Source organism: Enterobacter sp. BIDMC 27, from assembly GCF_000534415.1.
GTDB lineage: Bacteria > Pseudomonadota > Gammaproteobacteria > Enterobacterales > Enterobacteriaceae > Enterobacter > Enterobacter hormaechei_C.
In genome coordinates this window covers 2,657,714-2,713,862 of record NZ_KI973178.1, presented here as the reverse complement: position 1 = coordinate 2,713,862, position 56,149 = coordinate 2,657,714, and the positions used below count along the sequence as shown (strand labels likewise).

General features: G+C 54.9%; 58 protein-coding genes (2 of these 58 cut by a window edge). 35 read left to right on the top strand and 23 right to left on the bottom strand.

Features of this window, described 5'->3' with window-relative positions:
• From sppA to L463_RS09875, 4 genes are all read left to right on the top strand, one after another.
• On the top strand, positions 1-955 hold the 3' portion of the coding sequence (gene sppA, locus L463_RS09860) for a signal peptide peptidase SppA (RefSeq protein WP_023303508.1). Its footprint begins 902 nt before the window's first position; the window shows 955 of its 1,857 coding nt (coding positions 903-1,857); its start codon lies beyond the left edge, outside the window; its stop codon occupies positions 953-955.
• A 62-nt stretch (positions 956-1,017) separates the two neighbouring features.
• A complete protein-coding gene (gene ansA / locus L463_RS09865; protein WP_023303507.1) occupies positions 1,018-2,034 on the top strand; it encodes an asparaginase in 1,017 nt (338 codons plus the stop codon).
• A 9-nt stretch (positions 2,035-2,043) separates the two neighbouring features.
• Positions 2,044-2,685 carry a bifunctional nicotinamidase/pyrazinamidase gene (pncA, locus tag L463_RS09870; RefSeq protein ID WP_017384686.1) on the top strand — a complete coding sequence of 214 codons (642 nt, stop codon included), beginning with the start codon at positions 2,044-2,046 and terminating at the stop codon, positions 2,683-2,685.
• A gap of 219 nt (positions 2,686-2,904) precedes the next feature.
• Positions 2,905-4,161 (top strand): chitinase ChiD, encoded by a 1,257-nt coding sequence (locus tag L463_RS09875; protein ID WP_032104147.1) that lies wholly within the window; start codon positions 2,905-2,907, stop codon positions 4,159-4,161.
• A 60-nt stretch (positions 4,162-4,221) separates the two neighbouring features.
• Here L463_RS09875 and L463_RS09880 read toward each other — a convergent pair whose 3' ends face one another.
• Positions 4,222-4,500, bottom strand: a complete 279-nt coding sequence (locus tag L463_RS09880) for a YeaC family protein (protein WP_003857863.1) — start codon at positions 4,498-4,500, stop codon at positions 4,222-4,224.
• A 41-nt stretch (positions 4,501-4,541) separates the two neighbouring features.
• A complete protein-coding gene (gene msrB, locus L463_RS09885) occupies positions 4,542-4,955 on the bottom strand; it encodes a peptide-methionine (R)-S-oxide reductase MsrB (protein WP_003857865.1) in 414 nt (137 codons plus the stop codon).
• Between the two features lie 341 nt (positions 4,956-5,296).
• On the opposite strand from msrB, the gene gapA reads away from it, so the two are divergent.
• On the top strand, positions 5,297-6,292 hold the full coding sequence (gapA, locus tag L463_RS09890; RefSeq protein WP_006809136.1) for a glyceraldehyde-3-phosphate dehydrogenase: 996 nt from the start codon (positions 5,297-5,299) through the stop codon (positions 6,290-6,292).
• Between the two features lie 74 nt (positions 6,293-6,366).
• Positions 6,367-7,251, top strand: a complete 885-nt coding sequence (locus tag L463_RS09895) for a D-hexose-6-phosphate mutarotase (RefSeq protein ID WP_032104146.1) — start codon at positions 6,367-6,369, stop codon at positions 7,249-7,251.
• Positions 7,252-7,317: 66 nt separating this feature from the next.
• Here the strand turns inward: L463_RS09895 and L463_RS09900 are convergent, their stop codons facing one another.
• On the bottom strand, positions 7,318-8,064 hold the full coding sequence (locus tag L463_RS09900; protein WP_017384691.1) for a MipA/OmpV family protein: 747 nt from the start codon (positions 8,062-8,064) through the stop codon (positions 7,318-7,320).
• Between the two features lie 432 nt (positions 8,065-8,496).
• Between L463_RS09900 and yeaG the strand changes: the two genes are divergently transcribed.
• From yeaG to L463_RS09915, 3 genes are all read left to right on the top strand, one after another.
• Complete coding sequence (gene yeaG, locus L463_RS09905; protein ID WP_006809140.1) at positions 8,497-10,431, top strand: protein kinase YeaG; 1,935 nt, start codon at positions 8,497-8,499, stop codon at positions 10,429-10,431.
• Positions 10,432-10,520: 89 nt separating this feature from the next.
• The gene (locus L463_RS09910) at positions 10,521-11,804 is read left to right on the top strand and encodes a YeaH/YhbH family protein (RefSeq protein ID WP_023296325.1); all 1,284 of its coding nucleotides are present in this window, start codon (positions 10,521-10,523) and stop codon (positions 11,802-11,804) included.
• 99 nt (positions 11,805-11,903) lie between these two features.
• Positions 11,904-12,404 carry a YbaK/prolyl-tRNA synthetase associated domain-containing protein gene (locus L463_RS09915; protein WP_015570783.1) on the top strand — a complete coding sequence of 167 codons (501 nt, stop codon included), beginning with the start codon at positions 11,904-11,906 and terminating at the stop codon, positions 12,402-12,404.
• Positions 12,405-12,424: 20 nt separating this feature from the next.
• On the opposite strand, the gene yoaI is transcribed toward L463_RS09915, so the two are convergent.
• Complete coding sequence (gene yoaI / locus L463_RS24575) at positions 12,425-12,526, bottom strand: small membrane protein YoaI (RefSeq protein ID WP_017384693.1); 102 nt, start codon at positions 12,524-12,526, stop codon at positions 12,425-12,427.
• 286 nt (positions 12,527-12,812) lie between these two features.
• On the opposite strand from yoaI, the gene L463_RS09920 reads away from it, so the two are divergent.
• From L463_RS09920 to L463_RS09930, 3 genes are all read left to right on the top strand, one after another.
• Positions 12,813-14,144, top strand: a complete 1,332-nt coding sequence (locus L463_RS09920) for a glycoside-pentoside-hexuronide (GPH):cation symporter (protein ID WP_015570785.1) — start codon at positions 12,813-12,815, stop codon at positions 14,142-14,144.
• Positions 14,145-14,159: 15 nt separating this feature from the next.
• The gene (locus tag L463_RS09925; RefSeq protein WP_023296324.1) at positions 14,160-16,196 is read left to right on the top strand and encodes a glycoside hydrolase family 31 protein; all 2,037 of its coding nucleotides are present in this window, start codon (positions 14,160-14,162) and stop codon (positions 16,194-16,196) included.
• A gap of 106 nt (positions 16,197-16,302) precedes the next feature.
• Positions 16,303-16,749: a DUF441 domain-containing protein gene (locus L463_RS09930; RefSeq protein WP_003857881.1), complete on the top strand. Its 447-nt coding sequence runs from the start codon at positions 16,303-16,305 to the stop codon at positions 16,747-16,749.
• On the opposite strand, the gene L463_RS09935 is transcribed toward L463_RS09930, so the two are convergent.
• On the bottom strand, positions 16,733-17,524 hold the full coding sequence (locus tag L463_RS09935) for an AraC family transcriptional regulator (RefSeq protein ID WP_017384695.1): 792 nt from the start codon (positions 17,522-17,524) through the stop codon (positions 16,733-16,735). The genes L463_RS09930 and L463_RS09935 overlap by 17 nt on opposite strands.
• 99 nt (positions 17,525-17,623) lie before the next feature.
• Between L463_RS09935 and L463_RS09940 the strand changes: the two genes are divergently transcribed.
• Complete coding sequence (locus tag L463_RS09940; RefSeq protein WP_017384696.1) at positions 17,624-18,811, top strand: CynX/NimT family MFS transporter; 1,188 nt, start codon at positions 17,624-17,626, stop codon at positions 18,809-18,811.
• A gap of 31 nt (positions 18,812-18,842) precedes the next feature.
• Here L463_RS09940 and L463_RS09945 read toward each other — a convergent pair whose 3' ends face one another.
• Positions 18,843-19,550: a CTP synthase C-terminal region-related (seleno)protein gene (locus L463_RS09945; protein WP_023296323.1), complete on the bottom strand. Its 708-nt coding sequence runs from the start codon at positions 19,548-19,550 to the stop codon at positions 18,843-18,845.
• Between the two features lie 151 nt (positions 19,551-19,701).
• Here L463_RS09945 and L463_RS09950 point away from each other — a divergent pair, with 151 nt between their 5' ends.
• Positions 19,702-20,046, top strand: a complete 345-nt coding sequence (locus tag L463_RS09950) for a DUF488 domain-containing protein (protein WP_015570789.1) — start codon at positions 19,702-19,704, stop codon at positions 20,044-20,046.
• On the opposite strand, the gene L463_RS09955 is transcribed toward L463_RS09950, so the two are convergent.
• Positions 20,047-20,352, bottom strand: a complete 306-nt coding sequence (locus L463_RS09955; RefSeq protein WP_015570790.1) for a hypothetical protein — start codon at positions 20,350-20,352, stop codon at positions 20,047-20,049.
• An 80-nt stretch (positions 20,353-20,432) separates the two neighbouring features.
• A complete protein-coding gene (locus L463_RS09960) occupies positions 20,433-20,687 on the bottom strand; it encodes a putative hemolysin (RefSeq protein ID WP_015570791.1) in 255 nt (84 codons plus the stop codon).
• A gap of 311 nt (positions 20,688-20,998) precedes the next feature.
• Here L463_RS09960 and L463_RS09965 point away from each other — a divergent pair, with 311 nt between their 5' ends.
• From L463_RS09965 to yoaJ, 3 genes are read left to right on the top strand one after another with little or no spacing between them, the layout of a single operon-like run.
• The gene (locus tag L463_RS09965; protein WP_032673184.1) at positions 20,999-22,027 is read left to right on the top strand and encodes a sensor domain-containing diguanylate cyclase; all 1,029 of its coding nucleotides are present in this window, start codon (positions 20,999-21,001) and stop codon (positions 22,025-22,027) included.
• Positions 22,028-22,072: 45 nt separating this feature from the next.
• Positions 22,073-22,171, top strand: a complete 99-nt coding sequence (locus tag L463_RS24285; protein WP_015570793.1) for a YoaK family small membrane protein — start codon at positions 22,073-22,075, stop codon at positions 22,169-22,171.
• Entirely contained in the window at positions 22,172-22,246 is a 75-nt protein-coding gene (gene yoaJ, locus L463_RS24720) for a protein YoaJ (protein ID WP_015570794.1), read from the top strand. It begins immediately after the preceding gene.
• A 53-nt stretch (positions 22,247-22,299) separates the two neighbouring features.
• Here yoaJ and L463_RS09975 read toward each other — a convergent pair whose 3' ends face one another.
• Positions 22,300-22,548, bottom strand: coding sequence for a GlsB/YeaQ/YmgE family stress response membrane protein (locus L463_RS09975; protein WP_003857896.1), 249 nt, complete (start codon positions 22,546-22,548; stop codon positions 22,300-22,302).
• A 369-nt stretch (positions 22,549-22,917) separates the two neighbouring features.
• On the opposite strand from L463_RS09975, the gene yncL reads away from it, so the two are divergent.
• Together yncL and L463_RS09980 are read left to right on the top strand one after the other, a co-directional pair.
• Positions 22,918-23,010 (top strand): stress response membrane protein YncL, encoded by a 93-nt coding sequence (gene yncL, locus L463_RS24275; protein WP_071524166.1) that lies wholly within the window; start codon positions 22,918-22,920, stop codon positions 23,008-23,010.
• A 124-nt stretch (positions 23,011-23,134) separates the two neighbouring features.
• Positions 23,135-24,634 (top strand): EAL domain-containing protein, encoded by a 1,500-nt coding sequence (locus L463_RS09980; protein WP_032103855.1) that lies wholly within the window; start codon positions 23,135-23,137, stop codon positions 24,632-24,634.
• Positions 24,635-24,638: 4 nt separating this feature from the next.
• Here the strand turns inward: L463_RS09980 and L463_RS09985 are convergent, their stop codons facing one another.
• Both L463_RS09985 and icd read right to left on the bottom strand, forming a co-directional pair.
• A complete protein-coding gene (locus tag L463_RS09985) occupies positions 24,639-24,884 on the bottom strand; it encodes a YmjA family protein (protein ID WP_015570796.1) in 246 nt (81 codons plus the stop codon).
• Positions 24,885-24,959: 75 nt separating this feature from the next.
• The gene (gene icd, locus L463_RS09990) at positions 24,960-26,210 is read right to left on the bottom strand and encodes an NADP-dependent isocitrate dehydrogenase (RefSeq protein ID WP_003857898.1); all 1,251 of its coding nucleotides are present in this window, start codon (positions 26,208-26,210) and stop codon (positions 24,960-24,962) included.
• A 117-nt stretch (positions 26,211-26,327) separates the two neighbouring features.
• On the opposite strand from icd, the gene rluE reads away from it, so the two are divergent.
• From rluE to purB, 5 genes are read left to right on the top strand one after another with little or no spacing between them, the layout of a single operon-like run.
• On the top strand, positions 26,328-26,990 hold the full coding sequence (gene rluE / locus L463_RS09995) for a 23S rRNA pseudouridine(2457) synthase RluE (protein ID WP_023296320.1): 663 nt from the start codon (positions 26,328-26,330) through the stop codon (positions 26,988-26,990).
• Entirely contained in the window at positions 26,990-27,463 is a 474-nt protein-coding gene (locus tag L463_RS10000) for an NUDIX hydrolase (protein WP_015570797.1), read from the top strand. The genes rluE and L463_RS10000 overlap by 1 nt, the downstream gene beginning before the upstream one ends.
• Positions 27,464-27,503: 40 nt before the next feature.
• On the top strand, positions 27,504-28,616 hold the full coding sequence (gene mnmA / locus L463_RS10005; RefSeq protein ID WP_032103856.1) for a tRNA 2-thiouridine(34) synthase MnmA: 1,113 nt from the start codon (positions 27,504-27,506) through the stop codon (positions 28,614-28,616).
• A gap of 27 nt (positions 28,617-28,643) precedes the next feature.
• The gene (gene hflD / locus L463_RS10010; RefSeq protein WP_006809213.1) at positions 28,644-29,273 is read left to right on the top strand and encodes a high frequency lysogenization protein HflD; all 630 of its coding nucleotides are present in this window, start codon (positions 28,644-28,646) and stop codon (positions 29,271-29,273) included.
• A 19-nt stretch (positions 29,274-29,292) separates the two neighbouring features.
• Positions 29,293-30,663 carry an adenylosuccinate lyase gene (purB, locus tag L463_RS10015; protein ID WP_017693620.1) on the top strand — a complete coding sequence of 457 codons (1,371 nt, stop codon included), beginning with the start codon at positions 29,293-29,295 and terminating at the stop codon, positions 30,661-30,663.
• An 86-nt stretch (positions 30,664-30,749) separates the two neighbouring features.
• On the opposite strand, the gene L463_RS10020 is transcribed toward purB, so the two are convergent.
• Positions 30,750-31,214, bottom strand: a complete 465-nt coding sequence (locus tag L463_RS10020; protein WP_169802402.1) for a hypothetical protein — start codon at positions 31,212-31,214, stop codon at positions 30,750-30,752.
• Positions 31,215-31,617: 403 nt separating this feature from the next.
• Between L463_RS10020 and phoP the strand changes: the two genes are divergently transcribed.
• The 3 genes from phoP to L463_RS10035 all read left to right on the top strand — a co-directional run bounded on the left by phoP (position 31,618) and on the right by L463_RS10035 (position 34,966).
• On the top strand, positions 31,618-32,289 hold the full coding sequence (gene phoP, locus L463_RS10025) for a two-component system response regulator PhoP (protein ID WP_026094318.1): 672 nt from the start codon (positions 31,618-31,620) through the stop codon (positions 32,287-32,289).
• A complete protein-coding gene (phoQ, locus tag L463_RS10030) occupies positions 32,290-33,753 on the top strand; it encodes a two-component system sensor histidine kinase PhoQ (RefSeq protein ID WP_015570801.1) in 1,464 nt (487 codons plus the stop codon).
• Positions 33,754-33,844: 91 nt separating this feature from the next.
• On the top strand, positions 33,845-34,966 hold the full coding sequence (locus tag L463_RS10035) for a ribosomal protein uL16 3-hydroxylase (protein WP_017384706.1): 1,122 nt from the start codon (positions 33,845-33,847) through the stop codon (positions 34,964-34,966).
• A gap of 90 nt (positions 34,967-35,056) precedes the next feature.
• Here L463_RS10035 and pepT read toward each other — a convergent pair whose 3' ends face one another.
• On the bottom strand, positions 35,057-36,280 hold the full coding sequence (pepT, locus tag L463_RS10040; RefSeq protein WP_006809220.1) for a peptidase T: 1,224 nt from the start codon (positions 36,278-36,280) through the stop codon (positions 35,057-35,059).
• 237 nt (positions 36,281-36,517) lie between these two features.
• On the opposite strand from pepT, the gene potA reads away from it, so the two are divergent.
• From potA to potD, 4 genes are read left to right on the top strand one after another with little or no spacing between them, the layout of a single operon-like run.
• A complete protein-coding gene (gene potA / locus L463_RS10045) occupies positions 36,518-37,666 on the top strand; it encodes a spermidine/putrescine ABC transporter ATP-binding protein PotA (protein WP_162837914.1) in 1,149 nt (382 codons plus the stop codon).
• Complete coding sequence (gene potB / locus L463_RS10050; RefSeq protein WP_015570804.1) at positions 37,650-38,507, top strand: spermidine/putrescine ABC transporter permease PotB; 858 nt, start codon at positions 37,650-37,652, stop codon at positions 38,505-38,507. Before potA ends, potB begins: the two co-directional genes overlap by 17 nt.
• Complete coding sequence (gene potC / locus L463_RS10055) at positions 38,504-39,295, top strand: spermidine/putrescine ABC transporter permease PotC (protein WP_015570805.1); 792 nt, start codon at positions 38,504-38,506, stop codon at positions 39,293-39,295. Before potB ends, potC begins: the two co-directional genes overlap by 4 nt.
• Entirely contained in the window at positions 39,292-40,326 is a 1,035-nt protein-coding gene (gene potD / locus L463_RS10060) for a spermidine/putrescine ABC transporter substrate-binding protein PotD (protein WP_015570806.1), read from the top strand. The genes potC and potD overlap by 4 nt, the downstream gene beginning before the upstream one ends.
• Positions 40,327-40,360: 34 nt before the next feature.
• Here potD and cobB read toward each other — a convergent pair whose 3' ends face one another.
• Genes cobB through lolC form a run of 5 tightly spaced genes read right to left on the bottom strand, consistent with a single transcriptional unit; the run spans position 40,361 to position 45,300 of the window.
• Positions 40,361-41,182 carry a Sir2 family NAD+-dependent deacetylase gene (gene cobB / locus L463_RS10065; protein ID WP_006809226.1) on the bottom strand — a complete coding sequence of 274 codons (822 nt, stop codon included), beginning with the start codon at positions 41,180-41,182 and terminating at the stop codon, positions 40,361-40,363.
• Between the two features lie 14 nt (positions 41,183-41,196).
• Positions 41,197-42,108 (bottom strand): N-acetylglucosamine kinase, encoded by a 912-nt coding sequence (gene nagK, locus L463_RS10070; RefSeq protein ID WP_023296317.1) that lies wholly within the window; start codon positions 42,106-42,108, stop codon positions 41,197-41,199.
• Positions 42,109-42,162: 54 nt separating this feature from the next.
• Positions 42,163-43,407 (bottom strand): lipoprotein-releasing ABC transporter permease subunit LolE, encoded by a 1,245-nt coding sequence (lolE, locus tag L463_RS10075; protein ID WP_017384711.1) that lies wholly within the window; start codon positions 43,405-43,407, stop codon positions 42,163-42,165.
• Entirely contained in the window at positions 43,407-44,108 is a 702-nt protein-coding gene (gene lolD / locus L463_RS10080; RefSeq protein WP_015570809.1) for a lipoprotein-releasing ABC transporter ATP-binding protein LolD, read from the bottom strand. Before lolD ends, lolE begins: the two co-directional genes overlap by 1 nt.
• Positions 44,101-45,300: a lipoprotein-releasing ABC transporter permease subunit LolC gene (gene lolC, locus L463_RS10085; protein ID WP_032104501.1), complete on the bottom strand. Its 1,200-nt coding sequence runs from the start codon at positions 45,298-45,300 to the stop codon at positions 44,101-44,103. Before lolC ends, lolD begins: the two co-directional genes overlap by 8 nt.
• Before the next feature lie 256 nt (positions 45,301-45,556).
• Between lolC and L463_RS10090 the strand changes: the two genes are divergently transcribed.
• From L463_RS10090 to L463_RS10100, 3 genes are all read left to right on the top strand, one after another.
• On the top strand, positions 45,557-46,630 hold the full coding sequence (locus L463_RS10090) for an acyltransferase family protein (protein ID WP_023296315.1): 1,074 nt from the start codon (positions 45,557-45,559) through the stop codon (positions 46,628-46,630).
• Between the two features lie 567 nt (positions 46,631-47,197).
• Positions 47,198-50,644 carry a transcription-repair coupling factor gene (mfd, locus tag L463_RS10095; RefSeq protein ID WP_017693631.1) on the top strand — a complete coding sequence of 1,149 codons (3,447 nt, stop codon included), beginning with the start codon at positions 47,198-47,200 and terminating at the stop codon, positions 50,642-50,644.
• Between the two features lie 145 nt (positions 50,645-50,789).
• A complete protein-coding gene (locus tag L463_RS10100; protein WP_023296314.1) occupies positions 50,790-51,755 on the top strand; it encodes a L,D-transpeptidase LdtC in 966 nt (321 codons plus the stop codon).
• 77 nt (positions 51,756-51,832) lie between these two features.
• Here the strand turns inward: L463_RS10100 and bhsA are convergent, their stop codons facing one another.
• Positions 51,833-52,090, bottom strand: a complete 258-nt coding sequence (gene bhsA / locus L463_RS10105) for a multiple stress resistance protein BhsA (protein ID WP_006809234.1) — start codon at positions 52,088-52,090, stop codon at positions 51,833-51,835.
• Positions 52,091-52,335: 245 nt separating this feature from the next.
• Between bhsA and L463_RS10110 the strand changes: the two genes are divergently transcribed.
• Positions 52,336-52,971 (top strand): TetR/AcrR family transcriptional regulator, encoded by a 636-nt coding sequence (locus L463_RS10110; RefSeq protein ID WP_015570813.1) that lies wholly within the window; start codon positions 52,336-52,338, stop codon positions 52,969-52,971.
• Positions 52,972-53,030: 59 nt separating this feature from the next.
• Here L463_RS10110 and L463_RS10115 read toward each other — a convergent pair whose 3' ends face one another.
• The 4 genes from L463_RS10115 to nagZ form a co-directional block, all read right to left on the bottom strand.
• Positions 53,031-53,570, bottom strand: coding sequence for a glycine zipper 2TM domain-containing protein (locus L463_RS10115; RefSeq protein WP_017384715.1), 540 nt, complete (start codon positions 53,568-53,570; stop codon positions 53,031-53,033).
• A 193-nt stretch (positions 53,571-53,763) separates the two neighbouring features.
• Positions 53,764-55,068 carry an NAD(P)/FAD-dependent oxidoreductase gene (locus L463_RS10120; RefSeq protein ID WP_017693633.1) on the bottom strand — a complete coding sequence of 435 codons (1,305 nt, stop codon included), beginning with the start codon at positions 55,066-55,068 and terminating at the stop codon, positions 53,764-53,766.
• 236 nt (positions 55,069-55,304) lie between these two features.
• A complete protein-coding gene (ycfP, locus tag L463_RS10125; protein ID WP_006809239.1) occupies positions 55,305-55,847 on the bottom strand; it encodes an alpha/beta hydrolase YcfP in 543 nt (180 codons plus the stop codon).
• 31 nt (positions 55,848-55,878) lie between these two features.
• Positions 55,879-56,149: the 3' portion of a beta-N-acetylhexosaminidase gene (nagZ, locus tag L463_RS10130; protein WP_003857934.1), read on the bottom strand. Its footprint extends 755 nt past the window's final position; 271 of the gene's 1,026 nt are visible here — the last part of the coding sequence; its start codon lies beyond the right edge, outside the window; the stop codon is at positions 55,879-55,881.

The window sequence follows — 56,149 nt, the reverse complement described above, 5'->3', positions numbered from 1 at the left end:
GAGTAAAGAGGATAAAAACTACAGCGCCATCAGCATGTATGACTACGCCGCGAAAAAGCCGGACGACAGTGGTGACAGCATCGCCGTGGTGTTTGCTAACGGGGCCATTATGGATGGCGAAGAAACGCCGGGGAACGTCGGCGGGGACACTACCGCGTCGCAGATCCGCGATGCGCGCCTGGATCCGAAAGTGAAGGCGATTGTCCTGCGGGTGAACAGCCCTGGCGGCAGCGTCAGCGCCTCTGAAGTGATCCGTGCTGAACTGGCCGCCGCGCGCGCCGCGGGCAAGCCGGTAGTGGTATCGATGGGCGGCATGGCGGCTTCCGGGGGGTACTGGATCTCGACGCCAGCCAACTACATTGTGGCTAACCCAAGCACGCTGACCGGTTCGATTGGCATCTTCGGCGTGATCAACACCGTAGAGAACAGCCTGGATTATCTCGGCGTCCACACCGACGGCGTTTCCACCTCGCCGCTGGCGGATGTGTCCGTCACCAAATCCCTGCCGCCTGAGGTGTCTGAGATGATGCAGCTCAGCATTGAGAGTGGCTATAAACGTTTCATCACGCTGGTTGCGGACTCCCGTAAAAAGACGCCCGATCAGATTGACCAGATCGCTCAGGGCCATGTCTGGACCGGCCAGGACGCGAAGAGTAACGGCCTGGTAGACAGTCTGGGTGACTTCGACGACGCCGTGAAGAAAGCAGCGGAGCTGGCGAAGCTCAAGCAGTGGCACGTGGACTATTATCAGGACGAACCAACGTTCTTCGATATGGTCGTGGACAGCATGTCCGGCTCCGTTCGTGCCATGCTGCCGGACGCGCTTCAGGCTTATCTGCCGGCGCCGGTGGCGACCGCGGCGAAAGCCATGAAAGCGGAGAGCGACAAGCTCGCAGCCTTTAATGATCCACAAAGCCGCTACGCGTTTTGCCTGACCTGTGCGAACGTGCGTTAAAAACCGTCCCCTCTTCCCGTGAAGAGGGGATTTTTTCTTTTGAAGAACAAGAACTCATTACCATGCAGAAGAAATCAATTTATGTCGCCTATACCGGCGGTACCATCGGTATGCAGCGCTCAGAAAATGGCTATATCCCGGTTTCCGGCCACTTACAGCGCCAGCTGGCGCTGATGCCTGAATTCCACCGTCCGGAAATGCCGGACTTTACCATCCACGAATATGAGCCGCTGATGGACTCCTCCGACATGACGCCGGAAGACTGGCAGCATATTGCGGACGATATTAAAGCCCATTACGACCAGTACGACGGCTTCGTGATCCTGCACGGTACCGACACCATGGCGTTCACCGCCTCGGCGCTCTCCTTCATGCTGGAGAACCTGAGCAAGCCCGTCATCGTGACCGGCTCGCAGATCCCGCTGGCGGAACTGCGTTCAGACGGGCAGATCAACCTGCTTAACTCCCTGTACGTGGCCGCTAATTACCCGATCAACGAGGTAACGCTGTTCTTCAACAACCGACTGTACCGCGGGAACCGTACCACTAAAGCGCACGCTGACGGCTTTGACGCTTTTGCCTCACCTAACCTGCAACCGCTGCTGGAAGCGGGGATCCATATCCGTCGTCTGGGCACGCCGCCCGCGCCGAATACCGCAGGCGAGCTGATCGTTCACCCCATCACCCCGCAGCCGATTGGCGTAGTGACGATTTATCCGGGTATTTCCGCTGACGTGGTGCGCAACTTCCTGCGCCAGCCGGTGAAGGCGCTGATCCTGCGCTCCTATGGTGTGGGTAACGCCCCGCAGAACGGTGAATTCCTGAAAGAGCTTCAGGAGGCGAGCGATCGCGGGATTGTGGTGGTCAACCTCACCCAGTGTATGTCCGGCAAAGTCAATATGGGCGGCTACGCCACCGGTAATGCCCTGGCGCACGCTGGGGTGATCAGTGGTTTCGATATGACCGTTGAGGCAACGCTGACTAAACTTCACTATTTACTGAGTCAGGATCTGGATATTGATTCCATTCGCCGCGCCATGATGCAAAACCTGCGCGGTGAACTGACGCCGGACGAATAAGGAGGTCCCATGAAGCAACGCGCCCTGTTACTGGTCGATTTGCAAAATGATTTCTGTGCGGGCGGTGCGCTGGCCGTCGCGGAAGGCGACAGCACCGTAGACGTCGCGAATTCGCTGATTGAGTGGTGTAAAGCTCGTGGTGAAGCGGTGGTGGCGAGTCAGGACTGGCATCCGGCAAACCACGGCAGCTTTGCCAGCCAGCACAACGTTGAGCCTTACAGCCAGGGCGAACTGGACGGGCTGGCGCAAACCTTCTGGCCCGATCACTGCGTGCAGCAGACGGAAGGCGCTGAGCTGCATCCGCTGCTGAACCAGAAGGCCATCGACGCGGTGTTCCACAAAGGTGAAAACCCAACCATCGACAGCTACAGCGCGTTCTTTGATAACGGTCATCGTCAGAAGACGGCGCTGGACGCGTGGTTGCGCCACCATGAGATCACCGAGCTGATTGTGCTGGGCCTGGCGACGGATTACTGCGTGAAGTTCACCGTGCTGGATGCGCTCCAGTTGGGCTATACCGTGAATGTCATCACCGACGGCTGTCGCGGGGTGAATATTCAGCCGCATGACAGCGCTCAGGCGTTTATGGATATGGCCGCAGAAGGCGCAACGCTGTATACGCTGGCTGACTGGATGGAGACGCAGGCGTAAGCTTTTTAGCCGGGTGACGGCTTAGCCTTACCCGGCCTACTTTCTCTGGTTTTGTAGACCGGGTAAGCGTCAGCGCCACCCGGCATTTCTTCCCCAATCCCCATAAAGTGAACTCCCTCGCATCACAAGCGAAACGGCGATGCTATTCTCTTCAGGCTGTTTTTTCGCCACGCCTTTTCTGTGGCGTGGTTATTTTTATTTGGTCAAAGAGGAACTTATATGAAACGTTTGCCCTTGCTGGCAGCATTACCCTTGCTTTGCGCGTCACTGGCTTCCGCCGCGCCCCTGATGTCCGTGGGCTACTTCAATGGCGGTGGCGATGTTACCGCCGGACCGGGTGGCGATATTAATAAACTCGACGTCCGCCAGATCACTCACCTCAACTACTCGTTTGGTCTGGTCTATAACAACGAGAAAGACGAAACCAACGCCGTGCTGAAAGATCCGGCAAAACTGCATCAAATCTGGTTATCACCTAAGGTGGCATCCGATCTGGCGTTACTTCCTCAGCTTCGTAAACAAAACCCGAACCTGAAAGTCCTGCTTTCCGTTGGCGGCTGGGGCGCGCGTGGTTTTTCTGGTGCCGCGGCGACCAAAGAGAGTCGCGCGGTATTTATTCGCTCCGCGCAGGAGATCGTCAGTCAATACGGCCTGGACGGGATCGACCTGGACTGGGAATATCCGGTCAACGGCGCGTGGGGACTTGTCGAAAGCACCCCTGCCGACAGGGATAATTTCACCGCGCTGTTAAAAGAGATGCGTGACGCGTTTGGTAAGAAAAAGCTGGTCACGATTGCGGTGGGCGCGAATGCGGAAAGTCCGAAAAGCTGGGTGGATGTGAAAGCCATTGCCCCCCTGCTCGATTACATCAACCTGATGACCTACGACATGGCGTACGGTACTCAGTATTTTAACGCGAATCTGTATGACTCCAGCGCCTGGCCGACCGTGGCCGCTGCCGATAAATACAGCGTCGATTTTGTGGTGAATAACTATCTGGCCGCCGGGCTGAAGCCGCAGCAGATGAACCTCGGAATTGGTTTCTATGGGCGCGTGCCGAAACGTGCCGTAGAGCCAGGGATCGACTGGACGAAACCGGATGCGCAAAAAAATCCTGTCACCCAGCCCTACTTCGGGCCGCAGGAACTGAGCCTGTTTAAATCGCTTGGCTATGATCTGACCAAAGATACCTATGTGAAATACAACGATATCGTCCGCAAACTGCTGAACGATCCGCAGAAACGCTTTACCGAGCACTGGGACGAACAGGCGAAAGTGCCGTGGCTGTCGGTGAAATCCGCCGACGGTAAGGCGCTGTTTGCGATTTCCTATGAGAACCCGCGCTCCGTGGCGATCAAAGCGGATTACATCAAGGAAAAAGGTCTGGCTGGCGCCATGTTCTGGGAGTACGGGGCTGACGACGAGAACCAGCTCGCGAAACAGCTGGCGGAGTCGCTTGGGATCCCGCATCAGTAGTAAGACAATCAAGCCCTCTCCCACGGGGAGAGGGTTGGGTGAGGGCATCAACCCGCACCGTTATTGCATTTTCATCGTCGCAATCGGCTTCGGCGTGATGCCGAAGTCTTCTTTCAGCTCGCGCTTGCTTTTCATCACCATCTGACCGTTAGTGTCGATGGTCATGTGCTGGGCGTCGGTATTGTGACGCGCCTGCCACAGCATCACCAGCTGCAAACTGTTCTCTTTTTGCTCAGGTGTGAGCGCCACACCGTCCGGCCATTTTCCCAGCTCAACGGCCGTCACCAGACGCTGATAAACCTCCGGGGTCATACCTGCAATCATGTCATCAATATTCATGATCTCTCCCTTTCAAAGGAATAATTTGCTGAATCGTTTTTTCAACCCTTGGTCTGGTCGCCGTTTTCATCATCGGTAAAGCTCATGGAAGCCGAATTTACGCAGAAACGCTCCCCCGTCGGCTGCGGGCCATCCGGGAAAACATGCCCGAGATGGGCGTCGCAGTTCCCGCAACGAATTTCGGTGCGTACCATGCCGTGCGAGGTGTCCGTCAGGTAGCGGATCGCATCATCGCTTACAGGCTCGTAAAAGCTCGGCCAGCCGCAGCCAGAATCGTACTTCGTCTGGGAGTTAAACAGCGGTGCATCACACACCAGGCAGTGGTAGACGCCTTCCCGTTTGTTGTGCAGCAAACGCCCGGAAAACGGCGGTTCTGTGCCGTGATTTTGCGTCACGTAAAACTGCATCTCTGTAAGGTTTTTTTTCAAATCGTCGGGGTTACGTTGGTTCGACATATGCTTACATCTCGCTGTTGAAACAGACATCTTTTAACCCAGATTCTAACAAAACATTAACACCCGCGCGTGCACTTTTGTTCTAAACTTATGTGCCGCGAAAAGGCGGTCAGGCAATTGTGATCAATTTCACATTTTAATCCTGCGAGGCCTTTAAAATTCCGGGCGCAGCCCCCATGTGGTTGCTAGCTCAAAGGGAAAGTGAGGCGAGTCAGTCGCACAAACGTTAGTCACAGGATTGATTTGTCGCAATGATTGACACGATTCCGCTTGACGCTGCGTAAGGTTTTTGTAATTTTACAGGCAACCTTTTATTCACTAACAAATAGCTGGTGGAATATATGACTATCAAAGTAGGTATCAACGGTTTTGGCCGTATCGGCCGTATTGTTTTCCGTGCTGCTCAGAAACGTTCTGACATCGAAATCGTTGGTATCAACGATCTCCTGGACGCTGAATACATGGCGTACATGCTGAAGTACGACTCAACTCACGGTCGTTTCGACGGCACCGTTGAAGTGAAAGACGGCCACCTGGTTGTTAATGGCAAAACCATCCGCGTTACTGCTGAGAAAGACCCAGCTAACCTGAAATGGAACGAAATCGGTGTTGACGTTGTAGCTGAAGCTACCGGTATCTTCCTGACCGACGAAACTGCACGTAAACACATCACTGCGGGTGCGAAGAAAGTTGTTCTGACTGGTCCTTCCAAAGACAACACCCCAATGTTCGTTCGCGGTGCAAACTTCGAAACTTACGCTGGCCAGGACATCGTTTCCAACGCATCCTGCACCACCAACTGCCTGGCACCGCTGGCTAAAGTTATCAACGACAACTTCGGCATCATCGAAGGTCTGATGACTACCGTTCACGCAACCACCGCTACTCAGAAAACCGTTGATGGCCCGTCTCACAAAGACTGGCGCGGCGGCCGTGGCGCGGCTCAGAACATCATCCCATCTTCTACCGGTGCTGCTAAAGCAGTAGGTAAAGTACTGCCAGAACTGAATGGCAAACTGACTGGTATGGCGTTCCGCGTTCCAACTCCTAACGTATCCGTTGTTGACCTGACCGTTCGTCTGGAAAAAGCTGCTTCTTATGAAGAAATTAAGAAAGCAATCAAAGCTGCTTCCGAAGGCCCAATGAAAGGCGTTCTGGGTTATACCGAAGACGACGTTGTATCTACCGATTTCAACGGCGAAGTGTGCACTTCCGTGTTCGATGCTAAAGCAGGTATCGCACTGAACGACAACTTCGTGAAACTGGTTTCCTGGTACGACAACGAAACTGGCTACTCTAACAAAGTACTGGACCTGATCGCTCACATCTCCAAATAAGTTGAGATGAGTGCTTGATCCTAAAAGGCGACTTCGGTCGCCTTTTTTATTGTTTTTAGACAGAGGATTGCTTAATGATTAATAAAATTTTTGCACTTCCGGTAGTCGAACAACTTACCCCTGTGCTCTCCCGCCGTCAGATCGACGGTGCCGATATCATCGTCGTTGATCATCCGCGCGTTAAAGCCTCCGTAGCGCTCAATGGCGCCCACCTGCTCTCCTGGAAACCAGAAGGTGAAGAAGAAGGCCTGTGGCTGAGCGAGGCCACCTCGTTCAAAAAAGGGGCGGCGATCCGCGGCGGCGTACCGATCTGCTGGCCATGGTTTGGCCCGTCAGCGCAGCAGGGTTTACCCTCACACGGTTTCGCCCGTAACCAGCAGTGGACGCTGAAAGCCCACAACGAAGATGAAAACGGTGCGGTGTTGACCTTTGAACTCCAGGCGAATGATGAAACGCGTGCCCTGTGGCCACACGAGTTCACCCTGTATGCCCGCTTCAAGCTGGGTAAAACCTGCGAGATTGAACTGGAAGCGCACGGCGAATTTGAAACAACGTCCGCCCTGCACACCTATTTCAACGTAGGCGACATTCAGGCCGTTAAGGTGAGCGGACTTGGCGATACCTTTATCGACAAAGTGGATAACGCGAAAGAAGGCAAGCTGGACGACGGCGTGCAGACTTTCCCGGATCGTACCGACCGCGTGTATCTGCACCCGGAAGCCTGTAGCGTCATCCACGACAGCGCGCTGAACCGCGGTATTGATGTGGTTCATCACCACCACAGCAACGTGGTGGGCTGGAACCCGGGCCCTGCCCTTTCCGTCAGCATGGCGGATATCCCGGATGACGGTTACAAGACCTTCGTGTGCGTGGAAACCGCGTGCGTGACCGCGCCGCAGAAAACCAGCGAAGAAAAACCGTCCCGCTTAGGCCAGACGATCAAGATTGTGAAGCGCTAATATTGTTCAGGCATCATAAAAAACAAACGGGGCGCTAGCGCCCCGTTTTAATGCATCACGTTCTGGTCAGAACTTGTAGGTCACACCCACGGAGAAGATGCCAGACCAGGACTTGTCGACCATCGGGCTGTCTTTCACCTCATCGCTCAGACGAATGTAACGGCCAGTGCCGTACACATTCCAGTCACCGAGGAAGTTATACGAGGCGGTGAGTTCCAGGTACGGGTCCCAGCCATCATCCGCGCTGTAGCTCTTCAGACCGCTGCGGCGAGACTCCGCTTTAGACACGCCATAGTAGTAGTCGTTGTAATTCTCGCTGCTGTACTGCACACCAATACCCGGCGTCAGCGTCACTGCGCCGTTGGTATAGCGATAAAGCCACGCCAGATCCCAGATGAAGCCGTTGCTGTTGTCCAGGGTATCGCCCGCCAGCGCAGTGCGCAGGAAGCCATACTCGGTATTATGGACGTAAGAAAGCCCCGCCATCAGTGAGCTTCTGCGTTTGTCCAGCTGACGAAGCGCATTGCTGTCGCTGTCGCCTGGTTTAAAGTGCGTTGGATCGTAATAGGCCATGATGGAGAGCTTATCGGCCGTATCGTTCCACAGATAGTAGCCACCGCCCAACCCACGGAACCAGAAGTTATCGCCTTCATAGGTGACAACGGGGACAGGATAAACGTCGCGGTCATACTGCTTGTACGGGCTGTTAATCACGCCAGCACCCGCGCCAACAGTCCACTGGCTCTCAGCCTGTACGGTGCTCGCTGCGGTAGCGGCAAGGATGCCCAATGCCAGAAGTTTGAGTTTGGTCACAATCCATTCTTTCCTGTAGTCAAATAATCAGCGGGTGAAGTGTAACCGCCATTCCCGTACATCCCAAAATTTTTTGCGCGCTAATCCGTTTGATTAACCCGTTATTTTTCATTTTTCAGATGACATCCCGCTTTCATTTATGTGACCGATAAATGAAAAACCCACTTTTCGCTTATAACCGCAGTGGAAATTTTTGGATGAGTTATTGATATGTCATTGAAAGTAGATTTTATCCGTATGCAAGTTTTGCAATTGCCATCTACGCTTTAATTTAAGAAGAGGTTTTGCTGAACACCCTGCGGTTCATAGCCTTCGACCTGGCACACAGGTTGCTGCTCTGGCAGTGAGGTGCGAAAAATTCTCTTCCGGGAGCCTCCACTACTCATACGAACGGCTCTTATCCTGTGCTAAAAAACGAAAGGACGGCATGCCATGAATATATTCGATCACTATCGCCAGCGCTACGAAGCTGCCAAGGACGAAGAGTTCACACTGCAGGAGTTTCTTACCATTTGTCGGCAAGATCGCAGTGCCTATGCCAATGCGGCAGAACGGCTATTGATGGCTATTGGTGAGCCAAACATGGTTGATACTGCCCTGGAGCCACGGCTTTCCCGTCTATTTTCGAATCGGGTGGTCGCCCGATACCCGGCGTTTGAAGAGTTCTATGGCATGGAAGACGCCATTGAGCAGATCGTCTCCTACCTGAAGCATGCCGCTCAGGGGCTGGAAGAGAAGAAACAGATCCTTTACCTGCTGGGTCCTGTCGGTGGGGGTAAATCCTCCCTGGCTGAACGGCTGAAAGCGCTGATGCAGCGCGTGCCGATCTATGTGCTGAGCGCCAACGGCGAACGCAGCCCGGTCAATGACCATCCGCTGTGCCTGTTTAATCCGCAAGAGGATGCGCAAATTCTGGAAAAAGAGTTTGGAATTCCGCATCGCTATCTCGGTACGATCATGTCGCCGTGGGCGGCAAAACGTCTGCACGAGTTTGGCGGGGACATCACCAAGTTCCGCGTCGTGAAAGTGTGGCCGTCTATCCTCGAGCAGATCGCCATCGCTAAAACTGAACCCGGTGACGAGAACAACCAGGATATCTCGGCGCTGGTGGGTAAAGTCGATATCCGTAAGCTGGAGCATCACGCGCAAAACGACCCGGATGCCTACGGTTATTCCGGTGCGCTGTGCCGCGCCAACCAGGGGATTATGGAATTTGTCGAGATGTTTAAAGCACCGATCAAAGTGCTGCATCCGCTACTGACCGCCACCCAGGAAGGGAACTACAACGGGACAGAAGGTATTTCCGCCCTGCCGTTTAACGGGATTATCCTTGCCCACTCTAACGAATCTGAATGGGTGACCTTCCGTAACAACAAAAACAATGAGGCGTTCCTTGACCGTGTGTACATCGTCAAAGTGCCTTATTGCCTGCGGATCTCCGAGGAGATCAAGATTTACGAAAAACTGCTCAACCACAGTGAGCTGGTTCATGCCCCTTGCGCACCGGGAACGCTGGAAACACTGTCGCGCTTCTCGATCCTGTCGCGCCTGAAAGAGCCGGAAAATTCCAGCATCTACTCAAAAATGCGCGTGTATGACGGTGAAAGCCTGAAGGATACCGACCCGAAAGCGAAATCGTACCAGGAATACCGCGATTACGCAGGGGTCGACGAAGGGATGAACGGTTTGTCGACGCGTTTCGCGTTTAAGATCCTCTCCCGCGTCTTTAACTTCGACCACGCGGAGGTGGCCGCCAACCCGGTACATCTGTTCTACGTGCTGGAACAGCAAATTGAACGTGAACAGTTCCCACAGGAGCAGGCTGAACGCTACCTGGAGTTCCTGAAAGGCTACCTGATCCCGAAATACGCCGAGTTTATCGGCAAAGAGATCCAGACCGCCTACCTGGAATCCTATTCCGAATACGGCCAGAACATCTTCGACCGGTACGTCACCTACGCTGACTTCTGGATCCAGGATCAGGAGTATCGCGACCCGGATACCGGCCAGCTGTTTGACCGTGAATCCCTGAACGCGGAACTTGAAAAAATCGAGAAACCAGCCGGGATCAGCAATCCGAAAGACTTCCGAAACGAGATTGTGAACTTCGTGCTGCGCGCCAGAGCGCATAACAACGGCCGCAATCCGAACTGGACCAGCTACGAAAAACTGCGCACGGTTATAGAGAAGAAAATGTTCTCTAACACGGAAGAGCTGTTGCCGGTCATCTCGTTCAACGCCAAAACCTCAACCGACGAGCAGAAAAAGCACGACGATTTTGTCGACCGTATGATGGAAAAAGGCTATACCCGCAAACAGGTCCGCCTGCTCTGTGAATGGTATCTGCGCGTGCGTAAATCGTCTTAAGACAAGTGCCCGGTAACGCGCTTACCGGGCCAACAAAATGTCCGGTACTTACGGACGCTGCAAGTTGGCAAATGCAGTACGGGGGATATATGACCTGGTTTATTGACCGGCGTCTTAACGGCAAAAACAAGAGCACGGTGAATCGCCAGCGCTTCTTGCGCCGTTATAAATCGCAAATTAAACAGTCGATCTCCGAGGCCATCAACAAACGCTCGGTGACCGACGTCGACAGCGGCGAATCCGTCTCCATCCCTAACGATGACATCAGCGAACCGATGTTTCATCAGGGGCGTGGCGGCCTTCGCCATCGCGTGCACCCAGGTAATGACCACTTCGTCCAGAATGACAGAATCGAGCGGCCCCAAGGCGGAGGCGGCGGTTCTGGCAGCGGTCAGGGGCAGGCCAGCCAGGACGGTGAAGGCCAGGACGAGTTCGTCTTTCAGATTTCAAAAGACGAATATCTCGACCTGCTGTTTGAGGATCTGGCCCTGCCGAATCTGAGAAAGAATCAGCACCGTCAGCTCAACGAATACAAAACCCATCGCGCGGGTTATACCGCAAACGGGGTGCCCGCCAACATCAGCGTGGTGCGTTCACTGCAAAACTCACTGGCGCGACGCACGGCGATGACGGCAGGCAAACGGCGCGAACTGCGCGAGCTGGAAACCAGCCTGAAAGTGGTGGAAAACACGGAACCCGCACAACTGCTGGAAGAGGAGCGCCTGCGTAAAGAGATCGCCGAACTGAGGGCGAAGATCGACCGGGTGCCGTTTATCGACACGTTCGACCTGCGCTACAAGAACTACGAAAAACGGCCGGAGCCTTCCAGTCAGGCGGTGATGTTCTGCCTGATGGACGTATCAGGTTCAATGGATCAGGCCACCAAGGATATGGCTAAGCGTTTTTATATTCTGCTCTATCTGTTCCTGAGCAGAACGTATAAGAACGTGGAGGTGGTCTACATCCGCCATCACACTCAGGCGAAAGAGGTGGATGAACATGAGTTCTTCTACTCGCAGGAGACCGGCGGCACCATCGTGTCGAGCGCCCTGAAGCTGATGGACGAGGTGGTGAAGGAGCGCTACGATCCGGCGCAGTGGAATATCTACGCCGCGCAGGCATCGGATGGCGATAACTGGGCGGATGACTCGCCGCTGTGTCATGAAATTCTGGCGAAGAAGATCCTGCCGGTGGTGCGTTACTACAGCTACATTGAAATTACCCGTCGCGCCCACCAGACGCTGTGGCGTGAGTATGAGCATCTGCAAGCGATGTTCGATAACTTTGCGATGCAGCACATTCGTGACCAGGATGACATCTACCCGGTCTTCCGGGAACTGTTCCAGAAACAGTCGTCCACCAGCAACGCATGACCCAACAGCCAGCGCACCCGCTGGCTGTTTTCTTTCAGCCCTCTCCGTCCCGTGCTAATGTAGCAAGCTACGTATTGGCAAATCACAGGTGAAATCGTTATGTCTGATGACGTGATCGGGACGACGACCCATCAGCGGCTAATCAGCTTATTAACCGAGCAGGAGGCGCGCTTTCGCGTGGTGGCGCATGAGGCCGTTGGGAAATGCGAAGCGGTCAGTGAAATTCGCGGGACCGATCTCCGGCAGGGTGCAAAAGCACTGGTCTGCAAGGTAAAAGGCAACGGTGTTAAGAAACATATTCTGGCAATCCTCGCCGCCGATCGGCAGGCCGATCTGAGCCTTCTGGCCAGTCATTTCGGTGGGCTAAAGGCCTCTCTCGCCAGTCCGGCTGAAGTGGATGCGCTTACCGGCTGCGTCTTCGGCGCCATTCCCCCCTTCAGCTTTCATCCGGATCTGACGCTGGTCGCCGATCCGCTGCTGTTTGAGCGCTTCGATGAGATCGCCTTTAACGCCGGCCTGCTGGAAAAGTCGGTGATTATGGACACCCAGGACTATCTGCGTATCGCCCGTCCTGAACTGGTGACGTTCCGTAAACAATAAATACTGCGGCTGGCTAACGGTCAGCCGTTTTCCAGCAGCAGCACGGAAGCAATCAAAATAATGGCGATAATAAAAAACGATGAGGAGATAATCAGCGTTTCGACAAACATAGGATCGTTCATGATGCCCTCTGCTTTGCCCATTTGCCTCTTTTTTACCCCCGCACAATGACAGTTAAATGACAATGACGCGTCCGTGAAATGACTATTTTTTCGCTGAAACGATTCGCTGTTACCTATCCTCCACCGTATAAAGTCACTGTTTAAATACTTTATTTGTTACCGGTATCACGAAAAGAAATTTACGTAACCCCGATGCCAGATCTCGCAATTGTTAACCTTTTCATCATGGTTAACCCTGTTTACGGAGCACCTCAAAAATAAACCTTACACTGGCAAGGTGAATACAATGACCGAAATAATTACCCGTAAAGAAAAGATCAGTTATGGGTTAGGCGATATGGCGAGCCATATTGGGCTGGATAACGTCATTATTTTTCTGACGTTTTACTATACGGACGTGGTGGGGCTACCTGCCGCATTCGTGGGCACCATGTTTCTTCTGGCGAGAACCGCCGATGCCATAATAGACCCGGCGATGGGCTATATCGCAGACAGGACGCGCACGCGCTGGGGCAAATTCCGCCCCTGGATGCTGTGGCTGGCGCTGCCCTTTGGCGCAAGTTGTCTGCTGACCTACGCCGTGCCGGCGTCGCTCGATCTGCACGGTAAAATGATTTTCGCCACCGTCAGCTATACCCTGATGATGCTGATGTACACCGCAATCAATATTCCCTATTGCTCCATGGGCGCGGTGATCACGCCCGACAACGATGCGCGAATTTCCCTCCAGTCCTATCGTTTTTTCCTGGCCACGCTGGGTGGCGCGCTGTCGACATTCTTTATGATGCCGCTCGCAGAGTTTTTAGGCGGCGATGATAAATTACTGGGCTACCGCTGGGCGATGGCCATTATGGCGACCATCGCGGTCATCATGTTCTGGATCTGCTTCGCCAATACGCGTGAACGTATTAAGGCTCCCGCTACCCACAATAATTATCTTGCGGAACTGCGGGATTTATTACGAAACGACCAATGGCGGGTTGTCGCCGTCCTGGTATTAACCAACATTGGTTTTGGCGTTATTCGCCTTGGCGCAATGATGTATTTCGTCACTTATTATCTCGGTAGCGCAAGCTATTTTATGTGGATGCTCGGGGCGCATATTCTCGGGAAAGCCGCAGGCAGTGCGCTGGCCAAACGTCTGACGCAGAACGTCAGCAAAGTGCAGATGTTTGGATACTGTTCCGTACTGGCGGGGGTACTCAGCATCGCCCTGTTCTTTGCGCCTAAGTCAGTGCTTATTCTGGTGCCCATGACGTTTATCGTCTCCACCCTTTACCAGGCCACCACCACGCTGATGTGGGTAATGATGGCGGACGTCGCCGATTACGGCGAATGGAAACAGGGGAAACGGATGGACGGCGTGATCTTCTCCACCTTCCTCGCCGTACTCAAGCTGGGAATGGCGATCAGCGGCGCGATTGTTGGCTGGACGCTGGGCTTAAGCGGCTATGTCGCCAACGCCCCGGAACAGACCACCACGGCCATGTACTGCATCATCGCCCTCTTCACCGTCGTGCCTGGCGTCTTGTCACTCTGCGCGTTTGCCACGCTGCGCTGGTACAAGCTCGACGACAGCACAATGCAATCCATCCATCTTGCCAAACACCCTGTTTAGAAGGACGCGTTTTCCATGAGTGAGCTGATCCAACATTCCAACAGTATCGAATGGCGTTTTGAACGCCAGACCCTGCGTATTGAACCGTGGGGTGAAAACAGCCTGCGCGTCAGGGCCACCTGCTCCCCGGCTTTTGATGACGCCTTACAGGCACTGTTGCCCGCCGCCCCTTGCCAGGCTGAGATTGTCGCCGAAGCGGAAAGCCTGACGCTGCGCAACGGCAATATTACCGCGACGCTGAATCTTAAAGGACAGCTGGCCTTCTACAATCAGCGCGGCGAACTGCTGCTGGAAGAGATGTGGCGCCAGCGTTCAACGGTGGGTATCGGTGCCAGCGAGAAGAGCCAGGATAAATATGTCAGCGCCCTGAAGCTGGATGGCCGCGAATTTAAGCCGCTAATGGGGGGGAAATATCAGCTCACCGTCCGGTTTGAATCGCGTCCGGATGAACGCATCTATGGCATGGGTCAGTATCAACAGCCGTGGCTGGATCTGAAAGGCTGTACGCTGGAACTGGCGCAGCGCAACTCCCAGGCCAGCGTGCCCTTTATGCAGTCCAGCCTTGGCTATGGCCTGCTGTGGAACAACCCGGCGATTGGTGAAGCCAGCTTTGCAAAAAATCAGACGGAATGGCGCGCCCGCGTCACAGGAGAAATGGACTACTGGATCACCGCCGCCGACACGGTGGCGGATATCACCCGCCAGTATGTGAAAGCCACCGGTACTCCGCCCTCCGCCCCGGCGTTTATCAGCGGGCTGTGGCAGTGCAAATTACGCTACCGCACCCAGCAGGAGGTGCTGGAGGTTGCGCGGGAGTATCGCCGCCGTAATCTGCCGCTGTCGGTGATGGTCATCGACTTTTTCCACTGGCCGAATCAGGGCACCTGGTGCTTCGACCCCGTAGACTGGCCCGATCCTGAAGGGATGGTCGACGAGCTGCGCGAAATGGGTATTGCGTTGATGGTGTCGGTGTGGCCAACGGTAGAGGCGCGCAGCCCTCTCTACCCGCTGATGAAAGCCAAAGGCTGGCTGGTCAGCAGTGAACGTGGCGTGCAGGTCAACCTCGATTTTATGGGCAATACCACCTTCTTTGATGCGACCCATCCTGAGGCGCGGAAATTCGTCTGGGGTACGGTGAAGAAAAATTACTACGACATGGGCATTAAGCTGTTCTGGCTGGACGAAGCCGAACCGGAATACCGCGCCTATGATTTTGACAACTATCGCTACCACGCCGGTCCGGTGCTGGAAGTGGGCAATCGCTACCCGCGTGACTTTGCGCAGGGCTTTTACGATGGGCTCCAGGCAAACGGCGAAACGGACATTGTTAACCTGGTACGCTGCGCCTGGGCAGGCAGCCAGCGCTTCGGCGTGCTGGCGTGGTCGGGTGATGTTCACTCCTCGTTCCATGCTTTTCGCAATCAACTCGCCGCGGGACTGAATATGGGGCTGGCGGGGATCCCATGGTGGACAACCGATATCGGTGGCTTCCAGGGAGGGAACGTTAACGACCCGGCGTTCCACGAATTGCTGATCCGTTGGTTCCAGTGGGCGGTGTTTACACCGGTTCTGCGCATGCACGGCTATCGCGAACCGCAGATCCAGCCCCCGGAGCGCTACCGTGACGGCATTCCTCAGTGTAACAGCGGTTCGCCTAATGAGCTGTGGAGTTACGGAGAAGAGAATTACGCCATCATGCAGCACTGGCTTACCGTGCGCGAAACCCTGCGCCCGTATATTGACGCGTTGTACCAGCAGGCTCATCTGCACGGAGACCCGCTCATGCGTCCGCTGTTCTGGCACTATCCGCAGGATAAGCAGAGCTGGGCGTGTGAAGATCAGTATCTGTTTGGCGAAGATCTTCTGGTGGCGCCGGTTATGCAGGCCGGTCAGCGTGAGCGCAATGTCTGGCTGCCGACGGGCAATAGCTGGGTCGCTCTCAACGGTGAGCGCTACGCCGGTGGGGAGCATATCCGGGTGCCTGCGGCGCTGGAAACCATCCCGGTGTTTATCCGCGAAGGAAGTCCACTTATCCAGCAGCTGGTGGACTGACGTCAGGCAAGTGCCCAAAAATAGACAATTTTTTCAGTAAAGCCTGCCTGCCGTCGCGTTTGCGCGTAAAGTAAGCAGGCTTACTATTTTTGGCAAGGATCCCGTCATGTTCGACCCTACTCTGCTCATACTTCTGGCCCTGGCTGCTCTGGGTTTTGTCAGCCACAACACCACCGTCGCGATTTCCATTCTGGTCCTGATCATCGTTCGCGTCACACCATTGAATACCTTCTTCCCGTGGATAGAAAAACAGGGGCTTACCATCGGGATCATTATTTTGACCATCGGCGTGATGGCCCCGATTGCCAGCGGAACGCTACCGGCCTCAACGCTGCTGCACTCCTTTGTAAACTGGAAATCGCTGGTGGCGATTGCGGTGGGCGTTTTTGTCTCATGGCTTGGCGGGCGCGGCGTGACGCTGATGAGCAGCCAGCCTTCACTGGTGGCCGGGCTGCTGGTGGGCACCGTGTTAGGCGTGGCGCTGTTTCGTGGCGTGCCGGTTGGCCCGCTGATTGCTGCCGGACTGGTTTCGCTGTTTATCGGGAAGTCGTAGTCAGGCTGGCGATATAGCGAGCGGGCGTCTGTCCCAGTCCTTTCTTAAACATGGTGATGAAGGCGGTGGTGGAGTCATACCCCAGCGCCTGCGCCGCCTGCTGAACCGACTTTCCGCCGATCAAAAACTGCAATGCGACAATCAGCTGGAGCTGGTGCCGCCAGCGGCGAAAGCTCAAGCCAGTCTCTTTCACCACCAGCCGCGCCAGATTGCGTTCGCTCATGGCAAAGTGGCTGGCCCACTGCGCCAGCGTCTGCCAGGCGGCAGGTTCGTTTGCCATGGTCTCACTCATCAGGCGAATTTTTGGATGCGGAGATACCGGCAGCTGTAGATGCTCCTGCGGTTGCAGGGGCAGTTCATCAAACAGGACGTCAACCAGCCTTCCGGTAGCGGGAAGAGGCAGTTCCTCCCGTGACCTGTCCGCAAGCGCCAGCACCAGCTCCCGAACCAGGGGCGATATTTTCAGCGTACAGGTACGCGTCGGCAATTCGAGCGCACCGGGTTCAATAAACAGCAGACAGAGCTGCGCGCCGGGCGTCGCCTTGTTGCTGTGCGGCGTTTGTCCCGGGATCCACACCGCATACTGGGGCGGCACCATCAGCATCGCGTTCTCCACTTCACAGGTGATCGCTCCCCCCAGCGCCATAATCAGCTGCCCTTTGCGGTGCTGATGCAGCGGAATATATTGTTCCTGTGCCACCACGCGGATGCGAAAGGCCACCGCCGCGTCGTGCTGGCTATCGGGATCGTAGCCATCGAGCCCCAGTCCGTACATAAAGTTGTCCGATATTAGCGATAAACTGTCATTTTAGCCTGATTTCAACCACGACTTAAATCGGTATGGTATGCGCTCGCCTGAACGTAAGAGACAATAATGACTACTGCTATTCAACCTTCCGGGAAACAGGGTGCGCTGCTGATTGCAGGCATCCTGATGATTGCCACGACGCTGCGCGTCACCTTTACCGGTGTCGCCCCCCTGCTCGATACCATCCGACAGGACTATGGTTTAAGCACGGCGCAAACCGGCCTGCTCACGACGCTGCCTCTGCTGGCCTTCGCCTTTATCTCTCCCCTTGCCGCAGGCGTCGCCCGGCGCCTGGGCATGGAGCGCAGCCTTTTTATCGCTCTGCTGCTGATTTGCATCGGGATTGGCGTACGTTCGCTGCCGTCGGCCTCGCTGCTGTTTATCGGTACGGCGATCGTGGGCTGTGGGATTGCGCTGGGCAATGTCCTGTTACCTGGCTTAATCAAACGTGATTTTCCGGGCCAGGTCGCAAAACTGACGGGGGCTTATTCGCTGACGATGGGAGCCGCTGCTGCCGCAGGGTCGGCGCTGATCGTCCCGCTGTCGCTGGGGAGTGGTGGCTGGCACGGGGCGCTGTTGATGCTGATGTTCTTCCCGCTGGTGGCGCTGCTGCTGTGGTTACCGCAATGGCGCCAGAAGCCGGCCGCCACCCTGACCGGAGCGGGCGCGTTGCACAATCGGGCTATCTGGCGCTCGGCGCTCGCCTGGCAGGTGACGCTTTTTCTGGGCATTAACTCGCTGATTTACTACGTCATTATCGGCTGGTTACCCGCGATTTTGCTTAGCCATGGCTACAGCGAAACGCAGGCTGGCTCCATGCACGGGCTTCTCCAGCTGGCAACCGCGGTTCCCGGTCTCGCCATTCCGCTGATCCTGCACCGTCTTAACGATCAGCGTGGCATTGCCGGGCTAGTCGCCCTGATGTGCGCCGTCAGCGCGGCCGGGTTCTGGTTCGCGCCGGGGCTGGCCGTCGTCTGGACGCTGGTGTTTGGGTTTGGATCCGGCGCCACCATGATCCTCGGCCTGACGTTTATCGGGCTGCGCGCCAGCTCGGCCCATCAGGCCGCGGCGCTCTCCGGCATGGCACAGTCGATTGGCTATCTTCTGGCGGCCTGTGGCCCACCGCTGATGGGGAAAATTCACGATACCGCCGGAGACTGGCGCATTCCGCTGCTCGCCTGCGCGCTGGCCGCGGTGGTGATGGCGTTATGCGGTATGCTTGCCGGGCGTGACCGGGAGATCACACCCCGCTGACATTCAAGGCAGACCCGGAGGTCTGCTTTTTTTAACCCTGCGCCGCCCGCATCATGGCCTGTACCAGCACGACCGGGCGCCCTTGTAGCGCGGCCCGCTCATGCTGGAACAGGGTGAGGACAAAGAAAGGATGGGTTACCAGCTCTGCCGCGCGGATCTCGCCCTGCTCGTCCCAGCCCGTTACGCGCATGTCGCCCCGCTCAAGCTGGTCGGCAAACTCAGGTGAGACGCCGTAATTGCAGTGATACCCCTCCTGAATTTCCGGCTTGCCATACGCTTTAGCAATCAGCGTGTTATTTCGCAGCTCGATCGCGTCGGTTTTTTCCACCAGCGAGCAGGTCAGCGGCGCAATTACCATCCTTCCCTCGGTGTCGGTTTCGGCATGGCCTGCATCGTGCCAGCCCAGTACATTACGCGCATACTCAATCAGCGCATGCTGGAACCCGCCGCAGGTGCCGAGAAAGGGGATGCTGTTCTCACGCGCGTAACGGGCCGCAATAAACGCCGCCTCGGTGTTTTTATACGGGCTTGCCGGTACCAGCCAGATGGCATCGTACCCGACCAGGTCTTCGGGGCTGGTCAGCTCAGGCGTGGCGAGCCAGTCATAATCAGCGGTGAGCTCCAGAACCGCAGCGGCGTCGTCAATCGCCAGCGGGATCGCCTGGTGCGCAATAACATCGGGATTGTAATCACCAACCAGCGCAATGCGCAGCGTCGTTTTAACCGGGGAGAGTTCCATCAGAGATTCCTTATGCCGGAGGATTTTCAGATAACATAAGGAACCTCAGACTACCGATCTTTTGCAATTATCACAATACCTTAAATTGGGTGGATAAAAGCCGGGTGCTATAGTGTTCTTGCAGAACGTCGTAAGGAAATGAGGAGGACCCATGATTCAATGTAAACGCGTGTATGAGCAGGCGACCTCAAAAGACGGTTACCGGATCCTGGTCGACAGACTCTGGCCGCGAGGGATAAAAAAGACCGACCTCGCCTGTGACGAGTGGTGTAAAGCGCTAACGCCGTCCAGCGAACTGCGAAAAGCTTTTCACAGTGAAACGATAGATTTCACCGCGTTCAGTGAAGCCTATCGTAAAGAGCTGGCGCAGCATCCGGATGAAGGCAAACGCCTGGCGGCTCTCGCCAAACAGCAGACCGTGACGCTACTCTATGGGGCGAAAAATACGGAGCAGAATCACGCGCAGGTACTGGCGGACTGGCTGCGTAAACTGTGATTAACCGATCGCCAGCTCATCCACGTTGTGTGGCATCTCGTCGGGAGTAAGCGGCATCAGATGTTCCGGGCGAACAAACGCAAAGCCGTGCTGATTATCAAAGGCGTAAACATCACCGGTGACCAGCCACAGCGCACGCGCTGACGTGGCGGGTAATTGCGTCATGACGCCGTTAACCGGGTTCACAAAACGCTGGCCCGGCTGACAGAGGCCAAACAGCTCGACGGATTTACCGATATTTCGACGGCCTGCCGCCGTACGCGCACCCACGATCATCGCCATGCTGCCCGGTTTTAACTGAAACATACTTCTTCTCGCATACGTACTGCCAGAAACTGGCTAAGAATAATCCTAAAGAGAAGTGTATCGCAGTTTTATTGCCGTTGTCATCTGGTCGGTTGCGGGTGATCGCGGCGGTAAAGATCCCATTCATCGATCACTTCCCCGCCGGGCAGTTTGCACTCGGTACGTACGCCCTGCGGGCTTTGAACAGGGATTTGCTCTCCCCCTTTCTCCAGACAGTACACTGACGCCGGGTTTGCCATACCAATAGCGTGCGGCGGTTGAGGCGCATCAGGAGGGGTTGTCTTTGTTGAGCAGGCGGCCAGCGGTAAAACCAGCGCCAGGAGAAGATATTTCATTATCATGATCCTTCAGGGTGTAAAAATGTCAGAGTAACGGGTCATCGCCGTTTTCTCCATGATTTCTCCATTAAACCTGCACGATTCCCCCTTATAGTGATGCCTGTTCTCACACTGACCAGAGAACATCATTCCGTAATCAAGATGTTTTGCCCCGATCTCAACATCGGGGCTTTTTTTAGTCTTCCCCTCATCTGCCTTCAGAAGAATCTATAAAATTAATCCTGTTCATGTTTTACTATGACCGGAGTCTATATTTTCAGCATAACATGCAGATACAGAGGTCTTCTGCATGGGAGTCATCCTGCCTCATGTCAGATATCATTCTTGCCCGTGTTTCAGAAACCCTCTCCACTGAGCAATCTCTCGACAGTCTGGTGCGTCAGCTACTGGAAATGCTGGAAATTGTGACGGATATGGAATCAACCTACCTGACGAAAGTCGATATCAATGCGCGTTTGCAGCACATTTTATATGCCCGTAACAGCAAGCAAATGCAGATCCCGGAAGGATTCAGCGTGCCCTGGGACGAAACACTGTGTAAGCGCGCCATCGACAGCGACACGTTGTTCAGTAACGAGGTGCCCGACCGCTGGCCGGAGTGTGAAGCGGCCAAAGCACTGGGCATTACAACCTATATGAGCGTGCCGGTTCACCTGGCTGACGGTTCTCTGTATGGCACGCTTTGCGCTGCCAGCACCGCACAGAAACAGTTCAGCGAGCGTGGCGAGCAGGTGATCAGACTCTTTGCCGGTTTAATTGGTCAGTACATTCAGAAAGAGTCGCTTGTGCTTCAGCTTCGCGAAGCAAATGCGGCGCTCATTGCTCACTCTTACACCGACGCCCTCACCGGCCTGCCGAATCGTCGCGCCATTTTTGAAAACCTTACCACCCTGTTCTTACTGGCGCGCCATCTTAACCGCAGGGTCATGATGGCCTTTATTGACCTCGATGATTTCAAGCGAATCAATGACCAGTACGGGCATGAGGCGGGCGATCGCTTCCTCGTACAGGTCGGCAAGCGGCTGACTCACGAGCAAACGCAGGATGAGATTATTGGCCGGCTCGGCGGCGATGAATTTCTGGTTGCCAGCCTGAGTCACAGCGATGATGGCGACGCCAGTACAGAGGTCAACGCAATCAAAACCCGCCTCAATGGTCTTATTGCGGGCGAATACGGGTTAGGCAATGCCACTATTCTTTATCCCGGCGCAAGCCTTGGCGTCGTTATTGTTGATCCTCACAGCACGGATGAAGATAGCGCCCTGCGCACCGCAGACCTCGCGATGTATCAGGATAAAAAAGGAAAAAGCAAAACAGGCTTTGTCGCGTTAGATTAAAACCGTACACTCTACGGCCTTATACAAACTCAAACAGGTGATGGCATGAGAATAGGGATCCTCTTTCCGGTGGTTATTTTTATCACAGCGGTGGTGTTTTTAGGCTGGTTTTTCCTTGGCGGTTACGCCGCGCCGGGGGCTTAAATGAGAAAAACGACCATCATCATGTTGATTGTCGCCATCGTGGCCGTCGCCGGTACGCAGTTAGGCTGGTGGTAACGCCCAAAGTAAAAAGGCCGCCGTCAGGCAGCCTTTTTTAACACAGGTCAGATTTAGCTTTTGATTTTTCTGTAGATAAACAGAACAACCAGCGCGCCAATCACCGCGACGACAAAGCTGCCGAAGTTGAAGCCATCAACTCTGCCAAAGCCGAACAGGGTACTGATCCAGCCACCGACGACTGCACCCACAATCCCCAGAATGATCGTGACGATGAAACCGCCGCCATCTTTGCCCGGCATAATCCACTTCGCCAGGATCCCCGCAATCAGCCCAAAGATAATCCAGGATAAAATTCCCATAGCTTTCCTCTCTGTATGGTTTTTGTCATTAAATCAACGACACAGAAAAGGATAGCACAGGATCTGAGAAAGGAAATTTGTGATAAGAATCACACGGTTCGTTTGATTAAAATATGAGCAGTAAAAAAATGCCGTTCCACACTCATCGTGGGGTTGCATCTTTTACTGAGAAAGATTATCTTTCTCATTACTGAATAGTTGAGCAAATCACTCAGGTATTCAGTACGACATTGCTCACATTGCTTCCAGTATTTCTTGCCCACTCTTGAGTGGGCTTTTTTTTGCCCGAACCCACCAAAATCTGGCGTTTCTTCAGTGGAGGTGAAACGCTATTCTCTGTGGCTACTGAACAACAAAAACGTTGATAACATGAACGTATCAAGCAAGTTTGTCATCTGCCTTAATCTTGTTTCTGCCAGTACGTTACTGCTACTGCTCTCAACACGGTTTGAATGGTTCTGAGATGAAAGGAGCCTGGCATGGTGGCTTTCCTTTCGATTCCGTGCAGCCTCAACTCTCATACTTGTAGCTTTTATGACCTGTGTTAAGATCCCTGCACCTCAGGACGTGGTGGGACAACAGGAAAATGAAGAAGGCCATTGCCGTTGCTATCATCTCAACCTTTATGGTCGTCCTGTCGCTGTATGCGGTTAACGCCATTATCGCTGAGCAGCAAAAGAACCGGCAGAGGGAGATCTCCCACACGCTCTTAAGCTATTCTGAAGAGTTAACGCAAAATATCGCCAGTACGCTTAAAAATACCTCCGCGCAGGGATGCGATAGCGCCAGTCTGAACGTCTACCGAAAATTAAAGATGCGAAGTCTCTATTTCGCCGATGTGGGGTTTATTGAAAAGGGGAAAATCACCTGCACCGCGTTTTGGGGCAAGCTGGCAAATCCCATCGCCCTTCCCTCTGAGCTGCATAATACCCAGAACGGATTCAGCCTGGCGCAGTTTTCGCAGAAAGATTTCTTTGTCGGCAATGCGACAATCTATAACCACCTTATTATCTTCACCTCCCGTTCAGCCTACGATAAATTTGCCCCCGTTACCGCCAACTATTCGCTTCGTTCTTCCACTAAAGATTTCGGCCGCACCTTTTTCACAGTTACGCCGCCATCAGAAAAGTTCAGCCGCTTACAGTCTCTGTTATTTACGCTGGCTGTGACAGAGTGCAGTACACGCTGGGATTTGTGCGTTACCGTCACACACCATGATGCCGGACTGGCTTCGCTCTCCCACGTAGTGATGGTGCTTCTGTGCCTGTTTTTATACTTTATCTGGATATCCCTGACGCTGTTTTCTCTTCGACTTTATGAAGACCGACGTTCTCTGGAACGAACGCTGGTCAAAGCGGTAAAAGCGAATACCATCAGCGTTCATTTTCAGCCTGTTATTCGGGTTGCTGATAAGAAAATCGTCGGGGTTGAAGTGTTATCAAGATGGCAGGATAACAATCACAAAGAGGTTTCTCCTGAGCTGTTTATCCCGTTAATTAAAAAAATTGGCCTGTATAACGTTTATTATAAGAACATGATAAAGAAATCCCTGGCGGAAATTGCCGCGCTGGCCGCTGAACATCAGTTAATGATTTCACTGAACGTTGGCCGGACGGAAATTGAAGACGGCAAATTCCTGGCGGTATTACGTCATGAATGCTCAGAGAACGCGATTCCCTTATCGTTAATCAAAGTTGAGTTATCCGAGAATGGCGTTTCCACCGCGGCCATCCTTGAAGAGTTTTGTGAGGAGCTTAAATCGGCAGGCGTCAAAATTTCAATAGACGATTTTGGTGTGCAAAACTCTAATCTGGCCAGGCTATCAAATCTCAAATATGACGAAATCAAGGTGGATAAGTCGTTAGTGGACGGCATCAGCGAGCACTATAAACAGGATATCCTGGTGATCTTCAGCGACGCGCTCGCTAAACTGCACAAAACCCTGGTTTTTGAAGGGGTTGAAAGCGAAACGCAATATCAGTTCATCGCGCAGAGATACCCCGATGCCCTCGTACAAGGCTGGTACTTTTCAAAGTCGCTAACCCGGCACGACCTCGCCAGGCTGCTGGCAGACTCAGCGCGATGACGCGTTATTCATTGCCCCACTGATTCAGGAAGTTCGCAATATCGTCAATGCGCGCTTCGTCTATCTCCGCCTGGACAGCCATCTCCCGCTGCGCCTCTTCACTGATTTCCTCATTGTTGTATAAGCGAGTGAGCAGCAGCTGGAAATAGTGTGCCAGCGGCGTACGCTCTGCCTCTTCTACCGGTTTCGCCGTTTCAGTCGCATACTCGTCGACGATGTCATAATACTTGAGCGGGATATCATGGTTCATAGCGTTGTTTCCGTCTTGTGTGCATAAAAAACGGGAACCCTCAGGCTCCCGTTGTCATTTAACCCAGCGAGTGGATTACATGTTCGCGATAATCGCGTCGCCAAACTCTGAGCATTTCAGCAGTTTAGCGCCTTCCATCAGACGTTCAAAGTCATAGGTGACGGTTTTCGCATTAATCGCGCCTTCCATACCCTTAACGATCAGGTCTGCGGCTTCGAACCATTCCATATGACGCAGCATCATCTCTGCGGACAGAATGATAGAGCCTGGGTTGACTTTGTCCTGGCCTGCATATTTAGGTGCAGTACCGTGAGTTGCTTCGAACAGGGCGCACTCGTCACCGATGTTCGCGCCCGGGGCGATACCGATACCCCCCACCTGCGCGGCCAGCGCATCGGAGATGTAGTCACCATTCAGGTTCATACAGGCGATCACGTCATACTCAGCAGGTCGCAGCAGGATCTGTTGCAGGAACGCATCGGCAATCACATCTTTAATGATGATCTCTTTACCGGTGTTCGGGTTCTTAATTTTCTGCCATGGGCCGCCGTCGATCAGTTCACCGCCGAACTCTTCGGTCGCCAGCTGATAGCCCCAGTCTTTGAACGCGCCTTCGGTGAACTTCATGATGTTGCCTTTGTGAACCAGGGTCACAGAGTCACGATCGTTGGTGATAGCGTATTCGATGGCGGCACGCACCAGACGCTTGGTCCCTTCTTCGGAGCATGGCTTGATGCCGATGCCGCAATGCTCAGGGAAGCGAATTTTCTTCACGCCCATCTCTTCGCGCAGGAATTTAATCACTTTTTCTGCATCAGCAGAGTCCGCTTTCCATTCGATACCGGCGTAGATGTCTTCTGAGTTTTCACGGAAGATAACCATGTCGGTCAGTTCCGGGTGCTTAACCGGGCTTGGGGTGCCCTGGTAGTAACGCACCGGACGCAGACACACATACAGATCCAGTTCCTGACGCAGCGCCACGTTCAGGGAGCGAATGCCGCCGCCAACTGGCGTGGTCAGAGGGCCTTTGATAGCAACGCGATAGTCGCGGATCAGGTCCAGCGTTTCGGCTGGCAGCCAGACGTCCTGGCCATAAACTTGAGTCGATTTTTCACCGGTGTAAATTTCCATCCAGGAAATTTTACGCTCGCCTTTGTAGGCTTTCTCAACAGCGGCATCAACCACTTTCAGCATTGCCGGGGTAACGTCTACGCCGATACCGTCGCCTTCAATGAACGGGATAATCGGGTTGTGAGGAACGTTAATCTTGCCGTTTTGCAGGGTGATCTTTTTACCTTCCGCCGGAACAACTACTTTGCTTTCCATTAACCTCTCCTTCGAGCGCTTCTGGTTGTTACTGATCTTATGTTAATAAATTGTAATGAGCCTTCCGATAGTACCTGATTGTCCGACGCCATGAAAGGTCTTCGTTATTAGGCTATAATGCGGCAATTGATAACGCCTGAAAATACCATGACGAAAACTTCTTTTAGAAAACACCGGGTTGAGCGATTCAGCTCACGACAAGCCACCAGAAGAACGCCAGAACCCCAGACAACGCGGGTCATACTGTTCAATAAACCCTACGATGTATTGCCACAGTTTACCGACGAGGCCGGGCGCAGCACGCTGAAGGACTTTATTCCCGTTCAGGGAGTGTACGCGGCGGGACGTCTGGATCGTGACAGCGAAGGGTTGCTGGTGCTCACCAATGACGGCGTGCTCCAGGCCAGGCTCACTCAGCCGGGCAAGCGTACCGGGAAAATTTACTTTGTGCAGGTTGAAGGCGAGCCGGACGACGCGTCGCTGGCAAAACTGCGTAACGGCGTAACGCTGAACGACGGTCCCACCCTGCCGGCTGGTATTGAGCGCGTGAATGAACCCGAGTGGTTGTGGCCGCGCAACCCGCCGATTCGTGAGCGGAAATCCATTCCCACCAGCTGGCTTAAAATAACCCTTTATGAAGGCCGCAACCGACAGGTCAGGCGCATGACTGCGCATGTGGGCTACCCTACCCTGCGACTCATTCGCTATGCCATGGGCAGCTACACGCTGGACTCGCTGGCAAACGGGGAATGGCGGGATGTTACCCCTAAGGAGAACTGATGTTTAAACCTCATGTTACGGTCGCCTGCGTGGTCCATGCGCAGGGGAAATTCCTGGTGGTGGAAGAGACCATCAACGGCAAAGCGCTGTGGAACCAGCCTGCCGGGCATCTTGAAGCCAATGAAACCTTACGCCAGGCGGCAGCCCGTGAGCTGTGGGAGGAGACGGGTATCCGCGCCGAACCGCAGCATTTTATCCGTATGCATCAGTGGATAGCGCCTGACCAGACGCCTTTCCTGCGCTTCTTATTCGCCGTTGAACTTAACGAAACGTGCGCCACTGAACCGCACGACGACGATATCGATCGCTGCCTGTGGGTGACTGCCGAGGAGATCCTGAACGCGCCAAACCTGCGTTCGCCGCTGGTGGCGGAAAGCATCCGCTGCTGGCAGTCTGCGGCGCGCCTGCCGCTGGATATCATTGCAGAGTTTAACTGGCCGTTTACAGAGGGTGTCAATGGTGGGGGGGCGTGATAGAATACGCCGCCTTGAAGTTCAATGTCGTGAGTATTCCATGTCAGATAACAGCCAGAAAAAAGTAATCGTCGGCATGTCCGGCGGTGTCGATTCCTCCGTTTCCGCCTACCTGTTGCAGCAACAGGGCTATAAGGTGGAGGGCCTGTTCATGAAGAACTGGGAGGAAGACGATGGCGAGGAATACTGCACTGCCGCTGCGGATCTCGCCGATGCGCAGGCCGTGTGCGATAAGCTCGGCATCGAACTGCACACCGTTAACTTTGCCGCAGAATACTGGGACAACGTTTTTGAACTCTTCCTCGAAGAGTACAAAGCGGGCCGCACGCCAAACCCGGATATCCTGTGCAACAAAGAGATCAAATTCAAAGCCTTCCTGGAATTCGCCGCGGAAGACCTGGGCGCAGACTACATTGCGACCGGCCACTACGTGCGTCGCGCGGATGTGAATGGCAAAAGCCAGCTGCTGCGCGGCCTGGACGGCAACAAAGATCAGAGCTACTTCCTCTATACGCTGAGCCACGAACAGATTGCCCAGAGCCTGTTCCCGGTCGGCGAGCTGGAAAAGCCGGAAGTGCGTAAGATTGCTGAAGATCTGGATCTGATCACCGCGAAGAAAAAAGACTCCACCGGTATTTGTTTTATCGGCGAGCGTAAATTCCGCGAGTTCCTGGGGCGCTACCTGCCTGCACAGCCGGGCAAAATCGTCACCGTTGACGGCGATGAGATTGGTCAGCACCAGGGGCTGATGTACCACACTCTCGGCCAGCGTAAAGGTCTGGGAATCGGCGGCACCAAAGAGGGCAGCGAAGATCCGTGGTACGTGGTCGACAAAGACGTCGAAAACAATATTCTGGTTGTGGCTCAGGGTCACGACCACCCGCGCCTGATGTCCGTTGGACTGATCGCGCAACAGCTGCACTGGGTCGATCGCGAGCCGCTGAAAGGCACGCTACGCTGCACAGTGAAAACGCGCTACCGCCAGACGGACATCCCTTGCACCGTAACCGCACTGGATGACGATCGCATTGACGTGCGTTTCGACGAGCCGGTTTCCGCCGTTACCCCTGGCCAGTCTGCTGTTTTCTACAGCGGCGAAATTTGCCTCGGCGGTGGGATCATTGAACAGCGCCTGCCGCTGCCTGCTGTTTAAACCGTTTGCACACATAAAGGAGACCGTGTGGCGAAGAACTATTACGACATCACCCTGGCGCTGGCGGGAATTTGCCAGTCAGCCCGTCTGGTGCAACAGCTGGCGCATCAGGGTCATTGCGACGCTGATGCCCTGCACGTTTCACTCAACAGCGTTATCGATCTTAACCCAGGCTCCACGCTGGGCGTCTTTGGCGGCAGTGAAACCAATCTTCGTCTCGGTCTTGAAACTCTGCTCGGCGTGCTCAACGCCAGCAACCGTCAGGGGTTGAACGCGGAACTGACCCGCTACACCTTAAGCCTGATGGTGCTGGAACGTAAGCTTAATGCGGCAAAAGGCGCAATGAATACCCTGGGCGACCGCATCGCCGGGCTACAGCGCCAGCTCGACCACTTTGACCTCCAGTCTGAGACCCTGCTCAGCGCGATGGCCGGTATCTACGTTGACGTGATTAGCCCGCTAGGCCCGCGTATTCAGGTCACCGGTTCGCCTGCCGTATTGCAAAGCCCACAGGTACAGGCGAAGGTACGCGCTTCGCTGCTGGCAGGCATCCGTGCCGCCGTGCTGTGGCAACAGGTCGGCGGTGGCCGCCTACAGTTAATGTTTTCTCGTCATCGCCTGACGACTCAGGCAAAACAAATTCTTGCTCATTGTTAACCTCCCGGAGTTGCGAATTATGGAATTATCCTCACTGACCGCCGTATCCCCTGTCGATGGACGCTACGGCGATAAAGTCAGCGCGCTGCGCGGGATCTTCAGCGAATATGGCCTGCTGAAGTTCCGTGTTCAGGTTGAAGTACGCTGGCTGCAAAAGCTGGCCGCCCAGACAGCAATCAAGGAAGTTCCTGCTTTTGACGCAAAGGCAAACGATTACCTTGATAAAATCGTTGCTGAGTTCAGCGAAGAAGATGCCGCGCGCATTAAAACCATCGAACGCACCACCAACCACGACGTGAAAGCGGTTGAATACTTCCTGAAAGAGAAAGTGGCAAGCGTCCCTGCCCTGCACGCGGTATCTGAATTTATTCACTTCGCCTGCACGTCTGAAGATATTAACAACCTGTCTCACGCGCTGATGCTCTCTACCGCGCGGAAAGAGGTAGTACTCCCTTACTGGCGTAAAATCATTGATGCGGTGAAAGCGCTGTCCGTGGAATACCGCGACATTCCGCTGCTGTCCCGTACTCACGGCCAGCCAGCAACCCCATCCACCATGGGTAAAGAGATGGCGAACGTGGCGTACCGCATGGAACGCCAGTATCGTCAGCTGGAGCAGGTTGAGATCCTCGGCAAAATCAACGGCGCGGTGGGTAACTACAACGCCCACATCGCCGCGTACCCGGAAGTGGACTGGCACCAGTTCAGCGAAGAGTTTGTGACCTCTCTGGGGATCCAGTGGAACCCGTACACCACCCAAATTGAGCCGCACGACTACATCGCCGAGCTGTTTGACTGCATTGCGCGCTTCAACACCATCCTGATCGACTTCGATCGTGACGTATGGGGTTACATCGCCCTGAACCACTTCAAGCAGAAGACCATCGCCGGGGAAATCGGTTCGTCCACCATGCCGCACAAAGTGAACCCAATCGACTTCGAAAACTCCGAAGGTAACCTGGGTCTGGCGAATGCCGTGTTACAACATATGGCGAGCAAGCTGCCGGTATCCCGCTGGCAGCGCGACCTGACTGACTCCACGGTGCTGCGTAACCTGGGCGTAGGTATTGGCTACGCGCTGATCGCCTACCAGTCCACCCTTAAAGGTGTGAGCAAACTGGAAGTTAACCGCGACCGTCTGCTGGACGAGCTGGATCACAACTGGGAAGTGCTGGCGGAGCCGATTCAGACCGTGATGCGTCGTTACGGCATCGAAAAACCGTACGAGAAACTCAAAGAGCTGACCCGCGGTAAACGCGTTGATGCTGAAGGTATGAAACAGTTTATCGACGGTCTGGCGCTGCCAGAAGAAGAAAAAGCGCGCCTGAAAGAGATGACCCCGGCAAACTATATTGGCCGTGCCATCGCTATGGTTGACGAGCTGAAGTAATCGCCCTTCCCCCTTTCCACCCGGAAAGGGGGCTGCTTTACATCATCGAGCCGACATTTCACGTCACATTATCTGTTTTGCCGGGATTAGAGCCTGCCGTCAGGCTGATTGTTATTTTTTGCCGTGGAATAACTTTCCGGAATATACCGTTTTAAGCCGAACGGGCACAGTTTGAACTGGCACGGGGTTTCAGCCGTGCACAGGCGATCCATCTCCTGTCGGTTGCCTGGACACGCGTTTTTCTGTTTGAACCCCATCCAGCCTATTGATGTAAAGGGCATTGCCTGCGCTATCCATACTCTACGCCGCCGATCGTTAATCAGGATCCCCTGGTTTGAAGTGGTGATGATTTCACCTGTACGAACGTAATAATCTCCCTTTAACCACAGGATATAATTCAGGCCATACTGTGTTTCAACTTTGCAAAAGATGGTTCCGCTTTCCGGGCTCGCAATAGTCTCAACAACCTTCCATTCCATAAAGTCCTCTTTACTCGCTATATTGCTGTTTTGTTGTGTAAAAATGCTGCTTTTCTGGCACATCTTATGCAAATCTAATTTCGCACCATAAAATAAGCGTAGACAAAGCCAGGCATAGTGAGAACATCCTTACAAAAAAAAGGGCAATATTTACAAAACTGGCGTGCCCGTGCTGTCCAAAAAGCGACTCGCCTTCAACAGTTCATAAACGGATGGCTGTTTTATCGGGATTGCGAAAGCTTGCGAAAACAAGTCAGTTTATATTACCCGCGCCTGCTGGGGACGCATGAGGCTTACGTGAGTTGGGTGGGTGATATGAACCAGGCTCAGGTCAACATACTTACTAATCAGGTGCCTGGCGTCATCCCCCCCTGTGTTCGGGAGCATGAAAAAATCATTTAATTTCATTGCGCTGGTGTCAACCTGAATAATCAGCGTTAAACTATTCATACCATTTATAAAGGGAGAAGTGATGATGCGCGTACTGGTTGTTGAGGATAACGCATTGCTACGTCATCACCTGAAAGTTCAACTTCAGGAGATGGGTCATCAGGTGGACGATGCTGAAGACGCAAAAGAGGCCGATTATTATCTCAATGAACACCTGCCGGACATCGCCATTGTCGATTTAGGGCTGCCGGATGAAGACGGATTGTCCCTTATCCGCCGCTGGCGTAGCCATGATGTTTCCCTGCCGGTGCTGGTGCTGACTGCCCGCGAAGGCTGGCAGGACAAGGTTGAAGTCCTGAGCGCTGGCGCGGATGACTACGTGACCAAACCCTTCCATATTGAAGAAGTCGCCGCGCGTATGCAGGCGCTGCTGCGCCGCAACAGCGGGCTGGCGTCGCAGGTGATCTCTCTGCCGCCGTTCCAGGTGGATCTCTCCCGCCGTGAATTTTCTATTAATGATGAAGTGATCAAGCTGACCGCATTCGAATACACCATCATGGAAACGCTGATCCGTAACAACGGTAAAGTGGTGAGCAAAGATTCCCTGATGCTTCAGCTCTATCCGGATGCCGAGCTGCGCGAAAGCCACACCATTGACGTGCTGATGGGTCGCCTGCGTAAAAAAATTCAGGCGCAGTACCCGCATGACGTGATCACCACCGTGCGTGGTCAGGGCTACCTGTTCGAATTACGCTAAATGAAAGGGATATTGCGCCACATTTTACCCCTTTCGCTGCGGGTTCGCTTTTTGCTGGCAACCGCCGCCGTCGTGCTGGTGCTGTCGCTCTCTTACGGGATGGTGGCGTTGGTCGGTTATAGCGTGAGCTTCGATAAAACCACCTTCCGCCTGCTTCGCGGCGAAAGTAACCTGTTTTATACCCTGGCGAAGTGGGAGAACAACCGAATCACCGTCGAGATGCCGGAAAACCTGAATCAGCAGAGCCCGACGCTGGCGCTGATCTATGATGAAAAAGGGAAATTGCTGTGGGCCCAGCGCGATGTCCCGTGGTTGAAAAAGCGCATCCGTCCGGAATGGCTGAAAACCAACGGTTTTCATGAAATAGAAGCCGACCTCAACTCCACCAGCAGCCTGCTGCGTGACGATCGCGCCTTACAGATCAAGCTTAATGAGATCCGTGCCGAAGATGACGACACGGAGATGACCCACTCTGTGGCCATCAACCTTTACCCCGCCACCCTGAACATGCCGCAGTTAACCATTGTGGTGATCGATACCATACCGGTTGAGCTGAAACGCTCGTATATGGTCTGGAACTGGTTTGTGTATGTTCTGGCTGCCAACCTGCTGCTGGTGATCCCTCTCCTGTGGGTTGCTGCGTGGTGGAGCCTCCGCCCGATTGAATCCCTTGCCAAAGAGGTGCGCGAGCTGGAGGAACATCACCGCGAGAAGCTAAACCCGGAGACCACGCGTGAGCTGACCAGCCTGGTGCGCAACCTCAACCGCCTGCTGAAAAGCGAACGTGAACGCTACGACAAGTATCGCACGACGCTCACCGACCTTACGCACAGCCTGAAAACCCCGCTGGCCGTGATGCAGAGTACCCTGCGTTCCATGCGCAGTTCGAAAATGAGCGTGGATGACGCCGAGCCGGTGATGCTGGAACAAATCAGCCGTATTTCACAGCAGATCGGCTATTACCTGCACCGCGCGAGCATGCGTTCCGGAAGCGCTCTGTTGAGCCGTGAACTGCACCCGGTAGCCCCGCTGCTGGATAACCTCACCTCTGCGCTGAACAAGGTGTACCAGCGTAAAGGGGTCAACATCAGTCTGGATATCTCACCGGAAATTAGCTTTGTCGGTGAGAAAAATGACTTTATGGAAGTGATGGGAAACCTGCTCGATAACGCCTGCAAATATTGTCTGGAGTTTGTCGAGGTGTCCGCGCGGGTAACGGATAACGAACTGCATATTATCGTTGAGGATGATGGTCCTGGCATTCCCCGTAATAAACGCGAAGTGGTGTTCGATCGCGGCCAGCGCGCCGATACGCTGCGGCCAGGCCAGGGCGTCGGATTATCCGTCGCCAGGGAAATCGTCGATCAGTACGAGGGCAAGATTGAAACCGGTGAAAGTTTGCTGGGCGGTGCCCGTATGGAAGTCATTTTTGGCCGCCAGCATCCCGTATCGAACGATAGTTGACCCGAAATGTGAAAAATACGCGGATCTCGCAGTCAGGGGGCGGTGCTTCCGTTATAATCCGTCTCAGTAAGAGCCTGCGGAATACAAAAATATGGATTATCAATTAACGCTTAACTGGCCCGAATTTATTGAACGTTACTGGCAAAAACGCCCGGTCGTTCTTAAACGCGGGATCAGCAATTTTATCGACCCTATTTCTCCTGACGAACTCGCTGGTCTGGCGATGGAAAACGAGGTAGACAGCCGTCTGGTGAGCCACCAGGACGGGAAATGGCAGGTCAGCCACGGTCCCTTTGAAAGCTACGATCATCTGGGCGAAAACAACTGGTCTTTACTGGTGCAGGCGGTCAACAACTGGCACGAACCCACCGCAGCCTTAATGCGTCCCTTCCGCGCCCTGCCAGACTGGCGAATGGACGATCTGATGATCTCCTTCTCCGTTCCCGGTGGCGGCGTGGGTCCGCATCTGGATCAGTACGACGTGTTTATCATTCAGGGTACCGGTCGCCGTCGCTGGCGCGTGGGCGAAAAAGTGCCAATGAAGCAGCACTGCCCGCACCCGGATCTGCTTCAGGTTGATCCGTTTGAAGGGATCATTGATGAAGAGCTGGAGCCAGGTGACATTCTTTATATCCCACCGGGCTTCCCGCATGAAGGTTATTCCCTGGAGAACTCGCTGAACTATTCGGTTGGTTTCCGCGCGCCAAGCGGGCGCGAGATGATCAGCGGATTTGCTGACTATGTTTTACAGCGTGAGCTGGGCAGCTACCGTTACAGCGATCCGGACGTTCCGGCGCGTGAGCACCCGGCGGATATTCTGCCAGAGGAGCTGGATAAGCTGCGCGGGATGATGCTGGATCTGATCAACGAACCGGAGCACTTCAGACAGTGGTTTGGCGAGTTTATCAGCCAGTCGCGTCACGAACTGGACGTCGCACCGCCAGAGCCGCCGTATCAGGCAGATGAAATTTATGATGCGCTCCAGCAGGGCGATAAGCTGGTTCGTCTGGGCGGATTACGCGTACTACGCATTGGCGAAGAGGTATTCGTCAACGGCGAGCGCCTGGACTCTCCGCATCGCCCGGCGCTGGAAGCGATTGCCAGCCATATGGTGCTGACTGCGGATACCTTTGGCGACGCACTGGACGATCCCTCCTTCCTCGCCATGCTGGCCGCGCTGGTGAACAGCGGGTACTGGTTTTTTGAGGACTGAGCCGCTTTAATGCCCGGTGACGCTGCGCTTACCGGGCCTACGATCGAAATGTAGGCCGGGTAAGGCGTAGCCGCCACCCGGCATAAAACATTACCGCTTCGCGGTTAACTCCGCTATCCGCACGATCACCTGCACCGCTTTCTCCATCCCTTCCAGCGTCACGAACTCATGCTTGCCGTGGTAGTTATATCCACCGGTAAACAGGTTCGGGCACGGCAGGCCCATAAACGACAGCTGTGAACCATCGGTACCGCCACGGATCGGTTTCATCACCGGCTCGATGTCACAATCGCGCATCGCCTGCTGGGCGATATCAAGAATATGCGGATGCTCCATCACCTTATCGCGCATATTGTAATAGCTGTCTTCGATGATGAGTTCAATATAGCAATCCGGATGCAGCCCCTTGCCGACCTTTTTCGCGATCTCCATCATCTTACGTTTGCGCGCTTCAAAGGCTTTGCGGTCGAAATCGCGGACAATATAGTGCATCTGCGCGCTGTCCACGGTCCCCTTGATGCTGGTCAGATGATAAAAACCCTCATACCCTTCCGTCATCTCCGGGCTCTCTTCGGCGGGCACTTCCGCATGAATACGCGCAGCCAGCGACAGCGCATTCACCATCACCCCTTTCGCAGACCCCGGGTGCACGTTATTCCCGACGATTTTGATCGTTACCGATGCCGCGTTAAAGTTTTCATACTCCAGTTCACCCACGCCGCCACCGTCGACGGTGTAGGCCCACTGCGCGTTAAACGCCTCAACGTCAAAGTGTTTTGCGCCTTTTCCAACCTCTTCATCCGGCGTGAAGGCCACGCGGATATCGCCATGTGGGATATTTTTGCCCTTCAGCACCGCCAGCGCCGTCATGATCTCGGCGATGCCCGCTTTGTCATCGGCCCCCAGCAAGGTTTTGCCGTCAGTGGTGATTAACGTCTGCCCCAGCAGCTGATGCAGTACCGGGAACATCACCGGCGACAGCACTTCGTCGCCAATGCCCAGCGCAATATCACCGCCGCGGTAGTTTTCAACAATCTGCGGGTTTACGTGTTTACCGCTAAAATCAGGTGAGGTATCGACATGAGAAATAAAGCCAATTGCCGGGATATCGCCGTCAATATTCGCCGGCAGCGTTCCCATCACGGTCCCTTTTTCGCTGAGCGTGACATCAACCAGCCCCATGGCCTCCAGCTGCTCTTTCAGCAGATTTAGCAGCTTCCACTGGCCTTCGGTGCTTGGCACCTGTCGGACCCCCGGCTTAGATTGGGTATCCAGCGAAACGTAATGTAAGAAACGCTCAAGTAGTTTATCCATGCAGTCACCCTCACTTTTTGTGACAACATTATCATTAAGCAGCAAAACGCAAATATTGCGTCAGGTCACTTTTATCCCGCAAACGAGAACTTTTTACGTTTATATCGTTGTGCGTTAATAAATGTAGCTTATGAATAAGTGAGAAGGATTGGCGATTCAATGGGTTTGCCGTAGAATGTCCGCCCTCATTACGAGTCACCAAGGTGGTTACACACAAACCCCGCTTCAGTCTGCTGCCTGAGGCGTCTATATGGGACAGCGCGAAAATTGAATACACAACCCCGTTCCCTTTCACCGCTGGTGCAACTGGAACGAATTCGTAAAAGTTTCGATGGCAAAGATGTCATTTCCGACCTTAATCTGACCATCAATGACGGTGAGTTTCTCACGCTGCTCGGCCCCTCCGGCTGCGGCAAAACCACCGTCCTGCGCCTTATCGCCGGGCTGGAAAGCGTCGATAACGGCCATATCCATCTTGAGAACCAGGACATAACCCAGGTTCCAGCCGAAGATCGCCACGTCAATACCGTCTTTCAGAGCTATGCCCTGTTCCCGCACATGACCGTGTTTGAGAACGTGGCGTTTGGCCTGCGGATGCAAAAAACACCGGCCAGCGAGATCCCACCTCGGGTTACCGAAGCCCTGCGCATGGTACAGCTGGAGGCGTTCGCCCAGCGCAAGCCGCATCAACTTTCCGGTGGTCAGCAGCAGCGTGTGGCCATTGCCCGCGCCGTGGTCAACAAACCTCGCCTGCTCCTGCTGGATGAATCCCTCTCTGCGCTGGACTACAAGCTGCGCAAGCAGATGCAGAACGAGCTGAAAGCGCTTCAGCGTAAGCTCGGCATCACGTTCGTGTTTGTCACGCACGATCAGGAAGAAGCCCTGACCATGTCAGACCGTATCGTGGTGATGCGCGACGGCAAGATTGAGCAGGATGGCACCCCGCGTGAAATTTACGAAGAGCCGAAAAACCTGTTCGTCGCCAGCTTTATTGGCGAAATCAATATCTTTAACGCCACGGTGATCGAGCGTCTGGACGAGCAGCGCGTTCGCGCGAACGTGGAAGGCCGCGAATGCAATATTACCGTCAACTTTGCCGTCGAGAAGGGTCAAAAGCTCAACGTCCTGCTGCGCCCGGAAGATCTCCGCGTTGATGAGATCCACGACACGGCTGACGTCGAAGGTCTGATCGGTTACGTTCGCGAACGCAACTACAAAGGGATGACCCTCGAATCCGTTGTGGAACTGGAAAACGGCAAAATGGTGATGGTCAGCGAGTTCTTTAACGAGGACGATCCGGACTTCGACCACTCGCTGGATCAGAAAATGGTCATCAACTGGGTAGAAAGCTGGGAGGTTGTACTGGCTGATGAAGAACACAAGTAAGTTCCAGAATGTGGTGATTGCCACGATCGTCGGTTGGCTTGTGTTGTTTGTCTTTCTTCCCAACCTGATGATCATCGTGACCAGCTTCCTGACCCGCGACGACGCGAACTTCGTGACGATGGTCTTTACGCTGGACAACTACGCGCGCCTGCTCGATCCGCTCTATTTTGACGTGCTGCTGCACTCGCTCAATATGGCGCTGATTGCCACCCTCGCCTGTCTGGTGCTGGGGTATCCATTCGCCTGGTTCCTGGCCCGCCTGCCGCAAAAAGTGCGGCCGCTGCTGCTGTTTTTACTGATTGTACCCTTCTGGACCAACTCGTTAATCCGCATCTACGGGCTGAAAATCTTTCTCAGCACCAAAGGTTATCTGAACGAGTTCCTGCTGTGGCTGGGGGTGATCGAGACGCCGATCCGCATCATGTTCACCCCGGGCGCGGTAATTGTCGGCCTGGTCTATATCCTGCTGCCGTTTATGGTGATGCCGCTCTACTCCAGCATTGAAAAGCTCGATAAGCCGCTGCTGGAAGCGGCGAAAGACCTGGGCGCCAGTAAGTTACAAACCTTTGTCCGCATCATTATTCCGCTGACCATGCCGGGTATTATCGCCGGCTGTCTGCTGGTCATGCTGCCTGCGATGGGCCTGTTCTACGTATCGGACCTGATGGGCGGGGCGAAAAACCTGCTGATCGGTAACGTGATTAAGAGCCAGTTCCTGAATATCCGCGACTGGCCGTTCGGCTCGGCCACCAGCATAACGCTGACGGTGGTGATGGGGCTGATGCTGCTGGTTTACTGGCGTGCATCACGCCTGCTGAATAAGAAGGTGGAGCTGGAATGATCGGTCGACTGCTTCGCGGCGGTTTTATGACCGCCATTTATGCGTATCTCTATATTCCGATAATCATTTTGATCGTGAACTCTTTTAACAGCTCACGCTTCGGGATCAACTGGCAAGGGTTTACCACCAAATGGTATGGCCTGCTGATGAACAATGACAGCCTGCTACAGGCCGCTCAGCACTCGCTGACGATGGCGGTATTTTCTGCCACCTTCGCGACGCTGATTGGCTCACTGACCGCCGTGGCGCTGTACCGCTACCGTTTTCGCGGTAAGCCGTTCGTCAGTGGCATGCTGTTTGTGGTGATGATGTCCCCGGATATCGTGATGGCCATTTCACTGCTGGTGCTGTTTATGCTGCTGGGCGTCCAGCTCGGTTTCTGGTCGCTGCTGTTCTCGCATATCACCTTCTGTCTGCCGTTTGTGGTGGTAACCGTCTACGCGCGTCTGAAAGGGTTCGACGTACGCATGCTGGAAGCGGCGAAAGATCTGGGTGCGAGCGAGATGACCATTCTGCGCAAAATCATTCTGCCGCTGGCGATGCCCGCCGTGGCAGCAGGATGGCTGCTCAGTTTTACCCTGTCGATGGACGACGTGGTCGTGTCCTCCTTCGTCACCGGGCCGAGCTATGAAATTCTGCCGTTGAAGATCTACTCAATGGTTAAAGTCGGTGTTTCACCCGAAGTGAACGCGCTGGCGACTATTCTGTTGGTGTTATCGCTGGTTCTGGTAATTGCCAGCCAGGTTATTGCTCGTGATAAAACAAAATCTCAGGGGACACAGAAATGAAAAAAATGCTTGCCGCTGCGGCACTGGTGCTCGGAATGGGCGCCGCGCATGCTGATGACAGCAAAACGCTCTATTTCTACAACTGGACCGAGTATGTGCCGCCGGGCCTGCTGGAGCAGTTCACCAAAGAGACGGGCATCAAGGTGATCTATTCGACCTACGAGTCGAATGAAACCATGTACGCCAAGCTCAAAACCTATAAAGATGGCGCGTATGACCTGGTGGTGCCGTCGACCTATTTCGTCGACAAGATGCGCAAAGAAGGCATGATCCAGAAGATCGACAAAACGAAGCTAACCAATTTTTCAAACCTCGATCCTGAGATGCTAAACAAGCCGTTCGACCCGAACAACGACTACTCCATTCCGTACATCTGGGGCGCGACGGCAATTGGCGTCAACAGCGATGCCATTGATCCAAAAACGGTTTCATCCTGGGCTGACCTGTGGAAGCCGGAATACAAAAGCAGCCTGCTGTTAACCGACGATGCGCGCGAAGTGTTCCAGGTTGCGCTGCGTAAACTCGGCTATTCCGGTAACACCACCGATCCGAAAGAGATCGAAGCGGCGTATAACGAACTGAAAAAGCTGATGCCAAACGTGGCGGCGTTCAACTCGGATAACCCGGCTAACCCGTATATGGAAGGTGAAGTGAATCTGGGTATGGTCTGGAACGGCTCTGCGTTTGTGGCGCGTCAGGCCGGGACGCCGCTGGAGGTGGTCTGGCCGAAGGAGGGCGGCATCTTCTGGATGGACAGCCTCGCGATCCCGGCGAATGCGAAAAACGTCGAGGGCGCCCTGAAGCTGATCAATTTCCTGCTGCGCCCGGATGTGGCAAAAGAGGTGGCGGAAACCATCGGCTACCCGACGCCAAACCTGGCCGCGCGGAAGCTGTTAAGCCCTGAAGTGGCAAATGATAAATCGCTTTATCCGGACGCTGAAACCATCAGCAAAGGGGAATGGCAGAACGACGTCGGTGACGCGAGCCGCCTGTATGAAGAGTATTATCAGAAGCTAAAAGCAGGCCGTTAATGCACAACGGGCGACGCAATGTCGCCCGTTACTCTTACAGCCCCTTCAGGAGTTTATCCACAAAGGCTGGCACCACCTCGCTCGCCAGACCGTAATGTTTCTCTTCAAACTCGCTCCCGACCTGGCTTGGCTCCAGATTAAGCTCCACCGTATGGGCACCTTGCAGTCGCGCTTCGTGAACAAATCCTGCCGCCGGATAGACATGTCCCGAAGTGCCAATGGCGATAAAGACGTCCGCCATAGCCAGGGCGCTGTAGATCTCATCCATTCCCAGCGGCATTTCGCCAAACCAGACCACATGCGGACGCAGACGCGAAGGGAACTGACAGCAGTGGCAGCGGTCTTCATCCAGCACGTCCTCTTTCCAGTCCAGCACCTGACCACTCCATGCGCACCGCACCTTGAGCAGTTCGCCGTGCATGTGAATGATGTTGTGGTTTCCGGCCCTTTCGTGAAGATTGTCGATGTTCTGCGTGACCAGCAGAAAACGATCCCCCAGCGCTTCCTCCAGCTTTGCCAGCGCCAGGTGCGCCGCATTCGGCGCAATCTCCGGCTGCTGAAGCTGGCGACGGCGGGCGTTGTAGAACGCCTGCACCAGCGCCGGGTCGCGGGCGAAACCTTCCGGCGTCGCCACATCTTCAACTCGGTGTTCTTCCCACAGTCCGTCCGCCGCGCGGAAGGTCTGAATACCGGATTCGGCGGAGATCCCCGCCCCGGTCAACACCACCACTCTGGGTTTATCCATCGCTTCTGGCATCATCCTGTCTCTGAAAAAGATCCGCTGACGCAGGCGTTCACGTAAGCGGCGTTTATTTTTGCGAAAACGGCTGAGTCGACCCTGGCGACGCGACAGCATAATAACCTCGTAAACTAATCGGTGAGATGAAGGAATGCGGCTCCGCGCATGCCTCCTGCGTCCCCGTGTCGCGCACGCTCAATGCGCGGCACGCGGGCGACCGGCAATAAATGTCGGGGCAGACGCCCGGACAACTGTTCCGTAATCGCAGTGAAATTTGACAGCCCTCCCCCGATCACCAGCAGATCCGGGTCGACGATGGTCAGGATATTCCCCAGGCACACGGCCAGCAGGTCGAGATAGCGTTCAACGTGCTCTCGCGCCTGCGCATCCCCTTGTTCCCACAGGGTAATGATTTGGGGGGCGTCATGTTTCTGATGATAGAAGTGTTCATAAAGCCATGCAAACCCACGGCCTGAAAGGTAACTCTCAATACAGCCGTGCTGACCACAACCGCAGCGGATCAACGGGAAATCACGTCCGACAACATCCAGCGCATCCACCGACAGACGGATATGACCAAATTCGCCGGTAATGTAGCTGCGCCCGGTAATGGGCTTACCGTTAATGATTATCCCGCCCCCCACACCGGTTCCGAGGATCAACCCCATCACCAGCGGATAGCGACGAAACTCGTCGTCCCAGGCCTCTGAGAGAGCAAAACAGTTGGCATCGTTGTCTAAGCGCACGTCGCGCTCAAGGAGAGCAGAGAGATCGGCACGCAGCGGTTTGCCGCTGGCGGCAGGAACGTTGGCGGCATACAGCGTGCCATCGTCGGTTTCGGGCATACCCGGAATACCAATGCCGACGCTGCCTATGACGCCAAAGCGTTCATCCGCTTGCGCCACCAGCGCGGCAATGGCGGTTAAAAATTCATCGTAGCTTTCGCGCGGCGTGGGTACGCGGGTTTCCCATTGTAGCTTAAGGTCTTTATCGAACACGCCGAGCGCAATCTTGGTGCCGCCAATATCAAATCCGTAATACATGATGCATTCCTCTGTTTGATTCAGCGGCCAAAAGACCGCTAAACCATGACGAAATTACTGGCCACTTAATACCCTCGCCGGATCAATTCGGCTTGCGCGACGCGCCGGATACCAGCTTGCCAGCAGACTCAGTAAAAGTGCTGTAACCAGCACATAAATAACGTCCAGCCAGTGCAGTTCAGACGGCAGGAAGTCAATAAAATAGATATCGCCTGACAGGAACTGATGGCCAATAAGCGCTTCAATCCCGTTGATAATCGGCGTCAGCTGAAGGGAAACCACCACGCCGATCGCCACGCCGCAGAGGCTGCCAAACAGCCCCGCCAGCAAACCGTACCAGACGAAGATCGCGCGAATAAGACCGTCTTTCGCCCCTAAGGTACGCAGCACGGCGATGTCGCCGCTCTTATCCTTAACGGCCATGACCAGCGTCGAGACGATATTAAAACACGCCACCCCAATCACCAGCACCATCGCCAGATACATAATCGCGCGGATCATCTGGATATCACGGTACATATACCCGTAAGTGCCGATCCAGCTTTTGATGTAGACATAGTTATTGGTCACGCTGCCAGCGTCACGCACCAGTTTATTGGCGTTGAAGACGTCGTTAACCTTAATGGCAATGCCCGTCACGCTGTCGCTCATATCCAGATACTGGCGCGCATCTTCCAGCGGCACCATCGCGAAGCTGTGGTCGAGCTGGCCGCTCAGTTGCAAAATACCGGTGACGTGCAGACGTACGCGCTTAGGCTGCTGCAATTTGTGATCAGCGCTGGCGTTCGGGATCATGATCGAGACCCAGTCGCCCTGCTTCACCTTCAGCGCATCGGCAACGCCTTTGCCCATGATGATCTGCTGCTCGCCAGCCTTAAAGTTTGCCCATGCGCCATTTTGCACATAGCGCGGCAGCGCGCTCAGACGCTCTTCCTGACGAGGATTTACCCCTTTCACCTGAATGGCGCGCAGGTTTACCCCGCTCTCTACCAGCCCGGTAAAGTTGATGTAAGGTGCAGCCGCCGCAATGCCGGGCACCTTTTCCACTTTGTTAAGGGCATCACGCCAGCTGGACCACGGCTGGTTAACCGGCTCGATTTCACCGTGGGGGACAACGGCCAGAATGCGGTTATTCAGTTCACGCTCAAAGCCGTTCATGGCGCTTAAGCCCACGATCAACACCGCCACGCCCAGGGCGATACCGATGGTGGAGATCACGGAGATAAGGGATACCATCCCGCTCCGGCGACGACCGCGGCTAAAGCGTAACCCGATGAGTAACGATAACGGTGAAGCCATTACTCCGCTCCCATCAGCGTCAGTTCAGCATTCAGACGACCGTCGCGCATTTCCAGCTGACGCCCCATCCGCTTAGCCAGTTGTAAATCGTGGGTGACCACCAGAAACGCGGTTCCCTGCGCGGCGTTCAGTTCGCCGAGAAGCTGGAAAATGCTGTCTGCGTTACGCGCATCGAGGTTACCTGTCGGTTCATCCGCCAGCACCAGGCGCGGGTTGTTGACCAGCGCACGGGCGATGGCCACACGCTGACGCTCACCGCCGGAAAGCTCAGACGGACGGTGATTTCCGCGATGACCCAGCCCTACCGCTTTTAGCATGTCGCTGGCGCGGGCATTAATTTCCGCGGGTTTCTTTTTACCAATCAGCAGCGGCATTGCGACGTTTTCCAGCGCCGTAAAGTCCGGCAGCAGATGGTGGAACTGATAGATAAAGCCCAGCTCGCGGTTACGCAGCTCGGCTTTCGCCGTAGACGACATTTTACTCAGCGGCTGCCCGGAGAAGATCACATCGCCTTCGGTTGGCGTGTCCAGCCCGCCAAGCAGGTGCAGCAACGTACTTTTACCGGAGCCAGAGCTACCGACAATCGCCATCATCTCGCCTTCGCCCACGCTAAAACTCACATTGTGCAACACGTCGGTCTGCACAGTGCCTTCCTGATAGCGTTTGGACAGGTTGTCGCACTGCAACAGGATCTTATTCATAACGTAAAGCCTCAGCGGGTTGAGTGGCGGCAGCCCGCCAGGAAGGATAAAGCGTAGAAAGCAGCGCAATGGCCATCGCGGCCAGCGCAATACCGACCACCTGGAGCGGCTCGATTGCCACCGGCAGCGCCGCGCCATCAAGCAGCGCGCCGATAATCGGCATGAGATTGTTGAGCTGGCTGGCGAGCAGCGCCCCCAGCGCCGCGCCGAGCAGCGCGCCAATGATGCCAGCGCTGGCACCCTGGACCATAAATACCGCCATGATCTGGCGCGGAGTCAGCCCCTGGGTTTGCAGAATGGCGACTTCGCCTTGCTTCTCCATTACCATCAGCCCGAGCGAGGTGATGATATTAAACGCGGCAACGGCCACGATCAGGCTCAGCAGCAGCCCCATCATGTTTTTCTCCATGCGCACGGCCTGGAACAGTTCGCCCTTCCGGTCGCGCCAGTCCTGCCATTTCGTCCCTTCCGGTAGCGTCTGCTGGCTAAGGGTATCCACCTTCAGCGGCGCATCAAGCCACAGACGCCAGCCGGTGATATTTCCCGCCGGGTAGCGCATCAGACGCGAGGCGTCCTGAATGTTAACCAGCATCTGGTAACCATCAACTTCGCTGTTCGCCGCAAACGTGCCAATCACGTTGAACAGGCGCTGGCTTGGCAGACGCCCCATCGGCGTAAACTGACTGGCTGACGGCACCATCACGCGCAGCTGATCGCCACGGTTGACCCCGAGCTGCCCGGCAAGCTGCTCGCCGAGGATGACGTTGTATTTACCCGCTTCCAGGTCGGTTTGTTTCACATTGACCAGGAACGGCGTCAGCGGATCTTTTTGCGCCGGATCGATACCCAGCATCACCCCGACCGCCACGCTACGGGCGCTTTGCAGCACCACATCGCCCGTCGTGAGCGGCGCAACGCGCGTGACACCCTGTAACTTCACCGCGCTTTCCGGCAGCTGTTGCGGATTAAGGGAACCCTGAGTGGAAGAGAGAACGGCCTGCGGCATCAGCCCCAGGATATTGTTTTGCAGCTCGCGCTCGAAGCCGTTCATGACGGAAAGCACCGTCACCAGTGCCATCACGCCAAGCGTAATGCCAATAGTCGAAAGCCAGGAGACAAAGCGACCGAAGCGGTCCGCGGCGCGCCCACGCATGTAACGTAAGCCTATAAAGAGTGCGACAGGTTGATACATGAAATCCGTCTGTTTGCTGATAGCAGACCCACGAGTATATAAGCGAATCCGCTAAGCGTAAATGACTGAAACCGTAAGATTCGGTAATCATTTTTCCGAAAAATTCAGATAAATCATCATGCTACTGACTGAACTTCCGCCAGACAGCCTCCACCTTTTCCGAAAATCGTCCTGATACAGACTGTTACCCGTTACATCAGGGTTTCATTTTACAACAATCGTCCTTTCGTTTATGGCAACAAGGTCGTCACGCACAATGAAACAAAAAGCATTATGGATTAACCAGATAAAAGGTCTGTGCATCTGCCTGGTGGTGATTTACCACTCGGTGATCACCTTTTATCCTCACCTGGACGGGCTACAGCATCCGTTATCGGGCCTGCTCGCCAAATGCTGGGTCTACTTTAATCTTTACCTTGCCCCGTTCCGTATGCCGGTGTTTTTCTTTATCTCCGGCTATTTGATCCGTCGATATATTGACGAGGTGAACTGGCGCACCAGTCTCGACAAGCGGATCTGGAGCATTGTCTGGGTTTTGGCCCTGTGGGGCGTCCTGCAATGGCAGGCGCTGACTCATCTGAATGCCTGGCTCGCCCCCGAGCGAGAGCTGGCGACAGCATCCAATGCGGCCTACGCCGATTCCGTTTCAGGGTTTGTACGGGGAATGCTCACGGCCAGCACCAGCCTATGGTATTTGTACGCCTTAGTGGTCTACTTTACGCTCTGTAAGCTGCTGAGCCGCTGGAAACTGCCGATGCTGGGGCTTCTGGCGCTGGCAAGCATCGCCATCAACTTCCTGCCGTTACCGTGGTGGGGAATGAACAGCGTGGTGCGCAACATGGTCTACTACAGCCTCGGCGCATGGTACGGCGCGCAGTTGATGGCGTGGATGAAAGGGATGAATTTGCGCCGCAGCTGGCTGATCCTCATCGCCTCTGGTGCGGTGTCTGTGGTGCTGTGGTTCGCTAACGTCCCTCTGCCGCTCTCTCTGCTGTCAATCGTGGTTATCATGAAGCTCTTTTACAGCTTCGAGCAGCGTTATGCCGTTCATCCCAATAATCTGCTGAACGTCATCGGTTCAAACACCATCGCGATATATACCACCCACCGCATTTTAATCGAGGCATTTAGCCTGCTCCTGATCCGCGAAATGAATGCGGCGTACTGGCCGATCTGGGCGGAGTTAACGCTGATTCTGGTTTATCCATTTATCAGCCTGCTCGTCTGCACGCTGGTTGGGCTGGGGGCACGTAAGCTCTCGACCGCCCTCTTTGGCGATCTTTTCTTCTCCCCTCCCGCGCGGCTTTCGCCCGTGCCCACGACCCGCTAACTAACCCTGTCCCATACGGGCTACAAAATAAGGCCTGCACAGACGGCTCCCTCTCCCTATGGGAGAGGGCTGGGGTGAGGGTGAACATACAGCTGTGGTGCTCGTTCCGTTCACCTTATGTTCCTTGCTATTCTATAACCGCACGAGCGGTGAACGTGCCAGGGTGGCTCAGTCGCCACCACCCTGGCAACCCGGGCTCCCGGCGGTAAATCGTCGCTTCGCGATACCCTCGGCTTATTCCTTCCGGCTATCGGGTCGGGCATGAGCCTGCATCCATGCAGGCCACGCCCTCTCGGCGCATCCCTGCGCCTCGCCCCGGCCTTCAGGAAACGCCTCAGCGATTTACAGCCGGACCAGGGCATCGCTGAAAGCCCTCAGTTAGTCTGAAGACAACGTTATTGCTTCTGCTTTCAAATTACTGAGGAACCCTCTACCCATCCGGGGGCACTTTCCCTCTTGTGCGGTTACGATTTGCTTATGTAAAACGATCGAGGATAATAAAGACATTGCGTATCAGTGATATGCCCCAATACTGTTGGTATATCCCCAAGAGACTCTGACATAGCCATGCCTGAACACTATCGTTACTCCTTGCCTGTCAAAGCGGGCGACCAGCGCCAGCTGGGCGAACTCACGGGCGCGGCCTGCGCCACCCTGGTGGCGGAAATTGCTGAGCGGCATCCAGGGCCGGTGGTGCTGGTTGCCCCGGACATGCAAAACGCCCTGCGCCTGCACGACGAAATTCGTCAGTTCACCGACAGTCTGGTATTCAGCCTGGCCGACTGGGAAACGCTTCCCTACGACAGTTTTTCTCCGCACCAGGAGATCATCTCCTCGCGCCTGTCGACGCTGTATCAGCTTCCCACCATGCAGCGCGGCGTGCTGATTGTGCCGGTGAATACCCTGATGCAGCGCGTCTGTCCGCACAGCTATTTGCACGGCCATGCGCTGGTGATGAAAAAAGGCCAACGCCTGTCGCGCGATGCCCTGCGCGTGCAGCTGGACGGAGCCGGCTATCGACATGTCGACCAGGTGATGGAGCACGGCGAATATGCGACGCGCGGTGCGCTGCTGGATCTCTATCCGATGGGCAGCGATCGGCCATATCGTCTGGATTTCTTTGATGATGAGATCGACAGCCTGCGCGTGTTCGACGCTGACACCCAGCGCACGCTGGAGGAAGTGGACTCCATTAACCTACTGCCCGCCCATGAGTTCCCGACGGATAAAACCGCCATCGAGCTGTTCCGCAGCCAGTGGCGCGACAGGTTCGACGTGAAGCGCGATGCCGAACATATCTACCAGCAAGTCAGCAAGGGCACCCTTCCGGCCGGGATCGAGTACTGGCAGCCCCTGTTCTTTAACGAACCGCTGCCGGCGCTGTTCAGCTACTTCCCGGCGAATACGCTGATTGTTAACACCGGGGATATCGACGCCAGTGCCAGCCGCTTTGAAAGCGAAACGCGCGCCCGCTTTGAAAACCGGGGCGTTGACCCGATGCGTCCGCTGCTGCCGCCGGAAATGCTGTGGCTACGTACCGACGAGCTCAACGCCGAGCTGAAACGCTGGCCGCGCATGCAGCTCAAAACCGACGCGCTTGCCGAGAAGGCGGCGAACACCAATCTCGCGTTCCGGACGCTGCCTGATCTGGCCGTCCAGGCGCAGCAGAAATCCCCCCTTGATAATCTGCGCAAGTTTCTTGAGTCCTTCACCGGGCCGGTGGTCTTCTCCGTTGAAAGTGAGGGTCGCCGTGAAGCGCTGGGCGAACTGCTGGGACGGATCAAAGTTGCGCCGAAGCGCATTCTTCGCCTGAGCGAAGCGACCGGAAATGGCCGTTACCTGATGATCGGCGCCGCCGAGCACGGATTCATTGATACGCTCAATAACCTGGCGTTGATTTGTGAAAGCGACCTGCTGGGCGAGCGCGTCGCGCGCCGTCGTCAGGACAGCCGTCGCACCATCAACCCAGACACCCTGATCCGTAACCTGGCCGAACTGCACCCCGGTCAGCCGATCGTTCACCTTGAACACGGGGTGGGTCGCTATCAGGGGATGACCACCCTCGAAGCAGGCGGCATCAAAGGTGAATACCTGATGCTGACCTACGCCAACGACGCCAAACTGTACGTGCCGGTGTCGTCCCTGCACCTGATCAGTCGCTACGCCGGGGGCGCGGAAGACAACGCGCCGCTGCATAAGCTGGGCGGCGATGCCTGGGCGCGCGCGCGCCAGAAGGCGGCGGAAAAAGTACGCGACGTGGCCGCCGAGCTGCTGGATATTTACGCCCAGCGTGCGGCCAAAGAGGGCTATGCGTTTAAGCATGATAAAGAGCAGTATCAGCTGTTCTGCGACAGCTTCCCGTTTGAAACTACGCCGGATCAGGCCCAGGCCATTAACGCCGTGCTGAGCGACATGTGCCAGCCGCTGGCCATGGACCGCTTGGTCTGCGGTGACGTGGGCTTCGGCAAAACCGAAGTGGCGATGCGTGCCGCCTTTTTGGCGGTGGAAAACAACAAGCAGGTGGCGGTGCTGGTGCCGACTACCCTCCTCGCCCAGCAGCACTTCGACAACTTCCGCGACCGCTTCGCCAACTGGCCGGTGCGCATTGAGATGCTGTCGCGTTTTCGCAGCGCCAAAGAGCAGACGCAAATCCTGGAACAGGCAAGCGAAGGCAAAATTGATATTCTGATCGGCACTCACAAGCTGCTGCAAAGCGACGTGAAGTGGAAAGATCTGGGGCTGCTGATCGTGGATGAAGAGCACCGCTTCGGGGTGCGCCATAAAGAGCGCATCAAAGCGATGCGCGCCGACGTCGACATTCTGACCCTGACCGCAACGCCGATCCCGCGCACCCTGAACATGGCGATGAGCGGCATGCGCGATCTGTCGATAATCGCCACCCCACCGGCGCGCCGTCTGGCGGTGAAAACCTTTGTTCGCGAGTACGACAATCTGGTGGTGCGCGAGGCGATCCTGCGCGAAGTGCTGCGCGGCGGCCAGGTGTATTACCTTTATAACGACGTCGAAAATATTCAGAAAGCCGCCGACAGGCTGGCAGAGCTGGTACCGGAAGCGCGCATCGCCATTGGTCACGGCCAGATGCGCGAGCGCGAGCTGGAGCGGGTGATGAACGATTTCCACCACCAGCGTTTCAACGTGCTGGTGTGTACCACCATCATTGAGACCGGGATCGACATTCCAACGGCGAACACCATCATTATCGAACGTGCGGATCACTTCGGCCTGGCCCAGCTGCACCAGCTGCGCGGGCGCGTCGGGCGCTCGCACCATCAGGCCTACGCCTGGCTGCTGACGCCGCATCCGAAGGCGATGACCACCGACGCGCAAAAGCGTCTGGAAGCTATCGCCTCGCTGGAAGATCTGGGCGCTGGCTTTGCGCTGGCGACCCACGACCTGGAGATCCGCGGCGCCGGTGAGCTGCTGGGTGAAGACCAGAGCGGCTCCATGGAAACCATCGGTTTCTCGCTGTATATGGAGCTGCTGGAAAATGCCGTCGATGCGCTTAAAGCCGGACGTGAACCGTCTCTGGAAGATCTCACCAGCCAGCAGACCGAAGTGGAACTGCGCATGCCTTCTCTGCTGCCGGATGATTTTATTCCTGACGTGAATACCCGTCTGTCGTTCTACAAACGCATTGCCAGCGCGAAAAGCGAAGGCGAGCTGGAAGAGATCAAAGTCGAACTGATTGACCGTTTTGGGATATTGCCCGATGCGGCGCGCAACCTGCTGGATATTGCCCGCCTGCGTCAGCAGGCGCAGAAGCTGGGCATTCGCAAGCTTGAAGGCAATGAGAAAGGCGGCGTCATTGAGTTTGCCGAGAAGAACCACGTCGATCCGATGTGGCTGATTGGCCTCCTGCAAAAACAGCCGCAGCATTTCCGTCTTGATGGCCCGACGCGTCTGAAATTCACTCAGGATCTGACGGAACGTAAAACCCGCATGGACTGGGTGCGTAATTTTATGCGTCAGCTGGAAGAGAACGCCATCGCATAACGGTATCCCCCGCCAGCGCCCGGCTGGCGGGGGGACAATTTACAAACTCTTTGCACTTCGCCCGAACTTCCCGACTATACATTCGCCATAATTATCATTAACGCCTTATAAAACAATAACCTTATCATTTGCATGGATTATGATAATGATGATTTCTTCGCGTTTTACCCGCTGGTTAACTCTGCTTGCGCTGGCCGCGACGGTTGCCGTCGCGCTCCCTGCTCGCGCCAATACCTGGCCTCTTCCGCCTGCCGGCAGCAATGTCGTAGGTGAAAACCGCTTTCACGTGGTTGAAAACGATGGCGGTTCGCTGGAAGCGATTGCCAAAAAATATAACGTCGGGTTCCTGGCGCTGTTGCAGGCCAACCCGGGCGTAGATCCATACGTGCCCCGTGCAGGCAGCGTACTGACGATTCCGCTGCAAACCATCCTGCCGGACGCGCCGCGTCAGGGCATTGTGATTAACCTCGCCGAGCTGCGTCTGTATTACTACCCGCCGGGCAAGAACGAAGTGACCGTCTACCCTATCGGTATTGGTCAGTTGGGGGGCGATACGCTCACGCCTACCATGGTCACCACCGTCTCTGATAAGCGCGCTAATCCAACCTGGACCCCGACGGCAAACATTCGCGCCCGTTATAAAGCTCAAGGTATCGACCTGCCTGCCGTGGTGCCTGCTGGCCCGGATAATCCGATGGGGCACCATGCGATTCGCCTGGCGGCATACGGTGGGGTTTATCTTCTGCACGGAACGAATGCGGATTTCGGGATCGGGATGCGCGTCAGCTCCGGCTGCATTCGCCTGCGCGATGACGATATCAAAACGCTCTACCGCGTGATCGCCCCTGGCACGAAAGTGAATATCATTAATACGCCGATTAAAGTGTCTGAAGAGCCGGGTGGCGTCCGTCTGGTTGAGATCCACCAGCCGCTATCGAAAAACATCAATGACGATCCGCAGACGCTGCCGATTAATCTGAATGCCTCGATGGTGAGCTTTAAAACGAATGCCAATACCGATGGCGCGGTGATGGAGCGGGCGATGGAAGCGCGCTCGGGGATGCCAACCGATGTCACGCGGCATCATGAGGTTGCTCAGCAATCAATGTAAAGCAGTAATAACGACAAACGCCCTGCATCAGCAGGGCGTTTTTTATTGCAGTGGCATAACGGAGGGTTGCGTTACGCTTATTTGTAGATAACAGCGGTACCGTGCAGGGTGTTAGGACCGGTCACAGAGGTGATGCGGAATGATTTCGCACCCATTTCGTCAGCTTTTTGTGCCAGCTGATCTTCCAGAGAGCCCAGATTAGTCCCGGCAGTGGCAGAGATGGTACCGACTTTCTGCTGGTCTGCTGGCGTGGATTGCACTTCAACAGCAGCGAAGCTTGCGAAAGAGAGTGAACTCAGAACGGCGGCAGCGATGAGGGTTTTAACGTTTTTCATGATTTTATACCTTTAGGCAGATGATGTAGTGGTCGTTAGTTATTTAGTTAACGATCGATAGGTAAATGATAGATGTGATCCAGGTCACACGTCAACCCATTTTTATAATGGTCGTTAAATTAATTTCATTTGCCTTATATTTCATAAAGATAAAATTAAATTATTTTTCAGAAATCACCGCTGGTCGTTGCAGACGTTTATTTTTATAATGACTATTCAACAAAACAACAGAGGACCAACGGCACATGACAACCGATGTTACGCGTTGCGCGAAGAAAAGCCGTGGCCGACCAAAAGTGTTCGACAGGGATGCGGCGCTCGATAAGGCCATGACGCTCTTCTGGCAGCATGGGTATGAAGCTACGTCGCTTTCCGATCTCGTGGAAGCAACGGGCGCGAAAGCCCCTACCCTGTACGCAGAGTTCACCAACAAAGAAGGCTTATTCCGGGCCGTTCTGGACAGATACATCGCGCGCTTCGCGGCAAAACACGAAGCCCAGCTGTTCTGCGAAGAAAAAACGGTTGAGCAGGCATTGCAGGATTATTTCACGGCAATCGCGACCTGCTATACCAGCAAGGACACGCCTGCGGGCTGTTTTATGATCAACACCTCCGCTACCCTCGCGGCATCGTCTAAAGAGATTGCCAACACGGTCAAATCGCGACATGCGATGCAGGAGGAGACGCTCAGCACGTTTCTGGCTCAGCGTCAGCAGCGCGGCGAAATACCGGCGCATTGCCGTCCGCAGGAGCTTTCCCAGTATCTGAGCTGTATTTTACAGGGGATGTCCATCAGCGCCCGTGAAGGCGCGACGCTGGAAAAATTGCAGGGGATTACGCAAACAACGCTGCGCCTGTGGCCTGAACTTCTTAAACTCTGACGCAAAAAAAAGCTCCTCAGCCTGAGCGCATGAGGAGCTAAGTTCAGAGAACATCTTTTTTACACTTTGTTATTCAGTATCAGCTGACCGTTGCTGTCGAGAGGGATCTGCGTGCCAGGATCTTTATCCATGCGGATTTTGCCCTGCTGATCGCCAATTTTGTAGGTTACGTCATAGCCCAACATTTTTTCAGACTTGTCATACACGGTTTTACAGCGCTGCTGCGTTGTGGTGTAGGTATCATTTTCCTGCATCGCGCCCTGTACCTGGTTACCGGCATAACCGCCACCCAGCGCACCAACCACCGTCGCGACATCCTTACCACGGCCGCCACCAAACTGATGACCAATCACCCCTCCAGCAACCGCGCCCAGTACGGAGCCAGCGATACGGTTTTCATCCTGAACCGGACGACGATGGGTGACAGAAACATTACGGCACTCCTGACGAGGCGTCTTGACCGTCTCTTTGATCGGTGTAGCGGAAACCACCTGCGCATACTGCGGGCCACGATCAAGTACGTTCAGACTGGCAACGGCAGCCACACCTAACGCAGCTGCGACGCCAATCCCTATACCCGCCAACATTGATTTATTCACGGGACTTCCTCCTTTGTTGCAATTGGTAGCAATTTTGCAGCGCAATAAACGCTTCGCCAATAAGATAAAGGATCAAAATCAGGGCTGTTGACCGGGACAACGTGGGTTTAAGAGAACTCTTAAGCGTCATGAGGGAAATGCACAGCATGATGTGCTAAGAATTCCCTCCGGAGGGCCCGGAGGGAGAGAGAAATTAGTGCAGCTTCAGGCGTGGACGGATCACGCGGTTGATGCGGCCAACCAGCATCATCAGGCCGGTTTTGAAGTAGCCGTGCAGCGCAATCTGGTGCATACGGTACAGAGAAATGTACACGAAGCGGGCGATGCGCCCTTCCACCATCATGGAGCCGCGCATCAGGTTACCCATCAGGCTGCCCACGGTGGAGAAGTTTGAGAGCGACACCAGAGAGCCGTGGTCTTTGTAGACATAGGCTTTCATCGGTTTGCCTTTCATCTGCGCCAGGATGTTATGCAGCACGAGGCTTGCCATCTGGTGCGCGGCCTGGGCGCGAGGCGGTACAAATCCGCCTTCCGGACGTGCGCAGGAGGCACAGTCGCCAATGGCGAAGATGTCCGGATCGCGCGTGGTTTGCAGCGTCGGCTCTGTCACCAGCTGGTTAATGCGGTTCGTCTCCAGCCCACCGATATCTTTCATGAAATCAGGCGCTTTGATCCCCGCAGCCCAAACCATCAGGTCGGCCTGGATATATTCGCCGTCTTTGGTATGCAGGCCGCCCTCATCCGCGCTGGTCACCATGGTCTGGGTCAGCACGCGCACGCCCAGTTTGGTCAGCTCGTTGTGCGCCGCGCCGGAAATACGCGGCGGCAGCGCAGGCAGAATACGTTCACCTGCTTCCACCAGCGTCACATTCAGCGCTTCGTTAGTCAGCCCTTTGTAGCCGTAGCTGTGCAGCTGTTTGACCGCATTGTGCAACTCCGCCGATAATTCAACGCCCGTTGCGCCGCCGCCCACGATAGCAATGTTGACCTTGCCGTTAGCACCCATGTTATTGGTGTACTTCAGGAACAGGTTAAGCATCTCCTGATGGAAACGACGCGCCTGATGCGGGTTATCCAGGAAGATGCAGTGCTCTTTTACGCCTGGGGTGTTGAAATCATTGGAGGTACTGCCCAGGGCCATCACCAGCGTGTCATAGGCCAGCTTGCGCTCAGGAACCAGCAACTCGCCTTTATCATCACGCAGCTCAGCCAGCGTGATGGTTTTGTTTTCACGATTGATATCCACCACCGAACCCAGCTGGAACTGGAAGTGGTGGTTACGCGCATGCGCCAGATAGCTCAGCGCATCCACGCCCTCATCCAGCGACCCGGTCGCCACTTCGTGCAGTAACGGCTTCCACAGATGACTGTGGTTACGATCCACCAGCGTGATTTTGGCTTTCTTACCGCGACCCAGCTTCTTACCCAGCTGTGTCGCCAGCTCCAGTCCGCCAGCACCACCGCCGACAATCACTATCTTTTTCAATGGCGTAGTCAACGTGACCCCCTCAAATTATTAACCAATTGTTAATTAAAAGTTATATAAATAACCCTTAATTAACAACAGGTTACTGCGCTGAAACCATTCAGATTCATTGAGAATAGCACGTCAGGCGCATTGGTCATACCAAAATTGATATGTATCAAGTTTTGATGGTTTAAAAGTAGACAACTCTGACAAAAAAGAGGCCCGGTACGCTTTCACGTACCGGGCCTTTATCAGGTTCAGGGAGATCAGCCCAGCGTTTTAAAGGCTTTAATACGCTGCAAGTGCGGGGAAATGTTTTTGAACTTGTGGGTCTGCTCTTCGTCCCAGACAATTTCGTAGTAATGGTGCAGAAGCTCGGCGGCGCGGGAGCTGTTCAGCGCTTCATCGTTGCGGGAGAGGATCACCAGACACCGATCGCGGTTCTTTTCACGGAAATTGCTCACGCATTTAGTTGCGATGTCGGCGTACTCCTCCGGGCGATCGATTTTGCCTTCCATGTTTTCGTTCGGAAAGAGGTTAGGATTAAAAATGACCTGACGGATATCGCACAAAAAACCGATGCGCTCTGCCCAGTATCCTCCCAACCCCACGCCGCAGATCAGCGGGCGATCGTCGATATTGAGCTGCAACATTTTATCCACTTCTTTAAGCAGATGCTGCATGTCATGCTTCGGATGACGTGTGCTGTAACTGATCAGCCGGACATCCGGATCGATAAACTGCAATTGCAGCACTTTCTCATGATTACCAGGACTGTTTGAGTCAAAACCGTGTAAATAGATGATCATCGTCTCACCACGCTACGCCTTCCGGGATGAATTAAAGGGCTGCTTTATGTGCCTGCCAGCGCTCGTTCAGGGCTTCAAGCCGGGCGTTTACCGTTTTCCAGCGCGCCGAGTCCATCAGCTCCTGACGACTAAATGAACCTTTATGATACAATTGTGTAACACGTTCAGCATTGATCGGCGACAGGTTATCCAGCACGCTCACCGCCCCTTTACGATTATTGCAGACGAGGATCATATCGCAACCCGCATCCAGCGAAGCCTGCCCACGTTCGGCATAGCTACCCATAATTGCCGCCCCCTCC

Excerpts from the sequence above, each read along its gene's own strand:
- L463_RS09895 (WP_032104146.1), top strand. The coding sequence starts at position 6,367 with ATGATTAATAAAATTTTTGCACTTCCGGTAGTCGAACAACTTACCCCT.
- ansA (WP_023303507.1), top strand. The coding sequence starts at position 1,018 with ATGCAGAAGAAATCAATTTATGTCGCCTATACCGGCGGTACCATCGGT.
- L463_RS09940 (WP_017384696.1), top strand. The coding sequence starts at position 17,624 with ATGACTACTGCTATTCAACCTTCCGGGAAACAGGGTGCGCTGCTGATT.
- icd (WP_003857898.1), bottom strand. The coding sequence starts at position 26,210 with ATGGAAAGCAAAGTAGTTGTTCCGGCGGAAGGTAAAAAGATCACCCTG.
- L463_RS10090 (WP_023296315.1), top strand. The coding sequence starts at position 45,557 with ATGAAACAAAAAGCATTATGGATTAACCAGATAAAAGGTCTGTGCATC.
- mfd (WP_017693631.1), top strand. The coding sequence starts at position 47,198 with ATGCCTGAACACTATCGTTACTCCTTGCCTGTCAAAGCGGGCGACCAG.
- bhsA (WP_006809234.1), bottom strand. The coding sequence starts at position 52,090 with ATGAAAAACGTTAAAACCCTCATCGCTGCCGCCGTTCTGAGTTCACTC.
- yncL (WP_071524166.1), top strand. The coding sequence starts at position 22,918 with ATGAACGTATCAAGCAAGTTTGTCATCTGCCTTAATCTTGTTTCTGCC.
- yeaG (WP_006809140.1), top strand. The coding sequence starts at position 8,497 with ATGAATATATTCGATCACTATCGCCAGCGCTACGAAGCTGCCAAGGAC.
- L463_RS09875 (WP_032104147.1), top strand. The coding sequence starts at position 2,905 with ATGAAACGTTTGCCCTTGCTGGCAGCATTACCCTTGCTTTGCGCGTCA.
- lolC (WP_032104501.1), bottom strand. The coding sequence starts at position 45,300 with ATGTATCAACCTGTCGCACTCTTTATAGGCTTACGTTACATGCGTGGG.
- L463_RS09985 (WP_015570796.1), bottom strand. The coding sequence starts at position 24,884 with ATGAACCATGATATCCCGCTCAAGTATTATGACATCGTCGACGAGTAT.
- L463_RS09925 (WP_023296324.1), top strand. The coding sequence starts at position 14,160 with ATGAGTGAGCTGATCCAACATTCCAACAGTATCGAATGGCGTTTTGAA.
- gapA (WP_006809136.1), top strand. The coding sequence starts at position 5,297 with ATGACTATCAAAGTAGGTATCAACGGTTTTGGCCGTATCGGCCGTATT.
- L463_RS09930 (WP_003857881.1), top strand. The coding sequence starts at position 16,303 with ATGTTCGACCCTACTCTGCTCATACTTCTGGCCCTGGCTGCTCTGGGT.
- L463_RS09980 (WP_032103855.1), top strand. The coding sequence starts at position 23,135 with ATGAAGAAGGCCATTGCCGTTGCTATCATCTCAACCTTTATGGTCGTC.
- phoQ (WP_015570801.1), top strand. The coding sequence starts at position 32,290 with ATGAAAGGGATATTGCGCCACATTTTACCCCTTTCGCTGCGGGTTCGC.
- lolE (WP_017384711.1), bottom strand. The coding sequence starts at position 43,407 with ATGGCTTCACCGTTATCGTTACTCATCGGGTTACGCTTTAGCCGCGGT.
- cobB (WP_006809226.1), bottom strand. The coding sequence starts at position 41,182 with ATGCTGTCGCGTCGCCAGGGTCGACTCAGCCGTTTTCGCAAAAATAAA.
- rluE (WP_023296320.1), top strand. The coding sequence starts at position 26,328 with ATGCGGCAATTGATAACGCCTGAAAATACCATGACGAAAACTTCTTTT.
- L463_RS09910 (WP_023296325.1), top strand. The coding sequence starts at position 10,521 with ATGACCTGGTTTATTGACCGGCGTCTTAACGGCAAAAACAAGAGCACG.
- L463_RS10100 (WP_023296314.1), top strand. The coding sequence starts at position 50,790 with ATGATGATTTCTTCGCGTTTTACCCGCTGGTTAACTCTGCTTGCGCTG.
- purB (WP_017693620.1), top strand. The coding sequence starts at position 29,293 with ATGGAATTATCCTCACTGACCGCCGTATCCCCTGTCGATGGACGCTAC.
- L463_RS09880 (WP_003857863.1), bottom strand. The coding sequence starts at position 4,500 with ATGAATATTGATGACATGATTGCAGGTATGACCCCGGAGGTTTATCAG.
- L463_RS09920 (WP_015570785.1), top strand. The coding sequence starts at position 12,813 with ATGACCGAAATAATTACCCGTAAAGAAAAGATCAGTTATGGGTTAGGC.
- lolD (WP_015570809.1), bottom strand. The coding sequence starts at position 44,108 with ATGAATAAGATCCTGTTGCAGTGCGACAACCTGTCCAAACGCTATCAG.
- phoP (WP_026094318.1), top strand. The coding sequence starts at position 31,618 with ATGCGCGTACTGGTTGTTGAGGATAACGCATTGCTACGTCATCACCTG.
- L463_RS09955 (WP_015570790.1), bottom strand. The coding sequence starts at position 20,352 with ATGTTTCAGTTAAAACCGGGCAGCATGGCGATGATCGTGGGTGCGCGT.
- ycfP (WP_006809239.1), bottom strand. The coding sequence starts at position 55,847 with ATGATCATCTATTTACACGGTTTTGACTCAAACAGTCCTGGTAATCAT.
- potD (WP_015570806.1), top strand. The coding sequence starts at position 39,292 with ATGAAAAAAATGCTTGCCGCTGCGGCACTGGTGCTCGGAATGGGCGCC.
- L463_RS09950 (WP_015570789.1), top strand. The coding sequence starts at position 19,702 with ATGATTCAATGTAAACGCGTGTATGAGCAGGCGACCTCAAAAGACGGT.
- yoaI (WP_017384693.1), bottom strand. The coding sequence starts at position 12,526 with ATGAACGATCCTATGTTTGTCGAAACGCTGATTATCTCCTCATCGTTT.
- pncA (WP_017384686.1), top strand. The coding sequence starts at position 2,044 with ATGAAGCAACGCGCCCTGTTACTGGTCGATTTGCAAAATGATTTCTGT.
- L463_RS09915 (WP_015570783.1), top strand. The coding sequence starts at position 11,904 with ATGTCTGATGACGTGATCGGGACGACGACCCATCAGCGGCTAATCAGC.
- L463_RS24285 (WP_015570793.1), top strand. The coding sequence starts at position 22,073 with ATGAGAATAGGGATCCTCTTTCCGGTGGTTATTTTTATCACAGCGGTG.
- L463_RS09945 (WP_023296323.1), bottom strand. The coding sequence starts at position 19,550 with ATGGAACTCTCCCCGGTTAAAACGACGCTGCGCATTGCGCTGGTTGGT.
- msrB (WP_003857865.1), bottom strand. The coding sequence starts at position 4,955 with ATGTCGAACCAACGTAACCCCGACGATTTGAAAAAAAACCTTACAGAG.
- pepT (WP_006809220.1), bottom strand. The coding sequence starts at position 36,280 with ATGGATAAACTACTTGAGCGTTTCTTACATTACGTTTCGCTGGATACC.
- L463_RS09975 (WP_003857896.1), bottom strand. The coding sequence starts at position 22,548 with ATGGGAATTTTATCCTGGATTATCTTTGGGCTGATTGCGGGGATCCTG.
- L463_RS09935 (WP_017384695.1), bottom strand. The coding sequence starts at position 17,524 with ATGTACGGACTGGGGCTCGATGGCTACGATCCCGATAGCCAGCACGAC.
- L463_RS09960 (WP_015570791.1), bottom strand. The coding sequence starts at position 20,687 with ATGAAATATCTTCTCCTGGCGCTGGTTTTACCGCTGGCCGCCTGCTCA.
- potC (WP_015570805.1), top strand. The coding sequence starts at position 38,504 with ATGATCGGTCGACTGCTTCGCGGCGGTTTTATGACCGCCATTTATGCG.
- L463_RS10110 (WP_015570813.1), top strand. The coding sequence starts at position 52,336 with ATGACAACCGATGTTACGCGTTGCGCGAAGAAAAGCCGTGGCCGACCA.
- L463_RS09965 (WP_032673184.1), top strand. The coding sequence starts at position 20,999 with ATGTCAGATATCATTCTTGCCCGTGTTTCAGAAACCCTCTCCACTGAG.
- L463_RS10000 (WP_015570797.1), top strand. The coding sequence starts at position 26,990 with ATGTTTAAACCTCATGTTACGGTCGCCTGCGTGGTCCATGCGCAGGGG.
- potB (WP_015570804.1), top strand. The coding sequence starts at position 37,650 with ATGAAGAACACAAGTAAGTTCCAGAATGTGGTGATTGCCACGATCGTC.
- mnmA (WP_032103856.1), top strand. The coding sequence starts at position 27,504 with ATGTCAGATAACAGCCAGAAAAAAGTAATCGTCGGCATGTCCGGCGGT.
- nagK (WP_023296317.1), bottom strand. The coding sequence starts at position 42,108 with ATGTATTACGGATTTGATATTGGCGGCACCAAGATTGCGCTCGGCGTG.
- L463_RS10035 (WP_017384706.1), top strand. The coding sequence starts at position 33,845 with ATGGATTATCAATTAACGCTTAACTGGCCCGAATTTATTGAACGTTAC.